Source organism: Cohnella silvisoli (genome assembly GCF_021190915.1).
GTDB classification, from domain to species: domain Bacteria; phylum Bacillota; class Bacilli; order Paenibacillales; family Paenibacillaceae; genus Cohnella; species Cohnella silvisoli.
In genome coordinates this window covers 57672-99713 of the sequence record NZ_JAIOAP010000022.1, presented here as the reverse complement: position 1 = coordinate 99713, position 42042 = coordinate 57672, and the positions used below count along the sequence as shown (strand labels likewise).

30 protein-coding genes and 1 pseudogene (1 of these 31 cut by a window edge) are annotated in these 42042 nt (G+C 49.9%); 27 read left to right on the top strand and 4 right to left on the bottom strand.

The genetic code is table 11. The features are described from left to right. From K7P76_RS29730 to K7P76_RS29685, 10 genes and pseudogenes are all read left to right on the top strand, one after another. The coding region (locus tag K7P76_RS29730; protein WP_232189726.1) for a WIAG-tail domain at positions 1 to 754 on the top strand (754 nt) is incomplete at its 5' end. Between the two features lie 192 nt (positions 755 to 946). Further along, positions 947 to 1813: a glycosyltransferase family 2 protein gene (locus tag K7P76_RS29725; protein ID WP_232189725.1), complete on the top strand. Its 867-nt coding sequence runs from the start codon at positions 947 to 949 to the stop codon at positions 1811 to 1813. 2 nt (positions 1814 to 1815) lie between these two features. Then, positions 1816 to 2835: a hypothetical protein gene (locus K7P76_RS29720; protein WP_232189724.1), complete on the top strand. Its 1020-nt coding sequence runs from the start codon at positions 1816 to 1818 to the stop codon at positions 2833 to 2835. Further along, on the top strand, positions 2832 to 3545 hold the full coding sequence (locus K7P76_RS29715) for a glycosyltransferase family 2 protein (RefSeq protein ID WP_232189723.1): 714 nt from the start codon (positions 2832 to 2834) through the stop codon (positions 3543 to 3545). The genes K7P76_RS29720 and K7P76_RS29715 overlap by 4 nt, the downstream gene beginning before the upstream one ends. Positions 3546 to 3989: 444 nt before the next feature. Next, on the top strand, positions 3990 to 4250 hold the full coding sequence (locus K7P76_RS29710) for a hypothetical protein (RefSeq protein ID WP_232189722.1): 261 nt from the start codon (positions 3990 to 3992) through the stop codon (positions 4248 to 4250). Positions 4251 to 4284: 34 nt separating this feature from the next. Beyond that, on the top strand, positions 4285 to 4620 hold the full coding sequence (locus tag K7P76_RS29705; protein ID WP_232189721.1) for a hypothetical protein: 336 nt from the start codon (positions 4285 to 4287) through the stop codon (positions 4618 to 4620). A 132-nt stretch (positions 4621 to 4752) separates the two neighbouring features. Further along, positions 4753 to 6009 (top strand): S-layer homology domain-containing protein, encoded by a 1257-nt coding sequence (locus K7P76_RS29700; protein ID WP_232189720.1) that lies wholly within the window; start codon positions 4753 to 4755, stop codon positions 6007 to 6009. 12 nt (positions 6010 to 6021) lie between these two features. Continuing rightward, positions 6022 to 6804 (top strand): annotated as a pseudogene (locus tag K7P76_RS33820) (Athe_2463 domain-containing protein); the annotation flags it as partial. Positions 6805 to 6819: 15 nt separating this feature from the next. Next, entirely contained in the window at positions 6820 to 11247 is a 4428-nt protein-coding gene (locus tag K7P76_RS29690) for a hypothetical protein (RefSeq protein WP_232189718.1), read from the top strand. A gap of 154 nt (positions 11248 to 11401) precedes the next feature. Beyond that, complete coding sequence (locus tag K7P76_RS29685; protein ID WP_232189717.1) at positions 11402 to 11593, top strand: hypothetical protein; 192 nt, start codon at positions 11402 to 11404, stop codon at positions 11591 to 11593. Here K7P76_RS29685 and K7P76_RS29680 read toward each other — a convergent pair. Further along, on the bottom strand, positions 11590 to 12576 hold the full coding sequence (locus K7P76_RS29680; protein ID WP_373692545.1) for a ketoacyl-ACP synthase III: 987 nt from the start codon (positions 12574 to 12576) through the stop codon (positions 11590 to 11592). The two genes, K7P76_RS29685 and K7P76_RS29680, sit on opposite strands and share 4 nt — an antisense overlap. Positions 12577 to 12774: 198 nt before the next feature. On the opposite strand from K7P76_RS29680, the gene K7P76_RS29675 reads away from it, so the two are divergent. The 10 genes from K7P76_RS29675 to K7P76_RS29630 all read left to right on the top strand — a co-directional run bounded on the left by K7P76_RS29675 (position 12775) and on the right by K7P76_RS29630 (position 22011). Continuing rightward, positions 12775 to 13362: a YhcN/YlaJ family sporulation lipoprotein gene (locus K7P76_RS29675; RefSeq protein WP_232189715.1), complete on the top strand. Its 588-nt coding sequence runs from the start codon at positions 12775 to 12777 to the stop codon at positions 13360 to 13362. Positions 13363 to 13564: 202 nt separating this feature from the next. Beyond that, positions 13565 to 13789 (top strand): helix-turn-helix domain-containing protein, encoded by a 225-nt coding sequence (locus tag K7P76_RS29670; protein ID WP_232189714.1) that lies wholly within the window; start codon positions 13565 to 13567, stop codon positions 13787 to 13789. Between the two features lie 391 nt (positions 13790 to 14180). Beyond that, the gene (gene aepY / locus K7P76_RS29665; protein WP_232189713.1) at positions 14181 to 15341 is read left to right on the top strand and encodes a phosphonopyruvate decarboxylase; all 1161 of its coding nucleotides are present in this window, start codon (positions 14181 to 14183) and stop codon (positions 15339 to 15341) included. Beyond that, entirely contained in the window at positions 15341 to 16462 is a 1122-nt protein-coding gene (locus K7P76_RS29660) for a 2-aminoethylphosphonate aminotransferase (RefSeq protein WP_232189712.1), read from the top strand. The genes aepY and K7P76_RS29660 overlap by 1 nt, the downstream gene beginning before the upstream one ends. 39 nt (positions 16463 to 16501) lie before the next feature. After that, complete coding sequence (locus tag K7P76_RS29655; RefSeq protein ID WP_309244808.1) at positions 16502 to 17215, top strand: YheC/YheD family protein; 714 nt, start codon at positions 16502 to 16504, stop codon at positions 17213 to 17215. 4 nt (positions 17216 to 17219) lie between these two features. Then, positions 17220 to 17969 (top strand): YheC/YheD family protein, encoded by a 750-nt coding sequence (locus tag K7P76_RS29650; RefSeq protein WP_232189710.1) that lies wholly within the window; start codon positions 17220 to 17222, stop codon positions 17967 to 17969. Between the two features lie 32 nt (positions 17970 to 18001). Further along, positions 18002 to 18775, top strand: a complete 774-nt coding sequence (locus K7P76_RS29645; RefSeq protein ID WP_255678900.1) for a YheC/YheD family protein — start codon at positions 18002 to 18004, stop codon at positions 18773 to 18775. Between the two features lie 94 nt (positions 18776 to 18869). Then, positions 18870 to 19535 (top strand): ABC transporter ATP-binding protein, encoded by a 666-nt coding sequence (locus K7P76_RS29640; protein ID WP_255678907.1) that lies wholly within the window; start codon positions 18870 to 18872, stop codon positions 19533 to 19535. A gap of 76 nt (positions 19536 to 19611) precedes the next feature. Continuing rightward, the gene (locus K7P76_RS29635; protein WP_232189708.1) at positions 19612 to 20523 is read left to right on the top strand and encodes a hypothetical protein; all 912 of its coding nucleotides are present in this window, start codon (positions 19612 to 19614) and stop codon (positions 20521 to 20523) included. Between the two features lie 144 nt (positions 20524 to 20667). Continuing rightward, entirely contained in the window at positions 20668 to 22011 is a 1344-nt protein-coding gene (locus K7P76_RS29630; RefSeq protein WP_232189707.1) for a DRTGG domain-containing protein, read from the top strand. A gap of 24 nt (positions 22012 to 22035) precedes the next feature. Here K7P76_RS29630 and K7P76_RS29625 read toward each other — a convergent pair whose 3' ends face one another. From K7P76_RS29625 to K7P76_RS29615, 3 genes are all read right to left on the bottom strand, one after another. Continuing rightward, on the bottom strand, positions 22036 to 22332 hold the full coding sequence (locus K7P76_RS29625) for a YtpI family protein (protein ID WP_232189706.1): 297 nt from the start codon (positions 22330 to 22332) through the stop codon (positions 22036 to 22038). A gap of 87 nt (positions 22333 to 22419) precedes the next feature. Further along, positions 22420 to 22914 carry a sporulation membrane protein YtrI gene (locus tag K7P76_RS29620; protein ID WP_232189705.1) on the bottom strand — a complete coding sequence of 165 codons (495 nt, stop codon included), beginning with the start codon at positions 22912 to 22914 and terminating at the stop codon, positions 22420 to 22422. A gap of 8 nt (positions 22915 to 22922) precedes the next feature. Then, positions 22923 to 23249: a YtrH family sporulation protein gene (locus K7P76_RS29615; protein ID WP_232189704.1), complete on the bottom strand. Its 327-nt coding sequence runs from the start codon at positions 23247 to 23249 to the stop codon at positions 22923 to 22925. Positions 23250 to 23342: 93 nt separating this feature from the next. Here K7P76_RS29615 and K7P76_RS29610 point away from each other — a divergent pair, with 93 nt between their 5' ends. From K7P76_RS29610 to K7P76_RS29580, 7 genes are all read left to right on the top strand, one after another. Continuing rightward, positions 23343 to 26957, top strand: coding sequence for a DNA polymerase III subunit alpha (locus K7P76_RS29610; protein ID WP_232189703.1), 3615 nt, complete (start codon positions 23343 to 23345; stop codon positions 26955 to 26957). A gap of 588 nt (positions 26958 to 27545) precedes the next feature. After that, entirely contained in the window at positions 27546 to 32042 is a 4497-nt protein-coding gene (locus K7P76_RS29605; protein WP_232189702.1) for a fibronectin type III domain-containing protein, read from the top strand. A gap of 113 nt (positions 32043 to 32155) precedes the next feature. Further along, positions 32156 to 35707: a fibronectin type III domain-containing protein gene (locus tag K7P76_RS29600; RefSeq protein WP_232189701.1), complete on the top strand. Its 3552-nt coding sequence runs from the start codon at positions 32156 to 32158 to the stop codon at positions 35705 to 35707. A 190-nt stretch (positions 35708 to 35897) separates the two neighbouring features. Beyond that, complete coding sequence (locus K7P76_RS29595) at positions 35898 to 37673, top strand: sensor histidine kinase (protein ID WP_232189700.1); 1776 nt, start codon at positions 35898 to 35900, stop codon at positions 37671 to 37673. Positions 37674 to 37685: 12 nt separating this feature from the next. Then, positions 37686 to 39335 carry a response regulator gene (locus tag K7P76_RS29590; RefSeq protein WP_232189699.1) on the top strand — a complete coding sequence of 550 codons (1650 nt, stop codon included), beginning with the start codon at positions 37686 to 37688 and terminating at the stop codon, positions 39333 to 39335. A 116-nt stretch (positions 39336 to 39451) separates the two neighbouring features. Next, positions 39452 to 41191 carry a type 2 periplasmic-binding domain-containing protein gene (locus tag K7P76_RS29585; protein WP_232189698.1) on the top strand — a complete coding sequence of 580 codons (1740 nt, stop codon included), beginning with the start codon at positions 39452 to 39454 and terminating at the stop codon, positions 41189 to 41191. A 70-nt stretch (positions 41192 to 41261) separates the two neighbouring features. Then, positions 41262 to 42042, top strand: partial view of an ABC transporter permease gene (locus K7P76_RS29580; protein ID WP_232189697.1) — the 5' portion only. It continues 119 nt past the right edge of the window; the window shows 781 of its 900 coding nt (coding positions 1–781); its start codon is at positions 41262 to 41264; its stop codon lies off the right edge, out of view.

Here is a 42042-nt window from a genome sequence, read left to right as displayed (position 1 = left end):
GACTGAGCATCTGGCCGACGGAAGCGTCAACGGGGCGAAGCTGGGAGCAGGCAGCGTGACGACTGAGCATCTGGCCGACGGAAGCGTCAGCGGGGCGAAGCTGGGAGCAGGCAGCGTGACGGCTGAGCATCTGGCCGACGGAAGCGTCAGCGGGGCGAAGCTGGGAGCAGGCAGCGTGACGACTGAGCATCTGGCCGACGGAAGCGTCAGCGGGGCGAAGCTGGGAACAGGCAGCGTGACGACTGAGCATCTGGCCGACGGAAGCGTCAACGGGGCGAAGCTGGGAGCAGGCAGCGTGACGACTGAGCATCTGGCCGACGGAAGCGTCAGCGGGGCGAAGCTGGGAGCAGGCAGCGTGATGGCAGAGCATCTGGCCGACGGAAGCGTCAGCGGGGCGAAGCTGGGAGCAGGCAGCGTGACGACTGAGCATCTGGCCGACGGAAGCATCAGCGGGGCGAAGCTGGCATTCTTTCCGGTGGCGGCTCAATTGCCAGGAATCTCCCTCGCCTTCGGGAGCCAGTATTATGCTTTTCAAGGCGCAGTGGAAACGATCAAGGTTACCGTTGCCTTCTCATCTCCATTCGCAGATGACTCTTACATTCTGGTTGCAATGTCGGACCATCCGTCCTGCAGATGTATTCTCGGCTGCAAACGGGCACACGAAGCGGAACTGGAAATCATCCGTACTCGCCTCGGACCCGAGCCTCAAGGCTGGATTCAATGGATTGCAATCGGGACTAAAACGGAAGCATAGCTGTAATGACCAATGATCGAAAATGGGCTTGTTAATTCGAGAATTATGCGCCGGCGGCACCGACAAAGTAGGTGCCGCTTTTTGGCATACCTGTGACGATCTTAAGTACAGTACATATGCCGTTACGAATAGACACACGACACACATACAATGTCATGTATACCGTTGCCCGAGTCTGAGGGGGTTGATGGAATGGCGAATAAGTTCGGAAAACACCGGGGGCGTTCCCCGTTGTCCGGACGGAGTAAAATAGCGCGGCGATTGTCAAAAGGAAAGCAGAAGTTCAAAGAGGAGAGTCCCAACATCGATTCGCCTAATGAACAAGGCTCTTTTCCCTTCGTTTCCGTTATCGTACCGGTCATGAATGAAAGAAAAACGTTGCGAAGAGTTTTAAGTGAAGCCTCAAGAGTGCATCCGCAAACGGAAGTTATTGTTGTTGTCAACGGCTCTACAGACGGGTCACTGGAAATTGCCAGAAAAAGCGGCGCGAAGGTGCTGATGTACGAACATCCGCTTGGTCATGATGTCGGAAGATCGATAGGAGCAAGGGAAGCACAAGGGAACATCTTACTGTTCATTGACGCCGACATGGTCATCCCGGCAGCCACGCTAAGAGCATTCGTCGATGCCGTAACTCAAGGAGCGGATGTGGCATTAAACGATTATTCTGGTCCGGTGAAAAAGTTTACTGTCCACGGAGTCGTTCTTGCCAAGCATGCTTTAAACCAGCTGCTCGGTAGACCAGATTTAGAAGGTTCTTCCATTACGGCGGTTCCTCATGCACTCAGTCGCAAAGCGCTCGATATCATTGGCACATCCGCATTGTCCGTGCCTCCCTTGGCGCACACGATGGCAATCTGTAAAGGGTTGAATGTCCGTCGGGTAATTCATGTGAACGTCGGACAGCTAAATCCGATGCGTCTGAAACGTGAGCGCAAGCATTCCTTGACGCCGCTTATCATGGGAGATCATTTGGAAGCTATTCAATGGTGGTTGAGAAAAACGGATTCCCGGGGTGGATATGAAGACGGGGATCGTCAACGATGGATGGTGAGGTAAGGATGAATAAAAGACGAAGTATTCCCAATCAAATTCATTTGAAAAATGTGTTGTTACGGGACCGTTCCACTGGGGTAAAGGACGGAATAAATTGGCGAAAAAGCGAAGCTTTTAACGACAGCCCGGGTCAACTGCAAGAAGCTGCACATAAGAACTGGAGCCAATATTTCCACCGAAGGGCTGGAGGGAAGGGGGGAGATTGGAAGGTCATTCTCCAAAGGGGAAAGAGCTACACCTCCGGATTTATGAAAGGTGTCGGCTTATATTCAAAAATAATTCCTGTTCCTCTCCGAAACACTGCCTCCGCTGTCGTTTGCGCCTGCAATCGTGCGATAGATTTGCAAAGTGTTCTGAAGAAGCTCAGCATTTTACCTCTTAAAGAAATTGTCGTTGTCCTTCATAACGCATCGGATGAAATGTTTACTATTGCACGCAATTACAAAAATACAGTGGTTGTCCATTTTCCCGAAGCGGTAGATCCGGACGTCGAACGGTCCTTGGGTGCCAAGCTGACAAGTGCGAATACACTATTGTTCGTCGACGGGGAACAAGCAGTGGATGCGAACATTTTGGCGCGTTTCATATGGGAATGCGAAAGCCGGGTGGATATTGCGTTAAATGATATTTCGACAAGGCTGGGATTGTTTTATCAAAGAGCGGGCATCGAGCGTTTTCATGAATTTCTGAATAGAAGCTTAAACCGTAAGGATTTAAAAGCCAATTCTTTATCATCGTTGCCATTTGCTCTTTCTCGGCATGCACTCGATACGATGGGGATCTCAAACCTTGCGGTTCCGGCTAAAGCGCACGCAATGGCTATTCTCGGCGGTTTGCGTATCGGTATCGGCGGTGCGGTGAAATCCAGTAGTCATTACGAACGTTCGGCTTCCAACGAAAAATGGAGAAGAGCGGCGGGGGATCATATCGAAGCGTGGCGGGAAGCTATGACTGCCCAGGGCAGCCGGTTGAATTTTGCCGATTCGACCCGTAACCGAAGTGTTCTGGGGGAGTGGGAACGATGAAGAAAGCAACTATTGTCATTCCGACTTATAATCAGCTTGATTTTCTACAAGGTTGTATCTCATCCATTCGCAAGCATACCGACATCCCCTACGAGATTATTGTCGTTGACAGTGCTTCAACGGATGGAACAGTAGAGTGGTGCCGGAGAGAGAAGGTTCCGTTTATATCCCTTCCCCGTAATGAAGGGTTTTCGGTTGCCTGCAACAAAGGTTTGTTGCTTTCATCCGGCGATACGTTGGTTCTGTTGAATAGCTATACATTGGTTACGCATGGATGGCTAAGTAATTTATCTGCAGCGCTTTATAGCGGATCCGACATTGGAATTGTTGGTCCCATAACCAACTATGCAAGCGGTCCGCAGCAGGCCCACTATCCTTTTGAGAATATCGATGAATTTCAAAGAATTGCGGCAGAAGTGAATGTTTCAAATCCGAATAAATGGAAGCGGTTTGAAAGAGTTGTCGGCATCTGTTTTGTTTTTCATCGGGAGCTCATGGACAAAATCGGCCTGTTGGATGAGCAGTTTTCCGTCGGAGATTACGAGTATGATGACTTTTGCCTTCGCGCAAAGCTTGTTGGATACAGCATTCTTGTCTGCCATGATACCCTCATTTACCATGAGGGCAGTGCCACCCTCCTGCAGGAAGGCATTCAAGAACAGCAAAAGCTGGTCGAGCGCAATTATCAATTGTTCATGGATAAATGGTAATTGGACCAGGGATCGTTCATTTGATTTGAGGGCTGGTTTTGAAGGCGGGTATACTGGCGGACGGAACGGTTACGCTGTTTAAACTACTCACCTACTGGACGAATAAGCTTTTGCTGCCGGTCGGCCTTGGTCAGTACTGCGGATGTATTAGGAAGCGGCCGTGATTTATGAGCTTTTGCTCGGAAGAAGGTCGCAGTCAAAGACACGGAGGCTAAAAAGGTCCGCAATTGGTTGTACACACATATTACGAACGACTCCTATGAAGCTCAAAAGCTAGAAAGAAGCGTTCGACGAGCAGCGACGCTTACAATTCGGGATATAACCAATCTTATAACGAGGAATACAACGCAGGCTTTGCCAAAGGCTTCGAGGATGGCCGTCAGATCGCTTATGAGCGGCAGGTCTAATAAGAAATAACAATGAGAATACCACCGGACGATGTGTTTGTCGTTGGTGGTATATAACAAAGATTTGTTCACCAAGTACGAGGTGCCTCTCCCCGAGGATGGGATGAGTTGGGATAGCTTGCTGCAATTGGCTGCCCGGTTTCCAACGAGTGGAACGAGCGAAGAACGGATTTATGGGATTAAAACCAATCCATACATCTATGATCTGTTTCATCTTGGAACATCAATCGGAAGCACTCTAGGGTCATGGAAAGCCGTATTAGAAACCTCACAGAAAGTGATTCAATCCATTCGATAATAATTTATTGAGTCAGATCAAACAGGCGCAAGAAGTGAACAAAGAAAAGGCCATTAAGAATTGGGATGTCGTTACGATGCCTGTGAATCCCCAGAATCCCAATGTGACAGACGGTACTTCGCTAGATCAAATTCTCGCGATCGATGCCAAATCTTCCAATATCGAAGCCGCATGGAAATTCATCAGTTACGTAAATGGGGATGATTACGCCAGGGTAAGGTCCAAAACGAAATTGGGAAGCTCTCCTGTACGGACTAAATATTTTACCGACGAGGAGGGGCATCATTTACAAACCTTCTGGCACAATAACCGATCGTTCGACACATTCGGCAGAATAATAGTTGACGAAATGGAACTGTTGTTCATATAATAAATTATCCAAAAACAGGATATCAAACGCGAGGAAGCACCCGCAGACGTTAACCGATGTCGGCCGTGCTTTCTCTTTTTTATGTCTTTTTTGTTAGAAAGCTAGTGATACAACCAATTCGAAGGAGTGTTTATGATGAAAAAATGGATTTTATCTGTATTGGCGGCGATTCTGATGCTGGTGGTCGTTTCTCTGCCTGTGTACGCTGAAGAGTCTGTTAATTCAGCTGCTGCGATCAAATTCAAGGATGTCCCTGTTAGCCATTGGGCTTATGCGTCTATTATGAATGCTGCAGGAAAGGGGTATGTGAAAGGTTTCCCGGATGGAACATTCCGGCCTAATGAATCAGTAACTGCTGCGCAGTTTATTTCTATGCTTATCTTGTCTCTTACGGAGAAAGACGAGAGTGGAGTGGTTAATTGGTCTAAAGATACTCTAGATCGTATTCCGGAACATGTGAAATCTAAAATGTTTTATGGAGTTCAATACAAGTTTACTCAAGGTTCTCCTTGGTACATTAACTATGTAAACATAGCGAAAGATTTCAGTATTATTAACAATGAATTTGAGGGTAGGTATATTGAGCCATTAACCCGAGAAAGAACAGTAGGAATTGTAATGGGAGTAGACAATTATTTAGTCGGTGGAATTTATAATTCTTATGCTAATCTCGCAGTGAGTAAATTGAAGGATTTTACCAAAATTGAAGAGTATTATCGAGCTGACGTAGGTGGAGGAATGATTCGCGGTATCATGACTAGTTTTCCGGATGGGACATGGAAACCAAAGAAAGAAATTACACGTGCAGAAGCCATTACAATTATTGAACGGATAAATAATAAATCGATTCGGAATCCTTATATGCCCGTTATGACAGGTGTTCCGTATTCCGATGTTCCTTTTTACGGTTATACAGACCTTCAAAGACTTGTTTTCACGAATGCTGAAATGAAAAAGGTTTACGATACTCTTAATAGCACCCTTGAAGAATTTCAGGGTTCTTATTTAAGTAACTCTGGAACTTTGGATTACTATAAAGACGAGGAAGCAAAGGAAAAAGCAATTAGGAAATTATTCTACTTTGAAGATTTCACCGACCCCGAACAGTATTACGATATGGGAATTAATTTTATGGGAAATGTATATTTTGTTGTTATTAACGGTAAGTCTGATAGCTTAGATCGCACTTCCGAAACACTCGATAAATTCCTATCTCTTATTTTTAGCAGTAATGATGCAGCAGCAGTTCGTAAATTAATTAACGATAATATTAGTACTGCAAATAGAACATTAAACATCAAGAAAACGATTGGTAAAAGAGAAGTCCTTATTTCTTCAAGCGGTCGAAATATACTAAGCGTCGCCATTTCGGCGTATCAAGACAAATAAGGTGGGGATCGAATGAGTAGAAGACTAAAAAGGAAAACAGTTACCTATCTAGTTCTAGCAGCCTTTCTATTATCGCTTCTGCCTTTGTATCCCAAGGTGGCTTCTGCGGCGCTATCAGCAATAGATATATGTGAAAAGAAATATGCTTGGGTTACGCCTCCAACGAATTTCCCTAAATGTAGTTCTCTAAATGCTAAAAACCAGTCATATCCATTCAATCAAACACTCTTCGACAAACTCGGCGTGATTGCTTTTATCCAGATGGATGAAGACAAAAACCCCGTTCTTGAAAGCATTTCCGAAAACAGGGCTGGATATGGATTTAAGAAGGGATGGCAAGATCCCTCTAACGGTAATGTATATCAAGATGGAACAAAAGGGTATGGAGGAAAACACCCTGCGTTTCCCATTGATAATCCATATGGTGAATATCGATATTTGGGTTATGATCGGGCGGGAACGCTTTACTCAAACCCTTTTTTTATAAATGATTCCAAAAAAGGAACCGATCCGGATACTCGATTTTGGGTATATAAACCTTGGAAAAGCACTCTATTAGATGGGCGAACTGATAAACCTGGTAAGGTAAGTCCCATGTTGGAAGAAGGATTTGAGGCCGACGACACAGATAAAATTTATTTATTTAATGCCGTAACCGATGTAAAAAAGATCATTAGGTCTGATAATGTAACCGTACAACACGCAGCAACATTGAGCGGATCAACAATAACTCCAGACACCAAACACAATCTTTTCGATTACATGTACGTTGAACAAGACCCAACCGTTTGGGCGCCTGGAATGGGGCGTATGTGGCACAAAAAGACGGATGGCGCTATTTGGTATCAGACGTTTGCAATTCCTAAAAGGGAGGGCAAGGATAAACCAGGTTTAGAGCCGGATATTGTTCTTACGGGTCCAAAGAAGTCAGATGGAAAAATTCAAACCGATTCAAATGTGCTAGGCAATAGTTTTACTTATTCCATGAATCTGATTGGAGATTTAATGGATGATCAGTATTACAACGATCGTTATCTTAAAGCGAAATGGTATACCCGTTATGATATTAAAGAATGGGAATTGAAACTCGAAGCAGATTATCCAGGGCAAGCACTCTTTACTGTAGGTACTTATTCATCATTAAGTAATGGAAAAGTAACCCTCAGTCGTGAAGGCGAAATTGCCACTGTGAAAGATATCAAACTCCCCATAAATAAAAAATTAAAAAAAGGCGATGTCATTGAACTAATATTAACTGCAACCGCGAAATATCAATCTGACAATCATGAATTTGATCAAAAAGTAATTAAAAAGAAAATAACGATCGGCGGGGATGTAATTCCTGTCCCACCGCCACCAGGACCACTTCCCGAACCCGTTGATGAAACTCCACCGCTCGTATGCAAACCAAACATTCCAACGCAAGCTTTTGACATCGTAGAATTTAATGCATCCGATGATACTGACATGTCGCGGATAGATTCTAGAAGCGTGTCCGTAAATGGCATATCGGTGGATCCGGATTTGTTCTTCTCGGGCGGCTACATTTTCGGCGATGATGCAGATGGTTTTGCTACGATAACTATGAAGTGGGAAGCAAAACCAGGTGAAGATAAAAACGGCGCGGACATGTGCGACACCTACCGAGTCGTTAACGTCCACGATACGAAACCGAGAGCCCAATTCAAACTGTTTGGGGGGAGCTTTAAGGAAAACAGGAAAATGTCGATCGATAATACGTCTCGTGATCCCAACGCAAATGATCCCTACGTACAAGCTGCTTATCCGATTGTTAGCAGCACATGGAGCTGGACAGCGCTGGACGGGTCGAATGACGTCGACAGGCGAATGAAGGTTGACAATCCCGATCATAAGGAGTTCTTATATAAACGGACAGGGGAGTATCAGGCAACCCTAACGGTCACCAATGCCCTCGGTCGAACTTCTGAACCTTATGTGCTAAACTTCACCATTCTGAACGATTATTCGCCGGCTGTCATTATGACTCCCTACTCCAGTCAGATTGCTCGCGGTGAAGGTGTATCTCTATTTTATGATGCGGTCAGCACGGATGGCGATACCATCAAGAATCAAAACTTCAAAGTCTATTACGACAAGGACTTCAACGAGACTTATAGCGAGCTTATTGATTCGTTCTCGGGTCCACGTTCAGAATACAAACCCCCCATAGAGAAACTTGGAAAATACCGTATAGTAGCAACCGTAGATGAAGATTTCGGGCAAGAGACGTTCCCTGAATTTCTCACTTCCGCAGACAAGCGAATGACAACAACGCAAATGGAAGTCGAAATCGACAACTACATCCCTTATTCCGACTTGTACACAGATATCCCGTCTGTCCGTCCTGAAGTCGATGCCTACTTTATGCTGGATAAGAACCTGACGCAGAGTAAAATCGACTATGTAAAAGGAAATCCATTAACGATCAATAACCAACTTCGTGCGGAAGGCATCAATCCAGATGTACAAGTGTGGGACATGCATACCTACACCTATAGTCAACCCGCATCCACAACTCTAAACACCGGATCGTATCCGCCCAATACCTATAATTATTGCTCAGGAGGTTATTGCGGCACTTTAAATCGCACATCGGCATCGGATAACGGTTACTATTACGATTATGGCTCATATGTCACAGTGGTCGACGTTCCGGCACATACAGAAACTCAAGTGGACGTAGAGGGTCATTACGAAACAAGGTATAGGGATGAGGCCTGGTGCAGTGGAACAGCTGCTAGTGGAATTCCATATGATCATCCGGGGAGTTGTAATGGTGGGAACAACGGAGGTGCATCCTCGCACCCATATACGAAGTCTGTTCCCTATCAGGTATATGTCCCTACCACCTACAAAACCGTAAATGTTCCAGCTACTTATAGGCAAGAATGGTCACCTAATGTCCAATGGGTAAGCAACTGGTACGGCAGTTACTCTGGAACAATCTATAAAGATATTAGACAGCCGTATGCAAACCCCTATTCTCGGACGACTTCGGATAAATATATGATCTATATATCGGACGGTACTATTAATGAGCTTGCTGATTTTAATAGAGCGAAGAGCCAGTCCGATGCCAAAGTCATTCTCATTGGAAGTCCAGCGATTAAGGCGCAGGTTACCAGCAACTTTTTCATAGAAAATAAAGGGCAGACTATTGAAACGCTCATTCAAAGCGCGGTGGACTACATTGCTTCATTGAATCCACCCACGGCATCTCAGCTAGTCTTGACCAATGAGAGCTTTCAATTGCTGACTTCGGAAGATGACGTTGAGAACGATCCGATTATTGCGAAGCAAACTATGTATGTTCATGACGAGAAGTATTTCGACAATCCAACGGGTCATGCTTCTTTCGCGTTGAGAAACGTCGATCCGCCGATTTGGTCGACAGAGTCATTGCGAACGAGCTTTGCATTACCGGGAGAATACACAATCTTCCGTCATGTTAAGGATCAGCCAAGCGCCGATCCGAAGCTTGCGCGGTATAGCTATTACTCGAACGAGTCGAAGACGATCGTACGAGTGCACCGCAAACCAATTGCTTTAGCAACCTTAGACTGGACTTATGATACCAACTGCAACTGTTACCAAACATCATGGGTGGATCAATCCTATGATTTGGATCATAACATTAGCGACCCGACTAATCATGGAATCGCAGATAGGAAAATCAAATATCAATTTAATGGAGATTGGTTCTACAAAGTACCTGAACAGTTGGAACCAGGCACTTATCATCTCGAGTATTTGGTGAAGGATGTCGAAGGCGTTTGGTCGGATCCGTTCCTCTTAGACTTTACGCTGGCTGCCACGCCTCCGCCACAACTTAAGGCGAAATTGAAATCCGCGGAACCGGCATTTACTTTGGCAGGAGGCGTTCCAGCAAGCGAGAGCCTGATTGCCTATGAATTATGGACGCGTTTCCCGTTATCGGTAGGGATTCAATTTACGATGGGCAGCTACCTCAATAAAACCGTTCCCTATTTCACGGGTACGAAATCCGGCAGCAATATCGATTGGACGGACGTGCTTACTCCAATTCCGGCTACGACACCGGATGCATCGTATACTTATCGCATTCAGGCCAACGGATCCAATGGTACGTCTGCTTTTAAGGATTTTACCGTCAAGGTTCTGACTCCGATCAATCTTGTGCCGGATATCCGTAAACCAGACGGTCTTACGACGGACACGATCGTCGTCGGTTACCCGTTTACGATAGCGGCAAATACGACGGAATATCCGCACCAAGTCACGGTCGCGGCTTTTAAAGGCAAGTCCTTTCAACAGTTACTGACGCTTACTGGGACGGTGTCTTCAACCGTTGGAATTGGCAGCAAGCAATGGAGTGCAGCTTTTACCCCAACTGGAGTCATTCCGGATGGCACATACACCTTCGAGTGGACTGCTCGCACTCCTAATGGAAACACGGAAATACGTTCGCTTCAAATTAAGCTAATCAATAACACCCCGCCCTTTGGCGATTTCAAGCGATATACTTATGATCCAGCTAACACCGCCATGCCTATCTACGAGGGTGACCTGCTTCACATTCGCTCAATCGGTGTAGGGGATAACGAACGCGATCCTTTGACCATTCGTTACGAGATCATGGACGCTTCCGGTACGATGCGATTCGACACAATCTTCAATAGCTTTTATCCATATGCTTCAACAGGACCAGATTTTCAATTGCCAAATGGCATTACAGCCGTAGGAACATGGACGATCCGGCAAACGATAAGCGATGGAAAAGCGGTCCCGGTAGTGCGAACCCAATCGATGCTCGTTCGTCCGCTCGGCATCCAAGGTTACGTTAACCATACCGATGCATGGGAGACGAATCGTCTTCGTTACAATGAGAAGCACACGAGCGCCCCGCGCCCTTCCCATTGGTTCTGGGCAGGCGAAGCCTTCGCGCTAGAGGCGACGGTTACGGACACTGGAACATCGGGTACGAAGCCGATATCCATTAAAGCCGTCGCGACTCCGGACCTGCAAAAAAGCTTAACCGCCGTAGCCCCTCAAGCCATCTTATGGAAAGGTTTGCTTCGCGAAAGCGATACGGATATTTCTTTTAAAGATTTAACGCAAGGAGCATACTCCTACGTCTTCACGGTAACTTACAGCAACGGAACAACGAAAACGTCCGTCGTCCCGATTCGGCTGCAGGATACGGTAGATGACTATGTTCAGGTTCATCGCATCCAATAAAAATGAATAAATGCAGGCTAAGCGCCCGTGCTCCCGAGTTTGCTTCGAGAGAACGGGCGCTTTTTGCCCGCCTAAATTTGTCCTATGGACGGGTAAGTATCCAAGTCCAACCCTGCCGATACGCATAGAGAACATTTCGACAGGCGTGGCGACCTTGGTACCGATTAGCCGAATGTGCGAGAAGCTTACCGGCAGCCGGCAAACAAGAATATACGAGTCGGGCCGCAGCGGAGACGTCCGAATGAGCAGGCTGTCACCGCAACGCGCTGTATCGGTGCTGGACTGGAAACCAACCATTTCGCTCTATAAAGGGTTATCCCGTTTAATCAGGGGGCAATCTAATTAAACCTTCTGTTCTAATGTCCAGCGAAGAAGCAAACCGGATTGGGTCAGGCCGGAGCCGAAGCCGTACAATGCGATGAGCTGTCCGGAGTTGAGCTTGCCTTCCTTGTATGCTGCGTCAAGAGCGAGCGGGATAGAAGCAGCCGAAGTGTTTCCGTTGCGGACCACGCTTTCTAAAGCTTTCTCAGGGGGCAATTCCAAGCGTTCGCAGATCGCTTCGATCATCCGCAGGTTTGCGCTGTGCGGAACGAACCAATCCAGTTCGTCTATTCGCTTGCCAACCGCTTGCAGCAGATCAAGCACACCATTCGGAACCGTCGTCAACGCCCACTTGTAGACTTCTCGTCCGTTCTGCACAATATATTGGCTGTCGTTAATATACACCTGAATGCCGCCAGATCCGTCCGTAGATGCGTTAGAAGAGAGAAACGCGCCTTTTGCCGCGGCTTCAACAAGTACGGCACCTGCACCGTCACCGAATAGAATGCAGGTTGAGCGGTCTGTATAATCCGTTATTCTAGTTAGAGTCTCCGCTCCGATCACGACGATTTTACGGTATGCGCCCGTCAAGATTAAGCCATTCGCCATTTGCAGCGCGGTTACGAATCCGGCACAGGCAGCGCTGACGTCAACGGCGAGGCACTTTGTTGCGCCAATAGCTTCCTGTACTTGGGATGCAACGGAAGGAAACGGCCTATCCGCCGTAGTGGTTGCAACAAGAATACCATCGATGTCTTGAGGGAATATATCGGGAAATCTGCTCAGCATATCCCTTACTGCGGCTATGGCCAGATGGCTTGTAAGCTGATCGCTGGCAGCTTGATGACGTTGCTCAATACCGGTACGCCGCACGATCCAATCGTTATCCGTATCCACTAATTTCTCGATATCTGAATTGGTGATCGTTTTCTCGGGTACATAACTACCGATAGCCGTAATATGCGAATTAGAAGCAAAAGCGGGAAATTTGGACGTTTGGGTCACAATAATCCCTCCCTTTCCATGGGTTACAACCAAGTATTAGTACCAGGTATCAATAACATTATGTTACTGCCGAAATACTGAATTGTCAAGGATGATAAGAACGTGTCTGAAGGTTCAGCCGAATAAATGATGTCCTCCTAACGCATTCTACACATGAGCGGAAATCGCTGAGCTCTTAACAAAGGGGGGGTCAATTTTCTCATGCGTAAAGGCTTGATTATCACCAGTGTTTTACTATCATCCGCAATTGCTTTATCGGGATGTATGAGCAACAAGACGGGAGATCTTGGCAACAAGAACATTCGCCCGAACTCCGTCGGAAGCGGAATGAAGATGAGGTTCGCCAACGATCAGGATAACGCGCAGAACCGATCGCAATATGGCGAAAGAAAAGAAAATAACAACGTCATCGGGATGCACGGCAATTCCCGTCTTCAGACAAGCGACAAGGTCGCGGACAAAATAGCCAAGATGCCCGGCATCGGTTCCGCATTTGTCATGATGACGGATCATAGCGCTTATGTCGCCGTCAAACAGGATCGTCACGCGATGAGCGCGCACAGCATGGAATTAGCGAATGCCATGAAAGATAAGATAGCCGATCAAGTCAGAGCGATGTCTCCGTCGGTCGAGAACGTGTACGTATCCGCTAATCCGGACTTTACTAGCAGGATGCAAGGTTACGCGAACGACGTAAGGCGAGGTCACCCGATCCAAGGCTTCCTTGCCGAGTTCAATGCCCTGGTCGAACGAGTATTCCCGGCTCCTTCAGGTACACGCAACCGTTAATATTGAGCGGTTAATATTGTTCGCGAATAGAGCTGTACTCCGAGTCGAATAGACTTCGAGCGCGGCTTTTTATTTTCCAAGTATTCCCAAGCCCATTTTCGCCGGCCTCCGCACCACACGAAAAACCCTTTCATATGATAAAGTTGACTGTATCCCTATACCTTGTAATCACACATTCCCGGGCAAGGAGGGGTGACAAACGTTGAAAGGCAGCGACCATAAAAGCAAATTCCTACTCACCAATCGGGAACGCGAAGTCTTTGAACTGCTAGTGCAGGATAAGACGACCCGCGACATTGCGCAGCAGTTGTTTATCAGCGAGAAGACGGTCCGCAACCACATCTCGAATGTGATGCAAAAGCTGAATGTCAAAGGTCGTTCGCAAGCGGTTGTCGAGCTTATTAAGCTCGGGGAGCTAGAGATCTAAAGCAGAATGTGGCACCGTTAATTTCCGCTGCATCAACTGGCGCCAGCCTTCTTTTTCGCTTCCTGATCGGGTGCGGGGGAGAAGGCTTTTTGATTTGCAGGTTTTCTTTAGAAAAATTCTCCGCTTCGTAAAGCTGGAGAAGCTCTTCTGTATGCAGAGGGGGTATGCAATAACTTACTCAATTATTCCCGCTGAGTGCGGATTTCTTGGCTTTTCCACATTTGTCTAACACATGGATGTCCCCCAACGCATTAACTAAGTACAAATTCAAAGGAGGATATTTGAACAAAATCCATAGCACTGTAGAGGGAAAATCGGTATAGACTTTGCCGTGGAGAAGCAGTTACTTAAGCTCTCATGATAGTTGACTGTAGGAAGGTGCGAATCATCGATGATCAACACCAATATTTTTGGGAGAGAGTTGAAAAAACTGGGCTTTGATTTTTACACTGGTGTTCCATGCTCCTTCTTAAAAAACTTAATCAATTATGCCATCAATGAGAGCGAATATATTGGGGCAACAAATGAGGGGGACGCGGTCGCCATCGCTTCGGGAGCCTTATTGGGAGGGAAGAAACCGGTTGTTCTCATGCAAAACTCGGGTCTCTCGAACGCCGTATCGCCGCTGGTGTCTCTTAATTATCCGTTTCGCATTCCGGTATTGGGATTCGTCAGCTGGCGAGGGCAACCCGGCGAACAAGATGAACCGCAGCATGAACTGATGGGACGAATAACGACAAATCTGCTTGATTCCATGCAGGTGAAGTGGATGTATTTGTCTGCCGATTTCAAGAAAGCCAAACGACAGATGTCTTTAGCAGCCAAATATATTGATAGCGGCCATCCCTTTTTCTTTGTCGTAAAAAAAGGAAGCTTTGAACCTGAAATATTGAAAGAACAAGACCGTTACTTCAGCGTTAACAAAGAAAACAGCGGCCAACGGGCCGACAATCAACTGCCTACTCGTCAGGAAGCATTACGGGTGATCAACGGATGCAAAGACGGCAAAACCGCCCAGCTCGCGACAACCGGAAAAACAGGGAGGCAATTGTTCGAAATCGAAGATGCGCACAATAACCTTTATATGGTCGGGTCTATGGGGTGCATCGGTTCCTTCGGCCTCGGGATGGCGCTCAGTAAACCCGATTTCGATATCGTTGTTATCGATGGAGACGGCTCGCTGCTAATGCGGATGGGGAGCATGGCTACGATTGGCTACTACAATCCGCAAAATATGATTCATATTTTACTGGATAATAATGCTCATGATTCTACGGGAGGGCAGAAGACGGTTTCCCATAACGTTAAATTTATCGATATTGCATCCTCCTGCGGTTACTCGAAATCCATTTATATCCACGATTTAAATGAGCTGAATACGTGCTTGAAAGAATGGAAAATTACGAAAGGCTTGACCTTTCTTCATCTCAAAATTTCTTCAAGCACGGAGGACCAGTTAAGCCGACCTTCAATAAAACCTTACGAGGTCAAAGAACGGTTAGAGAAGTTTTTGAACCGCAATGTCCCCGAATCGAAAGGAGCGAGAAGTTGATGAAGCTTGTCGGCAGAAAAATCTTACTCACTCCCGGTCCCGCAACGACAACGTATGGCGTTAAACTTGCCCAAGTCGTGCCCGATATTTGCCCGCGCGAAAAAGAATTCGGCCGATTGCTGGAATCTGTTTGCACTGAATTGACTCGTATGGTTTCGGATTCGGGGAATTATTCGACCGTATTGTTCGGTGGCTCCGGCACGGCTGCAGTCGAATCTATATTAAGTTCTGTCGTACAGCGGGACGATCTGGTTTTGATCGTGAATAACGGCGCATACGGCAAACGGATGTGCGAAATTGCGGAAGCTTACGGCTTGGGGCATCTGGTATTTCACAGTCCTTCTCATGCTGCCCTTGATCTGACGGCATTGGAATCGCTTCTGGACAATAGTCGACGGAAAATCACCCATATGGCAGTCGTTCACCACGAGACAACCACCGGACTTCTTAATGACATAGAAGCGATTGGCGTTTTGTGCTTGAGATATCGAATACATCTGATCGTAGATGCCATAAGTTCTTTTGCAGCCATTCCGATTGACATGCGCAAAATGAATATTCATTATCTTGCAGCAAGTTCCAATAAAAATCTACAAGCTATGGCCGGCATCTCGTTCGTAGTAGCGGAAACCGAGTTATTGGAAAAGAACAAACCTAATAAACCGAAAAATTATTATCTCGATTTACACGCCCAATATCGTTTTTTCTCGGAAACCTATCAAACCCGCTTTACTCCGCCTGTTCAAACCCTATATGCGCTTAAACAAGCGGTAGAGGAACTGAAGGAAGAGGGGATCGACCAAAGATATGCGCGCTATAAGAAATGCTGGGAAACGTTAATCGCCGGCATTACGCGTCTAGGTTTAAAATATATCGCCAGCGACAACCTGCATTCCAAGCTGGTTACTTCCATTTTCGAACCGAACGTGGAAGGGTACAGTTTCAAAGAGATGCACGACTATTTGCATAGTAGGGGCTATACGATTTATCCTGGCAAACTCGACGAATTTAAAACATTCAGGATCGCGAATATCGGCGATATCACTTTCAAAGAAATAGAGTCATTTTTGATGCTGCTTGAAACCTATCTTATTCGGAAAGGGTTTGTCAAAGATGCATAAGGAGGTGATCGTATCGTACACACCGTTATTAGAAGCAAAATGAAAAAGGGACTTGCCGTAATGGATGATCCCATCATGAAACATTATGTTCCGGATACGGAATGGTTTGATCAATCCAGCCTCCAAAGAATGCTGCGAACCTATGACCTCGTTTATATCAAACCGGATGTCGGGAGACAAGGGAATGGAATCATCCGGGTCAAGAGACTTAGGGCAGGAGAGTTTAAGATTTCGTATAAACAATCCACACACTTATGCTCGCGAGATAAAGTTTATTCGACAATCAAAGAAATACTGGATCCGAATAAGGAATATATCATCCAACGAGGAATTGATTTGGCAACTTATCGGCATCGTCCATTCGATGTGCGGGTTGTCCTGCAAAAGCCTCTGAACAAGTGGCGCGCGACGTTAATGTGTGCCAAAGTTGCGCCGCAAAGGTCCTCGGTCGTCACGAATGTATCGAAGGGGGCAAAGGATTACAATCTTTACAAACTGCTTAAAAGAACCGATCAGCCATTAAAAAGATCGGAGATTATTCGAGATTTGATTGATGCCTCCCAACAAATTGCGCAAATTTTAGGCTCCCGTTTTCCGCTCGAAATTTTAGGTTTGGATATGGCGATTGACAAGAGAGGGAATATCTGGTTTATCGAAGCAAATACGAAACCGGATTGCACAGGCTTGAAGAAGATCGACCGAAGACTCTACCGTAAATATTTAAGGGCAAAAAAAATAATGCGCGACGGGTGATTTCATGGCGATTGAGAAACATCATGTGAAAAGTAAGCTTGCGGTCGCATACCAGCTCATACACACGCCGCGGATTTCGCGTCATATTCCGGACACGGAATTGCTGCGGGAAAGCTCGTTTTACAGGATGCTAAGCAAGCATGACAAAATCTATCTCAAACCGGATCAGGGAAGAAAATCAAGAGGCGTCATTCGGGTTGAGAGATTGAGGGACGATAGTTATAAACTCAGGCAGGGAACCGAAGTGAATTACGTCGATGGTAAGGATCTATGGACTTCAGTGAAGGGCATAACGGAGGACAGTAGATATGTTGTCCAGCGGGCGGTTGACAGCGTGACGAAGGGCGGCAGACCCTTTGATCTTCGTTGCCATAGCCTGAGAGTGCGTGGAAAGTGGAAGGTCGGGGGAATCTGCGGGAGGCTGGGGGAGCATGGAAGTATCGTGACAACCTCTCATTACGGGGGAACCCCGGTATTACTCCGCACGCTCTTTAAACGACATTTGGAATATACCGCTAAGGAAAGAATCAAGATGAATCGTAAATTAGAAAGATGTGTCTTGAGAACCGTGAGGCGCGTGAGCCAAATGTATCCCAATCTGAAAGAGTTTGCCGTCGACATAGGAATCGATCGCCATAAGAAAATCTGGATTTACGAAGTCAACATCGAACCGTTGATCAGAGGGAATTTCAAGCTGCTTCCGGATCAAGCTCTATTTCGAAAAATTAAAAGAATGAGGGAAATAGCAAGATAAGCATATTTCACAACGAAGAAAGGAATGATGGAATGGGCTCAAAGTGGGATCCTTCAAAGTGGGAGATACATCGGTTGTATTCCAGACATCCCGATCTCTATAAACTTTTGCCGCCGACAACGCTGCTGAGTCTAAATTCTCTTTCGGAATATTTGGATAAATATCATTCGGTTTATATCAAAGGAAAGAACGAGCATACTGGCTTAGGAATCATAAAAGCATGGAAAACGGATGATGGGTATCGATTCGTTAAAGTTAAGGGTGAACCGGTTGACGTGCGATCAATCGAAGATCTATATCATAAGCTCAGAGACGGACGGCGCGGAAATTCCGTACTCGTCCAAAGGGCAATTGATGTGGCCCACATTGAGGAAAGACCCTTCTCCATTCGCGTTATGCTGATGCGAGACGGGAAAGAAAAATGGCAGTACGCGGGGATGCTGGCGAAAGTTGCAGGAGAACGCAGCATAGTAACCAATGTTCGTCGCGGTGGAGGATATGCCACCACGATCGAAGATGCTTTAGTCAAATCATTAGGCTATGGTCGCGAACGAATAGAGAGCGTAAAACGTGAGTTGATAGACGATAGTTTTAAATTGATTCGATATGCCATGAAAAGCGATTATCGTTCCTATGAGACGGGCATAGATTTCGGTATCGATCGTAAAGGGAAAATATGGGTTATCGAGGTGAACCTTGCGTATCCTTCATATGGATTGTTTAACCGATTGGAGGATAAGACGTACTACCGTAAGATTAAAAGTTTAGCGGCTGACTACAAAATGAGCCGAACGAAGTCTGGGTAAAGAACACAAAAGCTTTTGCCCTGCTGCCAGGACAAAAGCTTTTGTGTTCTATCCATGATCCTGAACCCGATTTCCCAACTCGGATCGGCATGTTCTGTCCGACTTCAACCTGGAAGTTAAGGCCGGTGAAAGCATAGCGCTCGTCGGCGCTTCCGGAGCCGGTAAATCAACGGTGCTTAATCTGGTCATCGGATTTAATCGTCCGGTAAGCGGGCAGGTGAGAATGGATGGCGTACCGATGGACGAGCTGGACATGGGATTTTACCGCAAACATCTCGCCGTCGTTCATCAGTGCACGGTGCTTTTCTCCGGATCGATCCGGGAAAATATTACGTACGGCTTGCCGACGGTAAGCGACGAGCAATTAGCGGATGTAATCCGCATGACTCATCTTGAAGATGTCATCGCGCAGCTGCCGCTGGGGCTTGATACCGCTGTCGGCGAACACGGCGGACGCCTCTCGGGCAGACAGCGTCAACGTATTGCGATCGCGCGCGCCCTCGTTCGGGATCCGAAAGTAATTCTTCTCGACGAAGCTACGTCCGTGCTCGACAATGAATCGGAGTATCACGTTCAACAAGCGATGAAGAAGCTTATCCAGGGGCGAACGACGTTCATCGTTGCCCATCGGCTGTCGACGATTCGGGACGCCGATCGCATTGTGGTCATGAAACAGGGACAATGCGAAGAAGTCGGTACGTACGAGGAGTTAATGGAACTGAAAGGCGAGTTTTACCAGCTCAAAATGCTGCAAAATTAGAGGATTTTAATGTTCTTGCTCGAATAATAATGGAAGGTAAAATATTCCTGAGTTGTTCCGAGGAGGAAAATTCGACATGTCCGAAGAAGAATCCAAACAGCAGGAATTACACGATGAGGAAGCGACTGAACCGCCCGAGAGCCAGACGTCAGCATCGGCGGCTGAAAGCTCACAAGAGGCACCTTTAACAGCGGAAGCACCGACACCAGCGGTGGAGCAAACTGTTGAAGCTGATGCAGCACCAACCGCAGCACCAACCGCAGCACCAACCGCAGCACCAACCGCAGCACCAACCGCAGCACCGACCGGAGCACCAACCGCAGCGCCAACCGCAGCACCACCCGCAGCACCAATCGCAGCACCGACCGGAGCACCAACCGCAACATCGGTTGCGGCACCGGCTTCCCCAGCGAACGGCGTCGACGTGCAGAAGCTGCTGGAGTTGGTGAAAAACCCGTCAGCGGGACTTAAGCTTCAGCCGGAAACGGAATGGATTTACGGTGCTATCGGTGCCGCAGTAGGAGTGTTAGGATTTTTCTTCTGGATATGGGCGATACAAGAGGCGATTTTAAGGGATTTGTTCGGGGGAATGGGTAATCTTGTATTCCTCGGTCTGCTCAGATTTACGGCTCCCGCGAAATACTTGGTTCTTGGCATTTTCTCCATCGCGCTGCTTGTCGGTTCGCTGACGATCTTCGGCAATTGGCGGGGAGCTAGAAAGAGGACATGGATGGAAGCCGTGACTTACCAGGGAAGCTCGCAATTGATGTTCGGAGCCGGGTGGATCGTCGCAGGAATCGTCGCTTTCGTATCGATTCAGCTTTCCATGCTGATCGGAATCATCCTGCTGCTCATTAATCTGCTCTTGATCGTTACGCAGGCGGAAGAACTGCACGAGGTAAGCAGGGAACGCAGATTTCTGTTTATCGTATATTCCATCTCTGCCTACTTGCTGTTGCTCTCCTTGGTATACTCGATCATCACGTAAACTGTACACTCAATATGGCTGTCCCGGTCCTTACACACCGGTACAGCTTTTTATTTTGTCATTCCGATTTCTCCGAGTTTGCTTAAGATGGAATAAGTTTTGTTATAATTGAGGAAATGAGACATAGAAAAGGCGGGGAGCCGCATGCCCGGAAATGATAACAACCTGAATGAAATGACGAAGCACGAGCAGTTGCTACAGTATATCCGCGAGCTTCCGATCGGCACGAAGGTGCCCGTTCGTCAGATGGCCAAGGACCGCGGCGTGTCGGACGGTACGGCATACCGGGCAATCAAGGAAGCCGAACAGCTTGGTTTGGTCAGCACGAAAGAGCGGATCGGCACCGTTCGAGTCGATAAGAAGAGACGGAGCAATCCGGAGCAATTAACGTTCGCCGAAGTGCTGGAAATCGTGCAGGGCAGCTTGCTTGGCGGAGAGGAAGGCTTGGAGAAGACGCTCCATAAATTCGTTATCGGGGCGATGGAACTGGATGAAATGATGGCATACATCGACGCGGGCAGCCTGCTAATCGTAGGTAACCGGGAGAATGCGCATAGAACCGCGCTGGAGCACGGGGCGGGGGTGTTGGTTACGGGTGGATTCGGTACGAGCGAAGATGTGCGAGCGTTAGCTAACGAACGGCAGCTCCCCATTCTGACTTGCCGACATGATACGTTCACCGTCGCTTCGATGATCAACAGGGCGATGTATGACCGGCTGATCAAGCGCAAAATCATGATCATTGCCGATTTGCTTGAGCCGTCTTCCCGAAGCAGCGTGTTAAAGCAATCGTCGGAGGTAGCGGATTTCCTGAAATTAAGCGCGGAAACCGGAAGCAGCAGGTTTCCTGTAGCAGACGAGTGGAACAGGGTTGTAGGAATGATTACATCGAAGGATGTAATTGGGTCGCCTTCAGGCCAAACTTTGGACAAGCTGATGACCCGGCGTCCGATGACCGTAACGCTCAATACGCCCGTTGCCTCGGCTGCCCATCGGATGGTATCGGAAGGAATCGAACTGCTGCCCGTTGTCGACAGACAGCGCAAGCTAGTAGGGGCTATCAGCAGGGGCGAAGTATTGCGGGCGATGCAGTTCGCCAACCGTCCCGCCCACTTAGGGGAAACCTTCGACGCGTTGATGTGGGGAGGATTCACGGAACAGCGGGATTCGGAAGGCCGATTGTATTTCAGCGGCTTGGCAACACCGCAAATGTCGGGTCCGTTAGGCACGATATCCGAAGGCGTTCTAACATCGCTCATACAGCAAGCGGCGAGCCGGGCGGTCGAGGATTTAAGGAAACGAGAGCACGTGTTGGACAATATGACCACGTACTTCTTACGCACGGTGCCGATCGATGCGGGGATCTCAATCATCCCGCACATCATCGAAGCAAGCAGGAGATATGTCAAAGTAGAAGTTCAAGCCGTGCAGGACGGAGAAGTCGTCGCGAAGGCGATGTTGACCGCTCAGACAATTGATCCGGCATAAGCACGGTTTAACCAATCATCAGAGTTACTGTTGCTGACGGGTGAAATAAGAGTGGTTGCGCATGCCTGCGAACAAGTTGAACAAACCAAGCATCATGAATAACGCGCCTACTACGACTCTGAGGCTCGATCCACTGAACAGGAACATTTGGATCAACGCGATGAAAATAAGCATCAGTCCCATGCTGATGTTCATGCGAGAAGAATACAATCCGCGCAACCGATTATCCGTCGTCCGGCGGGACCGGAAGCTATACACGGCGGACATCGCGGATGTGACGATAATAAGGGCTCCGAACACCCACAGAAGGACATTAATCATAATAGTAAGCAGCTCCTTTGCAGAGTCAATAACGCCACTTATTGTACCATAAACAGGGTGGGGCGCGCTTGTGTGCCAAGTTGCGGTTTACTTCGGATGGTGAATTTTCGCCTCTACCCACACTTGCAGCACGCCGTCTACGACAAGCATTGTTTTCACGCTTACCTCGTAATCCTTATCCCCGATATGATCGTATATTTTCTGCTCGAGCAGGTTTCTTGCAATGCGCGAATCCGAACCGATCATGTAGATGTTGCGCCCGATGAAGATCTTTAAATCTTTTTCCAGCCTCTTCTTGAGCTCTGCCTCGGTAACAATATCGAGCGGGGGTTTCCCTCGCGGTTCCTCGATAAACGGAACGATGCTGCGAATGACGTTTTCCTTACGCCGCTGCTGATTCTGATCAACCTCCTTCCTTAACGTCGTCAATTCGTCTTGAAGCTTATAGTTTTCCCGTATGAGTTGATCCACCTGGGCATTTTGCAAGGCGCTATATACGGCGCTGCCGACAATTAAACCGCAAGCGAAAAACGCGGCAGCCTGCACGAATCGCTGAAAGTGATCGAAAGAGGGAATGCGCATATATCGTTTCACCCCCCATTACGGCTCATCCACTGAATAAGCTCCGTACCCATATGAGCGCCCAAGTAAGCAAACAGAATATAGCCGATTTGCTGCATAGCCGGGGAAAGGTAACCTTCACTCATATGTGACTCAATGACCCGTATCGGGTCAATCGTACCGCCGACAGCCGCGACGAGCGCCCATATTTTCAAATTGCCCGCGACTTGAAGCATTTTCTCCTTGGGCGGGGTCATTAGGAACGCGGATCCCATAGCCGCAAGCATCGCGCCGCCGAGCACGACGCCGAACGCAATGAGGAAGCAGAAAGCCGCTTTCGTAAAGAACTCAACCATATCCATCACCTCACTATCATATGTATGGGACGGGTCTATCCCCTTATGATACAATTAATAAAAGAGAGTTTAGGCGGAAAAGAAGGGATAACCATGTGCGACTTCGTTCATCTTCACGTTCATAGCGAATACAGCTTGCTCGACGGCGCCGCGCGCATCAAGGAGATGGCGGCCAAGGCGGCGGAGCTCGGCATGAAATCGCTCGCCCTTACGGATCACGGCGTCATGTACGGCGCCATTCCTTTCTATAAAGCGTGTCTGGAGCACGGCATTAAACCGATTATCGGCATGGAAGCTTACATTACGGCGGGCTCGCGCCACGAGAAACAATCGCGCAAGGAGCAGCCTATCTATCATTTGACTTTACTTGCTAAGAACGAGATAGGTTACCGGAATTTAATGAAGCTGACCTCGATCGGACATTTGGAAGGCTTCTATTATCGTCCCCGGATTGATTTCGAAGCGTTAACCGAGTACGCGGAAGGGCTCGTGTGTTTAAGCGGGTGCATGAGCAGCGAGCTGTCCAAGCAGCTTATGGATGACCGATATGACGATGCGAAGGCGACGGCGCTTCGGTATCGCGAATTGTTCGGCGACGATTATTACTTAGAGCTTCAGGACCATGGGATTTTGGAGCAGAAGAAGGTTTCGGCAGGCGTTCTTAAGTTGTCCGAGGAAACGGGAATCCCGTTAGCCGCAACGAATGATTCGCATTACATGCACGAGGATGACCATTCCTTGCAGGATGTGCTTCTGTGCATAGGCACCGGGAAGACGGTAGACGATCCGGATCGGTTGAAAATAGCGACGAACCAGTTATATCTCAAGAGCGGCGAGGATATGGCGACTTTATTCCGTCATGTGCCGGAGGCGATAGCCAATACGGTGAAAATCGCGGACAGCTGCTCTTTGGAGTTGGTGTTCGGGCGGCATATTTTGCCTCAATTTGCTCCTCTTCCCGATGGGAGTTCGGCTGCGCAATATTTGAGAGAGTTATGCAAGCAAGGCTTGTTGGATCGGTTTAATGGGCTTCCGGATTGGGAGGATGCGGAATTCCGCAAGGCGGCGGAGGAACGGCTTCACTACGAGCTGCATGTCATCGGGGATATGGGCTTCGACGATTATTTTCTGATCGTCTGGGATTTCATCCGTTTCGCGCATGAGCAGGGCATCGTTACGGGACCGGGGCGCGGTTCGTCTGCAGGCAGTTTAGTAGCGTATGTGCTGAAAATAACCGACGTAGACCCGCTAAAGCACAAGCTGCTGTTCGAGAGGTTTCTGAATCCGGAACGGGTCAGCATGCCCGATATCGATATCGACTTCAGCGACGAGCGGCGCGATGAAGTAATCCGTTACGTTGTCCAGAAGTACGGCGCGGAACATGTGGCGCAGATTATTACGTTCGGTACGTTAGCTGCGCGGGCGGCCGTTCGCGACGTGGGCCGTGTGCTCAATTTGCCCTTCGGAGAAGTCGATAAGACGGCAAAACTTATACCGGCCGCCCCTGGAATGTCGATCGAAAGGGCGATGAAAGAAAGCTCGGAATTCCGCGCATTGGCAGAAGGAACTTCAGGAGCGGCCGAGTTAATCGCGATGGCAAGACGAGTCGAAGGAATGCCCCGGCATGCTTCCACGCATGCGGCGGGCGTCGTTATCTCCTCGGATCCGCTTACCGATTATGTACCGCTGCAAGAAGGGACGGACGGAGTTCCCTTAACCCAATATTCGATGGAGCATTTAGAAGCCGTTGGTTTGCTCAAGATGGATTTTCTCGGTTTGCGTACTTTATCTATCATCGAGCGAACACTCGCTTCGATTCGGGAACAAACCGGTCGCGTGTTCCGTTGGGAAGAAGTGTCGTACGATGACGTGCCGACTTATGAACTGATGGGGCGGGGAGATACGACGGGGATTTTCCAATTGGAATCAACGGGTATGCGTCGCGTGCTGAAGGAGATGAAACCGAATTCGTTCGAGGATATCGTCTCGGTGCTTGCGCTGTTCAGGCCGGGGCCGATGGAATTCATCCCTCAGTTCATTCGGGCGAAACACGGCTTGGTGGAGGTAGAATACCCCCATGACAATCTAAAACCGATACTCGGAGACACTTACGGCATCATCGTCTATCAAGAGCAAATTATGCAGATCGCTTCCGCGATGGCGGGTTTTACGTTGGGAGAAGCCGATTTGCTGCGGCGCGCGGTGAGCAAGAAGAAACGCGAAGTGCTGGACGAGCAACGGAAATTTTTTGTCCGGGGCAGCTTGAAGTTAGGCTATAGCGATAAAGACGCAAACAGCGTCTACGACTTGATCGTCAGGTTCGCGGATTACGGTTTTCCCCGTGCGCATGCAGCGGCTTATGCGGTTCTGGCGTTTCAGACCGCTTATCTCAAAACGCATCATCCGATTGCTTTCATGGCTTCCATGCTGACGGCGGTCGTAGGCAACCAGCGCAAGACGGCTGAATATGTAGACGAGTGCCGCCGGATGGGAATCGCGGTGTTGCCGCCGGACGTTAACGAGAGCGGGGTGCTATTCACGCCGATTGCCGCGACTGGAGCAGATACGCATGGCGCTATTCGATTCGGATTAGCCGGCGTCAAGAACGTAGGTACGCAAGCGATCGAGAGTATTCTAAAAGAGAGACAAGAGCGTCCCTTCGACAGCTTAACCGACTTCTGCAGGCGGGTGGATCCGCGGGTATGCAACAAAAGAGTCATTGAATCGCTGTTGCAGGCAGGTGCGCTCGAGTCGATGCCGGGACACCGATCGCAGCAACTTGCGGCGCTGGAGCCGACCCTCACCGCATCGGCATTATGGCGTAAACAGCGGGAGGAGCTGCAGATCGAGCTGTTCGATTTTGCGGAATCGCCGAACTGGAACGTGGATTTGCCTAATGTTCCACCCTACACCCAGACGCAGATGCTCGAGCTGGAGCGGGATCTGATGGGACTATATTTGTCCGGCCATCCATTGGACATTTTCGATGAAATGTTCGAGGAGTTAAAGCTTGACCGGTTGGTCGATATTGCGGACGCGCCGGACGGTTCGACGGTTTATACGGCGGGGATGATCGTATCGCTCAAGCCTTTCGTCACCCGCAAAGGGCAATCGATGGCTTTCCTGGAGATGGAGGATCGGATCATGGGGACGGAGCTCGTCGCGTTTCCGACCGTATGGGCCAAAGCGGCTTCAATAGCGAAGAAAGGTTCGCTTGTATTCGTTCGGGCCAAGGTGCAGCAAGGAGACGAGGATTACAAACTACTCGTGGACGATATTCTTCCGCTGGATGCCGCGGATCTGAAAATGCAAGTAGAACGGTTGCGACGGATTGGGCAAACTCCGCGTTCTGGCGGGGGCTATGCAAACCGGGCTGGATCAGTTCAGGCGGCAGCTGTAACTCAAACTCCGACATCTTCCGTAATTTCGTCGGCATCCGCTGCACCTATCGCACCCAAGCCTTTTGTCGGTAGCAGCAATCCGGAGCGGGTGTACATCCGCATCGACGAACCGCACGAACAGCCGGCTACGCTCATTCGTCTTAAGCTATTGTTGAAGAGGTACGCGGGCGAGCTTGCGACGGTGCTCCGCTATGAACGGGAACGGCGTACCGTCGCGCTAAGCGACGAATACAAAGTTAACCCTACGCCGGAGCTAATCGCTGAAATGGAAAAACTGCTCGGAGCGGGAAGCATCCGGGTAAAGTAAACTGTTCTCTCGCTTGAACAGACGCCTACTGCACCAATTGCGGAATGTCAGACACAAGTTACCTTTGTTACCACAATCCCTGTTCAAATACCTTAAAAAAGAACGAGCAGAATTCTTCTGCAAGTTCTTTTTTTTACATGACTGCTCATTTAACTAACCTATTCTTGTTGTCATTCGATAAAACCAAGTAATTCCGCTGACGGCGAGGAATTAGACGGAAAAACCGTATAACTCCGTCCTAAATCCCGCTGATGGCGAGGAATTAGACGGAAAAACCGCATAACTTCGCCTCAAATTCCGCTGACCGCGAGGAATTAGACGGAAAAACCGTATAACTCCGCCTCAAATCCTGCTGATGGCGAGGAATTAGACGGAAAAACCGTATAACTCCGCCTCAAATCCCGCTGGACGGTGAACTGCTAGCTTTCAAGGAGCCGCAAAGCTTGAAATCGAATTAAGTGTGTCACCCTGGAATGTGGCCGAATAGTAGATATGAAAAGACAAGGAAAGCTATGAAAGTCTCATATCCCTCCTTATGAAAAGCGATATACAGTTGAACTGTATTCGATCATAAAGGAGGGATTTTTAATGAAAAAAGCAGTATCAGCGGTTATGGTTGTATGCCTTACCTTCGTGACCTGCTTCAGCATGCTGTTCCTGACGAATGGCGGAAAGGCGTACGCGGCGGAGACGAAAATCGTCTTGACCCCGTCGATGGTGACGAACGAGTCGGGTTTGGGCGATGCGACGATGCTTGTGGATGAGCAGACGCTTGCCGGAGATCCGGCAAACGGTACCGGCGGTGCGCCCACGACGAGCTGGCAGGCGGGTTGGAACAGTTCGCTTTACCCGGCTTACGCTTACATCGATCTCGGGCAAAGTTACAATTTAACGAGCATTTATTTGCGCGACACTCATGATATGGCAAACATCACGTTGTATTCCGGAAGCCCAGGGAATTGGACGTCGTTGTTTACCGATCCGTTGACCGGTTGGATGACGTGGAACGCGCACCCGGTTACCGTCACGACGCGGTACGTTCGCGTGGCCTTAAGCGCAACGAACGTGAATATGACCGAGGTCATCATCTACGGCACCGCCGCAGCTTCCGGAGATACAACAGCTCCCGCGGCCATCGCGAATTTGGCGGCGCCGTCTTCGACCTCGAGTTCGGTCAGTCTGACTTGGACAGCACCGGGGGATGACGGAAGCACGGGAACCGCTGCTTCTTACGACATCCGCTACAGTACGTCCGCCATTACGAGCGGCAACTGGGCTAGCGCCACGCAGGTGACCGGCGAGCCTGCTCCCGCTGTGGCTGGAACCAATCAATCGATGACCGTTGGCGGATTGGCGGCAAGTACGACGTATTATTTCGCCATGACAGCTTCCGATGAAGTTCCCAACGTTTCGAACCTTTCGAACCTGGTAAGTAGGGCGACAACCGCCGCGACAAGCGGGAAAATTACGCTTACTCCGTCGATGGTCGTCAACGAGTCCGGCCTTGGCGATCCAACATTGCTGGTGGATGAACAATCGATTGCCGGAGATCCGGCGGCCGGCACTGGCGGAGCTCCTGCGACAAACTGGCAGGCAGGATGGAATCAGTCGCTATATCCGGCTTATGCTTACATTGATCTCGGACAAAACTACGATTTATCGAGCATCTATTTACGAGACGTCAGCGATATCGCGAATATAACGGTGTATTCTGGAAATCCCGGAAATTGGACAGCTTTATTTACCGATCCTTTGACCGGCTGGATGACTTGGAATGCGCATCCGGTATCCGTCACAACAAGGTTCATACGGGTTGCTCTTGGCGCGACGAACACGAATATGTCGGAAATCGTTATTTACGGTACAGCTGTCGGCGGCGGGGATACGACCGCACCTGGAATGGTATCGAATTTGGCGGTCTCTTCTCCAACACCAACTTCGTTGAATTTGAGTTGGACGGCACCTGGGGACGATGGAACAACGGGAACGGCGGCATCCTACGATATTCGCTACAGCACTAGCGCAATTACGCCCGCTAACTGGGCAAGCGCTGCACAATTAAGCGGAGAACCTTCTCCTGCTGCGGCGGGAACAATCCAATCCATGATCGTGAATGGTCTGTCGGAGAGCACGACTTACTTTTTCGCGCTTAAGACAAGCGATGAAGTGCCGAATCTATCAGCGCTGTCTAATGTAGCAAGCGGGACGACGACTGCTTCATCGGATACGATCGCACCGGCGGCAGTGACGAACTTAACGGCTTCCTCGCCAACTATGAACGCGGTAAATTTGAATTGGACCGCTCCTGGAGACGATAACGCCACGGGAACCGCTTCGAGCTACGATGTGCGCTACAGCACGAGCGCAATCACTGAGGCGAACTGGGCGAGCGCAACTCAGGCCTCGGGTGAACCGGCACCATTGGCGGCGGGCACGAGTCAGACGATGACGGTAACCGGGTTAACGGCGAACACGACATACTATTTCGCGCTCAAGTCCAGCGATGAAAAGCCGAACGTGTCGGCAATATCCAACGTACCGAACGCGACGACCCTTGTTTCCGGTGACACCCAGGCACCGGCTGCGATCAAAACCTTGAAGATCGTCTCATGGACGGGTACGTCTGCCACGTTAACGTGGCAATCGCCCGGAGACGACGGAAATACTGGGCAGGCAACCAGCTATGAAGTCCGCTACGGTGAGAGGACGATTGTGGATGAAACGACCGGTAATAGCGACGTGAACTTCAATACTTGGTTGTCTTCAACGGTATACAATCAATCGCTTGTGCCGAAAACGGCGGGCGGAATCGAAACGTTGACGGTAACCGGTCTAAAGCCGGGCAGACTGTACAGTTTTAACGTGAAAACGAAGGACGAAGCCGGCAACACTTCGACCCTGTCCACATCAGTTGATGTAATGACGAATTGGGACAGCGCGGGTTATGCGGCTGGAATGGTAACCGAATGGTTCTCCGATCCGAATCTTTCTTCTTTCCAGGGTCGCAGAACGTACGACAAGTTCGAGCTCCAAGCTTGGTTCCTGCCCTTCACTTCAAACCAATTCGGTGCCAGGGTGACGGGTCAAGTCAAGCCCTCCTTTTCCCAAACCTATACTTTCTACACGAAAACATCATCCAATACCGGCGTTCGCCTATGGGTTAACCAACAGCTGCTGATCGACACTTGGAATAGTCCAACGGCGACGGAGCAGTCTGCTACGATTGCACTCACGGCGAATCAGTTATATGAAATCCGCGCCGAAGTGAAGGGGCCAGACACATCGGCCTATATCCAAAGTTACTGGTCCAGCGCCAGTCAGCCGAAAGATTTCATTCGCACGCCACGACTGGAGGCTTTGCCCGACCAGACGCCGCCAAGCGCAATTGGCAATCTGACCGCAACGGCTCTGGATGCCACATCCGTTCAACTTTCGTTCACGGCTCCGGGAGACGACGATATTACTCTGCCGGGTTTAAGCGGTCCTTGGGGTACGGTATCGGCGTATGAAGTGAGATATAGCAACGTGCCGATTAATGCCGGCAATTGGAATCAAGCAATCAAGGCGGATGTGTATGTTCTCCCGCAAAAAGCAGGTAATACCCAGACGTTAACGGTAAAAGGTCTCTATGCGGGAACGTCGTATTATTTTGCAGTCAAAGCAAAGGACGAAGCCGGCAACCTAGCTTCCCTTTCCAATGCGGCCAGTGCGACGACTTCCGGAACGGCAGATACGGCGCCTCCGGGAGCCGTGACGAATTTGAACGCCTCGAATGCGGGGTTATTGACGGCACAGTTGACCTGGACGGCTCCGGGAGATGACGGGGCGTTAGGTCAAGCGGCGAACTATGATGTTCGTTTTAGCACTTCACCGATTAACGCGGCTAACTGGGATAACGCCGTCCGTGCATTCGGAGCGCCGGTACCGGCAACCGCCGGCACCGGCCAGTCCATGACCGTGCAAGGTCTTCGTCCCGGAACGATGTATTATTTCGCACTAAAGACTCGTGACGAGGCGGACCAGCCATCGCCGATATCCAACATCGTAACGGCGACAACGACTTCCGCGCCGGGTGGATATATCGTAAGCGGCGCCTCGACGATGGATTTGATTGTCAGCCCGCAGGAGCTGGGAAATGTTTATTACGTCGTCTACAACTCGGCGCAAACACCCCCGACTGCTGCAGCCCTCAAGGCCGCGGCGCAAGGATCGACGGTCGGCCCGCTTGTCAAAAACGGCATCGTTCCTGTTAACCAAGCAGGTGTTGAACTGACAAGAACGATCGGCAAGCTTCCCGATAACGTCACCTATTACGCCTATTGGGTCGCAGAGGGTCAAACCTCTGGTTTGGGAACAGTATACAGCTCAGTAAATACGCTGCAAATCCGGCAGAAGGAAGTGCAGTTCAATTCCTCGTTAGCCGGTGTCGGAGGCGTCCATTATCTCGCATACGCGCCGGAAGACGTCTACCGCGGTCCGAACGGCAAATATCCGTTGCTGTTGTTCTTGCATGGAGGCGGTGAAGAGGGAACCGACGTGAACAAGCTAACGATCCATGGACCGCCCCAATTGATTAAGAACGGACAGGAAATGCCGTTTATCGTCATTTCACCGCAGTCGAAAGGAACGCCAACGACGAGATGGTACTCGCCCGGGTATATCGACGATTTCGCCCGCGATGCGATGAACCGTTATCCGATCGATCCAGAGCGCATTTACGTGACGGGGTTAAGCATTGGCGGAGGCGGCACTTACTATTATGCGAATGAACATCCGGAGAAAGTGGCGGCCATCGTTCCAATCGCTTCCCAGATCCGGAATTTCGAAAACTCGAATAATATCTTCATTACGCCGGACAACGCATTCCGAATGAACGCCATTCCATCCTGGGCTTTCATTAACGCGACTGATACGGTAAGCGGAAGAGACCAGACCGAGAAAGTATTCAGTTATATGATCAACAGTCCGCTCCCGCCGGTTCCGTCACCCCTCATGACCGTTTATCAGAAAATAGCCCACGACGGATGGGACGAAACGTACAATAATCCGGATGTTTATACGTGGCTTCTGAATCAAACGAAGTGAGGTATCGCAAGTTGGATATGAAAGGATAAGGAAAGTTATTAATGTCTCATATCCCTTCTTATGAAAAGCGATATACAGTTGAACTGTATTCGATCATAAAGGAGGGATTTTTAATGAAAAAAGCAGTATCAGCGGTTATGGTTGTATGCCTTACCTTCGTGACCTGCTTCAGCATGCTGTTCCTGACGAATGGCGGAAAGGCGTACGCGGCGGAGACGAAAATCGTCTTGACCCCGTCGATGGTGACGAACGAGTCGGGTTTGGGCGATGCGACGATGCTTGTGGATGAGCAGACGCTTGCCGGAGATCCGGCGAACGGCACCGGCGGGGATCCCGTCACGCATTGGCAGGCGGGATGGAACAGTTCGCTTTACCCGGCTTACGCTTACATCGATCTCGGGCAAAGCTACAATTTAACGAGCATTTATTTGCGAGACACTCATGATATGGCGAACATCACGTTGTATTCCGGAAGTCCGGGCAATTGGACGACGTTGTTTACCGATCCGTTGAGCGGTTGGATGACGTGGAACGCGCACCCGGTTTCCGTTACGACTCGGTATGTACGCGTAGCCTTGGGAGCAACGAATACGAATATGACCGAGGTCGTCATCTACGGCACCGCCGCAGCTTCCGGAGATACAACGGCTCCCGCGGCTATCGCGAATTTGGCGGCGCCTTCCTCTACCTCGAGCTCGGTCAGTCTGACTTGGACGGCACCGGGCGATGACGGAAGCACGGGAACGGCTTCATCTTACGACATCCGTTACAGCACGTCTGCCATTACAAGCAGCAACTGGGCTAGCGCCACACAAGTGACCGGCGAGCCGACTCCTGCAGCGGCGGGAACCAATCAATCGATGAGTGTCGACGGATTGGCGGCAAGCACGACTTACTATTTCGCGATGAAAGCTTCGGATGAGGTTCCGAATATTTCCGGCCTCTCCAATGCCGTGAGCAAAGCGACAACCGCTGCATCAAGCGGTAAAATTACTCTCACGGCACCAATGGTCGTGAATGAGTCCGGCCTCGGCGATGCGACGCTGCTCGTGGATGAGCAGGCGACCGCAGGCGACCCGGCCGGAGGCACCGGAGGAGCGCCGACCACGAATTGGCAGGCAGGGTGGAACTCGTCGCTCTATCCGGCTCACGCCTACATCGACCTCGGGCAAAACTACGACCTGACGAGTATTTACCTCAGAGACACGTACGGCATCGCGGACATCACGATTTCCGCCGGAAGCCCCGGCAATTGGACGTCGCTGTTCACCGATCCGCTCACCGGCTTTATGACGTGGAACGCGCACCCGGTCACCGTTACGACCCGTTACGTGCGCGTTTCTCTGTCGGCGCCGAACGTCAACATGACCGAGATCGTTCTGTACGGATCGCCGGCCGGAGGAGGGGGAGGAGATACGACCGCTCCTGCAGACGTGACGAATTTGGCCGCCCCTTCTTCGACCGGCAATTCGGTGAACCTGACGTGGACAGCGCCGGGAGACGACGGCACGACGGGAACGGCTGCGTCTTACGACATCCGCTACAGCACAAGCGCCATTACGTCGGGCACCTGGGCAACTGCGACGCAGGTGACGGGTGAACCCGCGCCCGCTGCAGCGGGGACTGCACAGTCGCTAACGGTGAACGGACTTGCGGCCAGCACGACGTATTATTTTGCGCTCAAGACGAAAGACGAAGTGCCGAACGAATCCGGGCTGTCCAACGTGGTCAGCAAAGCGACGACTGCATCGACATCGACCAAAATCACGTTAACCGCCTCCATGATCTTGAACGAAGTGACTGGCGGCGACGCCACGCTGCTCGTGGACGAACAGACGCTGTCCGGCGATCCGAAAGCGGGAATCGGCGGCAACCCGACCACCTTTTGGAATGCCGGCTACTTCGTGGGGTACCAGCCTGCCAGCGCCGTCATCGATCTCGGAACGAACTATCAACTGACCGACGTTTACCTTTACGACGGCTCCGGTGGCGGCAACATGTCTGTATCGGCGGGAACGCCCTTCAACTGGACCCAGCTGTTTACCGACCCATTGTCCCAACAGAATCAGTGGCGGCCTCATTCGGTGAATATCACGACTCGTTACGTGCAGGTGAAGTTCGATGGCTGCTGCCGCAACATGCATGAAATTGTCCTGTACGGCACGCCGCTCGGCACGCCCGAGACGCCGCCGACCCCGACGCCACATGCGCTGCCGACGATGGATCAATTGATCGGCATCAACGCGTTCATCGACGATCCGCAGGATAAAATGCTGGCGGCCGGGTTTGTCCGGGAATATCACAATTGGTTTTGGGATGAAGGGGACGCATGGGATTTCAAAAACCATACAACCGTTTATCCCGGGTATCCGAACAACGCCAACAAATTCAATCCGAGCTATGCCGGAGGAGGCACATGGAACTTCGACGCCTATTACCAGAACCTGAAAGCGGCGGGCCTTACGGTCTCTCCGGCCATTCAGGGCAGCGTTGATTGGCTATCAAACGCTTTCGGGAATAAACCGATTTCGACCGGGGAAGATCCGCTATTGCCTTCTTCGTACGCAGAGCATGCCGATCATATGTTCCAATTCGCGGCCCGTTACGGCAGCACGGCTGTCGCCGACAGCAAGTTGAAGCTGGCTTCGGGGCAGCCGAGGAGCACCGGACTGAATACGCTGAAATATTTCGAGGATTGGAACGAACAGGATGCGTGGTGGTCTTCGCGTGAAGTCTATTTTAATCCGTATGAATACGCGGCGATGGCTAGCGCGGACTACGACGGACACTTGGGAACGATGGGGAATACGGTCGGCGTGAAGAACGCCGATCCGAATGCCAAGCTAGTGATGGGCGGGCTTGCCGATCCTGACCTGGAATATATACGCGCCCTCAAGTTCTGGGCGGATTGGAACCGCAGCGGCAGCGTTCCTTTCGATGTGCTCAATATCCATCTTTACAGCAATGACGGGACGGATCAACAGACCTCAACGGTAGGAGTCAGTCCGGAAACCGGCTTGTTCAAGGAAAAATTGCAGAAGTTCGTCGATTACCGAAACCGTTATTTGCCAGGCAAAGAGATGTGGATCACGGAGTTCGGTTACGACACGTATTCGGGTTCGGCACAACGCGCACCAGCTATAGGGTTGACTTCGCAATACGAAGTGCAAGCACAGTGGCTGGTCCGCTCATACTTGGCCGCCGCTGCTGCGGGAGTCGATAAAGCAGCCATGTTCATGCTCCGTGACAACGACGTCGAGCCGGCCTCCAGAACGAGGTTTGACGACAGTGGATTGATCAGCAGCAAGAACACGGGAAGCGTGCCGAAAATTTCTTGGTACTACGTCTACACGCTCAAAAACAGGCTGACCGGCATGAAGTATTTGGATGAGCAAAGTTCGGGCAATTCCAACGTCAAGATTTACAAGTTCAAAAGCGCTACAGGTTCCAATGGCGGTTATGTCATTTGGTGCCCGACGAGCAACAACACAACCGTAAGCAACTATCAATTGACTTTGGCGGGAACGCCGACAACCGCTACGTCGGTGACGATGGCGAGCGGGGATACGGACGGCGTTCCGTCCGCGCTCACCATCTCCGGCGGCAAGGTGAACGTTAACGTTAGCGAAAGGCCGATTTTCGTCATGGTCGATAATATTCAGTAACATTAAGTCCCCATAATATAAGCCGCCCGATCCCATGTAACCAGTGGGTGAAGGCGGCTTGTGTCGTGGTTGAATCCCACGTGAATCTGCAGGCAGCCGAGTAGATAACTCTATCGGACATATTGTTATGAAAACGCTTGTATTCTAATATATACATAGATTGTAAGTAAATCCCTCAAGGAGAGATAACATGAGGATTCGTAGCGTGAAACAATGGAGACTCACCATTTTCCCGAAGCTGATCATCGCTTTTTTATTGGTCATAGCTCCGATATACGGTATCGGACTAGAGATGAATCAGTTAGGCGAGTCGAGCGTCCGCGATGAACTCTCGAAATCTCTCAAGTCCAGGGTCGACTTTTATTTGAATTCGCTGGAAGTGGAAAACGAACGATTGATGAGTTTGCTTCAGCAATACGTCGTCGACAAAGACTTGCAGCACCTCGCGTTCATCAGCAACACGATGACGATAGCGGAATGGTCGGAAACGGTGCTGCGAATTCAAGACAAGCTTCAATCTATCAAAAGCTCCAGCATGTACGTCAAAAGCGTAAGCGCCCATATTCTGACGCTCAAACGGACGCTGTCCAGCGAGCAATCGATCACCGACAAAATAGACGACGACTATCAGGCGGTCGAATCGGTATACAAACGACGAGGGCCCGGCATTTTTTATTGGAACGATCGGCTGTTTCTCGCGGTCGCTTATCCGGGTTCCGATCTTCCCAACATGCAAGAAACGTTCGTCCTGTCGATCGAACTGAACCTGGAGACGATGAGGCAGTCGCTGCAATCGTTTTCCGATTACGAGAGGTCCGGCGCGATGCTGATCAATGTCGAACGGAATTGGATGTTGAATGGGGACGGGAACGGCGAAGTTGCGCCCGAACTGAAAGGTTTTCTGAACGGTCGATTCAATCGAAATGCCATGGAAGGCATACAACAGATTCAAGCGGGCGGAAACCAGTATTTGACCGCTTACAAGCATTCCCCGACATTCGGCTATTATTTGATCGCGTATGTGCCTCCGGAGCAGATGCTCGGCGCTATCGATAAATATAGAACGCTTCTATGGATATTGTCGTTCATATCATTGGCTATCATTATCGCTTATTCCTATTGGCTATACCGCCTCATTCGCAGGCCGTTATACAGGATGATCTCCGGCTTCCGCAAGGTAGAGGCGGGTTTGATGGAGCCGATGCCATTGCCTAAATCGAATGATGAGTTTCTGTATTTGTTCCAGCGGTTCAACATGATGATGGAGAAGCTGAAAGTACTCATTCATGAAGTGTACGAGCAGAAAATAAGAGCCCAGAGTTCGGAGCTGAAGCAGCTGCAATCCCAGATCAATCCGCATTTTTTGTACAATACCTATTTTATCCTCTACCGTTTGGCTAAAATGAGCGACTTCGACAGCGTCATTCGATTCAGCCAGCATCTCGGAGAGTATTTTCAATACATTACCCGCAATGCGGCGGAGGATGTTCCGCTCGAGGCGGAAATCAGGCATTCGCGGACCTACGTGGAAATTCAAAATATCCGCTTCGCCAAAAGCCGAATCGATGTCGATTTCGGCGAACTGCCGGAAGCTTGCAAAGAAATGCGGGTGCCACGGCTCATCTTGCAGCCTTTCATCGAGAACGCTTATAAATACGGTTTGGAATCCAAGCGAAAAAACGGTCGGATCGTCGTAGCGATGGAGCAACGGGACGAGTTCCTCCTAATGTCGGTCGAAGATAACGGCGAATGGCTGACGGACGAGGATTTGCAGAAATTGGAGGCGGATCTGAGCTTCAATAGCAATGAGATGGAGTACACTGGCATGCTTAACGTCCACCGGCGTTTACGAATTCGTTTCGGAGGCGATTGCGGCGTTTCCGTAGAACGCGGGGAGATGGGCGGCATGAAGGTAACTTTGAAGCTGCCGCTAGATACCGTTGGGGACAACAATCAACAACAATAGGGGGCTTACGCCATGTATCGTCTGCTAATTGTCGATGACGAACCGATTATCGTTGAAGGGCTGAGCGAATTGTTTCAGCAAATGGACTTACCGCTTGAGGTTTATCAAGCGTATGACGGACAGGAAGCGTTGGACATCACGCGCAAGCTAAGGATGGATATCGTTCTTACCGACATCGAGATGCCGGAGCTGAACGGCATCGAGTTGCAGCGTGAAGTTATTCGGCTTTGGCCGAGGTGCAAGGTGATTTTTTTGACGGGCTATAACGATTTCGATTATATTCAAACGTCTATTCGAGCAGGTGCCGTAGATTACGTGCTCAAAACGGAAGGCGATAGTCCGATCGTCGCGGCCGTAGTTAAGGCGATCAGCGCAATCTCCGAAGAGGTCACTTACGATCAGCTTATCTCGAACGCGCGGTCCCAATTAAAGCTGGCCTTGCCGACGCTTCGCAAAGAGTATTTGACGGCGCTATTGCAGGGGGAACCAGCCTCTCGCAAGTCGCGGGAGGAACAATTCGCCGAACTGAGCATTCCGCTTGATGCGAATCGTCCCGTAGTGGTGGCCGTCGGCCGTATAGACCGGTGGCGCGATGACGCTGCCATTAACGATAAACCGTTGTTCACCTACTCGGTTCATAATATTTTCGAAGAGTTTTTTGCCCAGGAGTTCACGCTCGTTCACCTTAGCGGCGAACACAATCGACTCGTCTGGCTTATGCAGCCGGAGCCAGGGAAATTCGCTGCCTCGGGTACAGGTGCACAACTGGAAACGGAAAATCTTCACTCCTATATGCTAGGCACTCTCGAGTCGGTGCAAATGGCTTGCAGCCAATATCTAAAGCTGGTTTGCTCGTTCGTCGTTTCAAGCGAGCCGTACGATTGGGAGTCTCTCTCCGTCAAATACGATCGGCTTTCCTTGCTGTTCGAACGAGGGCTCGGTCTCGGCAGCGAGATGCTGCTTTCCGATGAACGGACAGGGACGGGGCGATATGAGCAAGCGCGGTCGAAGATTAAGCGGATTCGGCTTCTCGATCATTATCTGGTTCAGAAAGACAAGGATAAATTTTATGCTTTATTCGATGAAATCATGGATGCAGTCGGCGAGCCGCCTTCTATTCAGAGCGGGCTGCCGCTTGAAATCTTCTACGAATTGACCGCTATTTATATTTCGCACATGAATCGTCTTGAAGTATTTGCGACACTAATCGGTCGAATAGACGCAGCAAAGCTCTTCGCCGTTCACGAGCATGCCTCATGGCGGGAAGTAGGCTCGTTTTTCCGCGGCTTGACGGATCAGCTGTTCGCGCTCATGACCGACGAGAACGAGCAGGAAACGAACGAGGTCGTCGATCGCATTCACGAATACGTAGAGGGGAACCTGGAGGGCGATCTGTCGCTTAACCGATTGTCCGAACACGTCTATTTAACCCCGTTTTATTTATCCCGTTTGTATAAACAGAAGACCGGCCATAGCATCAGCGACTATATTACGACTGCAAGAGTCGACAAGGCCAAGCAGCTGCTCGGCGAAACGCCGCTCAAGATCCATGAAGTCGGAATGCGCATCGGATATGATTCGGCTTCTTACTTTACCCGCTTTTTCAAGAAAGCGACGCTCCTTACTCCCCAAGAGTTCCGCGATTCGCTAAAGAAGAAATGACAAGTAGATATAAAAGGATAAGGAAAGCTATATCTTTCTTATTTTCGTTGAAACCCGTGGGACGCATAATGAAACCTGTAAGCCAATCGAAGTGAGATTGTGGGGGAGGCAAACAGATGGTCGTCAAAAAGTGGAAGCAATTAGCGTTAGTTATGCTAGTACTTGCGTTGGTAACGGTTACTGCGTGTTCCAAGGATAATAACGGGGAGAAGGCTTCGAATTCGCCTAGCGATTCGCCGAGCGCGAACGCCAGCGCCAGTTCCTCGAGTACGACCGCAAAGCAAACCGTGCCTGATGGTCCTACGGGGAAATACGATCCGCCGATCGAATTAACGACAGTCCGATCCGTTAACGCGGGAGTGAAGTTCCAGGCAGGCGATTCACTAGACTCTAATGTTTGGACGAAAGATTTCGAAAGCGTTCTCGGGATTAAAGTGATCAATAAATGGAAAGTGAGCGACCAGCAATATCAGAACAAGATGGCCGTAACGATGGCGTCGGGCGATTTGCCGGACTTCATGCTGGTCGATGCCCAACAGTTTCAAATCCTCGTTCAAGCCGGTACGATAGCCGACTTGACGGATGTCTACGCCAAATATGCTTCCGAGCTAACGAAGAAAAGCATTGAAGAAGGAGGCGGACTGCGGTTAAAAGCTTCGACGGTAAACGGAAAAATCATGGGCATACCCGCCGACGGCGGTGGGCGCGACGACGCGCATAGCATCTATATTCGCACGGATTGGTTGAAGAACGTCGGCCTTGAACCTCCGAAAACGATGGACGACGTAATCAAAATCGCGACGGCGTTCACGAAGAACGATCCGGACAAAAACGGCAAGAACGATACGTACGGCTTAAGCCTGGACATGAGCTTGTTTAACGGCTGGTCCGGTTTGGAAGGGTTTTTCAACGGCTACCACGCCTACCCGTTCAATCCGACGAAAGGTACGGGAACGAACCTTAATTTCGTGAAGGGCGCGGACGGCAAAGCGGCTTGGGCCGACGTCCAACCGGAAGTGAAAACGGCGCTCGGCAAATTGCAGGAGCTGTTCAAGGCCGGCGCGATTTATCCGGAATTCAGCGTCATCGACGGGATCAAGTCCGGCGAGCTCGTTACCTCGAATAAAGTGGGGATGGCGTTCGGAGCTTTCTGGGTGCCGACCTGGCCGATCAATAATATGAAGAAAGATTTGCCGGGATCCGATTGGGGAATCTATCCGATCGTATCGGCGGACGACAAACCGGTTATGGCGCAGAGCACGGGCGGACTGCCTTCGAAATATTACGTGGTCAGCAAAGAATCCAAGCATCCGGAAGCGCCGTTCATCTTGCTCAACCGTTACGTAGATAAGCTGTTCAGTAATTTTGATCAGGCTTACCACTCCGTCGACGCTGACGGCGTAAACTACGCTTTTCACATGTATCCGCCGATCAACGGCTCTTTCGCCGAGAAAAATCAGGATGCGGCTTATGCGGTGCAGGATGCGATTAATTCGAAAGATCCATCCAAATTAGATACGGAGCAGAAGCAGTATTACGATCAAGTGGAGAAATATCGGGCGGGAGATCTGAGCTTGTGGGCTGCGGAGAAATTGTGGGCTCCCGGCGGCTCGTTCGATGTGATCGGTCAATATAAGAAAGAAAATCGGATATTCCAGTCGGTCTTTACCGGCAATCCGACTCCGACAATGGTCGCGAAGGGACCGTCCTTAAGGGATGAGGAGGTCAGGACGTTCACGTCGATTATTATGGGAGCGAAGCCGCTCGATTATTTCGATGAGTGGGTGACGAAATGGATGGATTCGGGCGGCAAAGACATCCTTGACGAAGTCAACTCAAGCGGTCAGATTCAATAACCATGAAGCCGAGGGGATAGAGGGCAACCTCTGTCCCCTTTGTTCATGAAGGCAGGAGGATTAAGGGAACATGATACGCAGAAACTGGAAAATCGAACTGCCGCTTCATTTCATGCTTTTGCCGGGGCTTATTTTGGTGCTGCTGTTTTGTTACGGACCGATGGCCGGCATACTTATCGCTTTCCAAAATTTTATTCCCGTCAAAGGGCTGTTCGGGTCGGAATGGGTCGGTTTGGATCATTTCAGGTATGTCTACGGCTTACCCGAAACGATAACGGTGTTCCGCAATACGGTAGTTATCGCTTCGATGAAAATCGTCGCCGGATTGATCGCACCTCTAATCACCGCTCTGCTGCTTAACGAAATCGGAAAACGCCTGTTTAAACGTACCGTACAAACAGTGATATATATGCCTCACTTTCTGTCTTGGGTCATTATGGCGGGTATATTGCTCGACGTACTGTCTCCGACGACAGGCATCGTCAACGCGGTTCTCGACTGGCTCGGTGTGACAAAAGTGTTTTTCCTCGGCAATGCAGACTGGTTTCCGTACGTTCTCGTCGGCACCGACGTGTTGAAGGAATTCGGTTTCGGCACGATCGTCTATCTCGCCGCCATTACCGGCATAAACCCGGCGCTTTATGAAGCCGCCGTTCTCGACGGAGCCAACCGCTGGAAGCAGACGCTGCATATTACGCTGCCAGGCATCGTGCCGATCATCATATTGCTGCTAACACTCGGCTTAGGCAACGTGCTGAACGCCGGGTTCGATCAAGTGTTCAACCTGTACAGCCCTTCCGTCTATTCAACCGGCGATATTCTCGATACTTATGTCTATCGAATCGGTCTCG

Bases quoted from the DNA above. Each gene is read 5' to 3' on its own strand.
- aepY (WP_232189713.1), top strand. From the start codon at position 14,181: ATGATCAACACCAATATTTTTGGGAGAGAGTTGAAAAAACTGGGCTTT.
- K7P76_RS29715 (WP_232189723.1), top strand. From the start codon at position 2,832: ATGAAGAAAGCAACTATTGTCATTCCGACTTATAATCAGCTTGATTTT.
- K7P76_RS29690 (WP_232189718.1), top strand. From the start codon at position 6,820: ATGTGGCACAAAAAGACGGATGGCGCTATTTGGTATCAGACGTTTGCA.
- K7P76_RS29720 (WP_232189724.1), top strand. From the start codon at position 1,816: ATGAATAAAAGACGAAGTATTCCCAATCAAATTCATTTGAAAAATGTG.
- K7P76_RS29620 (WP_232189705.1), bottom strand. From the start codon at position 22,914: ATGCGCATTCCCTCTTTCGATCACTTTCAGCGATTCGTGCAGGCTGCC.
- K7P76_RS29700 (WP_232189720.1), top strand. From the start codon at position 4,753: ATGATGAAAAAATGGATTTTATCTGTATTGGCGGCGATTCTGATGCTG.
- K7P76_RS29585 (WP_232189698.1), top strand. From the start codon at position 39,452: ATGGTCGTCAAAAAGTGGAAGCAATTAGCGTTAGTTATGCTAGTACTT.
- K7P76_RS29590 (WP_232189699.1), top strand. From the start codon at position 37,686: ATGTATCGTCTGCTAATTGTCGATGACGAACCGATTATCGTTGAAGGG.
- K7P76_RS29660 (WP_232189712.1), top strand. From the start codon at position 15,341: ATGAAGCTTGTCGGCAGAAAAATCTTACTCACTCCCGGTCCCGCAACG.
- K7P76_RS29650 (WP_232189710.1), top strand. From the start codon at position 17,220: ATGGCGATTGAGAAACATCATGTGAAAAGTAAGCTTGCGGTCGCATAC.
- K7P76_RS29635 (WP_232189708.1), top strand. From the start codon at position 19,612: ATGTCCGAAGAAGAATCCAAACAGCAGGAATTACACGATGAGGAAGCG.
- K7P76_RS29630 (WP_232189707.1), top strand. From the start codon at position 20,668: ATGCCCGGAAATGATAACAACCTGAATGAAATGACGAAGCACGAGCAG.
- K7P76_RS29625 (WP_232189706.1), bottom strand. From the start codon at position 22,332: ATGATTAATGTCCTTCTGTGGGTGTTCGGAGCCCTTATTATCGTCACA.
- K7P76_RS29645 (WP_255678900.1), top strand. From the start codon at position 18,002: ATGGGCTCAAAGTGGGATCCTTCAAAGTGGGAGATACATCGGTTGTAT.
- K7P76_RS29615 (WP_232189704.1), bottom strand. From the start codon at position 23,249: ATGGTTGAGTTCTTTACGAAAGCGGCTTTCTGCTTCCTCATTGCGTTC.
- K7P76_RS29725 (WP_232189725.1), top strand. From the start codon at position 947: ATGGCGAATAAGTTCGGAAAACACCGGGGGCGTTCCCCGTTGTCCGGA.
- K7P76_RS29655 (WP_309244808.1), top strand. From the start codon at position 16,502: ATGAAAAAGGGACTTGCCGTAATGGATGATCCCATCATGAAACATTAT.
- K7P76_RS29595 (WP_232189700.1), top strand. From the start codon at position 35,898: ATGAGGATTCGTAGCGTGAAACAATGGAGACTCACCATTTTCCCGAAG.
- K7P76_RS29600 (WP_232189701.1), top strand. From the start codon at position 32,156: ATGAAAAAAGCAGTATCAGCGGTTATGGTTGTATGCCTTACCTTCGTG.
- K7P76_RS29610 (WP_232189703.1), top strand. From the start codon at position 23,343: ATGTGCGACTTCGTTCATCTTCACGTTCATAGCGAATACAGCTTGCTC.
- K7P76_RS29675 (WP_232189715.1), top strand. From the start codon at position 12,775: ATGCGTAAAGGCTTGATTATCACCAGTGTTTTACTATCATCCGCAATT.
- K7P76_RS29605 (WP_232189702.1), top strand. From the start codon at position 27,546: ATGAAAAAAGCAGTATCAGCGGTTATGGTTGTATGCCTTACCTTCGTG.